At 40.6% G+C, this 57,671-nt stretch carries 58 protein-coding genes, 1 pseudogene and 1 riboswitch (2 of these 60 running past the window's edge); of the genes and pseudogenes, 14 read left to right on the top strand and 45 right to left on the bottom strand.

The window, feature by feature from the left end; translation table 11 throughout:
• The 5 genes from MHB40_RS09280 to MHB40_RS09260 form a co-directional block, all read right to left on the bottom strand.
• Positions 1-397, bottom strand: partial view of a PepSY domain-containing protein gene (locus MHB40_RS09280; protein ID WP_342443242.1) — the 5' end (the start) only. The gene continues 965 nt to the left of window position 1, outside the view; 397 of the gene's 1,362 nt are visible here — the first part of the coding sequence; the start codon lies at positions 395-397; its stop codon lies beyond the left edge, outside the window.
• Positions 398-573: 176 nt separating this feature from the next.
• Complete coding sequence (locus MHB40_RS09275) at positions 574-1,593, bottom strand: 2,3-butanediol dehydrogenase (RefSeq protein WP_342534378.1); 1,020 nt, start codon at positions 1,591-1,593, stop codon at positions 574-576.
• A gap of 15 nt (positions 1,594-1,608) precedes the next feature.
• Positions 1,609-2,238: a TetR/AcrR family transcriptional regulator gene (locus MHB40_RS09270; RefSeq protein ID WP_342534377.1), complete on the bottom strand. Its 630-nt coding sequence runs from the start codon at positions 2,236-2,238 to the stop codon at positions 1,609-1,611.
• Positions 2,239-2,325: 87 nt separating this feature from the next.
• Entirely contained in the window at positions 2,326-2,493 is a 168-nt protein-coding gene (locus MHB40_RS09265; protein ID WP_205442745.1) for a hypothetical protein, read from the bottom strand.
• Between the two features lie 62 nt (positions 2,494-2,555).
• On the bottom strand, positions 2,556-2,678 hold the full coding sequence (locus tag MHB40_RS09260) for a hypothetical protein (protein ID WP_279381284.1): 123 nt from the start codon (positions 2,676-2,678) through the stop codon (positions 2,556-2,558).
• A gap of 29 nt (positions 2,679-2,707) precedes the next feature.
• Positions 2,708-2,900, bottom strand: a riboswitch (cobalamin riboswitch).
• A 472-nt stretch (positions 2,901-3,372) separates the two neighbouring features.
• Here MHB40_RS09260 and MHB40_RS09255 point away from each other — a divergent pair.
• A complete protein-coding gene (locus MHB40_RS09255) occupies positions 3,373-3,738 on the top strand; it encodes a VOC family protein (protein ID WP_342534376.1) in 366 nt (121 codons plus the stop codon).
• Between the two features lie 243 nt (positions 3,739-3,981).
• The gene (locus tag MHB40_RS09250; RefSeq protein WP_205442740.1) at positions 3,982-5,337 is read left to right on the top strand and encodes an NlpC/P60 family protein; all 1,356 of its coding nucleotides are present in this window, start codon (positions 3,982-3,984) and stop codon (positions 5,335-5,337) included.
• A 98-nt stretch (positions 5,338-5,435) separates the two neighbouring features.
• On the opposite strand, the gene MHB40_RS09245 is transcribed toward MHB40_RS09250, so the two are convergent.
• The 3 genes from MHB40_RS09245 to murF (MHB40_RS09235) all read right to left on the bottom strand — a co-directional run bounded on the left by MHB40_RS09245 (position 5,436) and on the right by murF (MHB40_RS09235) (position 10,087).
• Entirely contained in the window at positions 5,436-7,004 is a 1,569-nt protein-coding gene (locus tag MHB40_RS09245; protein ID WP_342534375.1) for an IS1182 family transposase, read from the bottom strand.
• Positions 7,005-7,164: 160 nt separating this feature from the next.
• A complete protein-coding gene (gene murF, locus MHB40_RS09240) occupies positions 7,165-8,550 on the bottom strand; it encodes a UDP-N-acetylmuramoyl-tripeptide--D-alanyl-D-alanine ligase (RefSeq protein ID WP_342534374.1) in 1,386 nt (461 codons plus the stop codon).
• A gap of 142 nt (positions 8,551-8,692) precedes the next feature.
• Complete coding sequence (gene murF, locus MHB40_RS09235; RefSeq protein WP_342534373.1) at positions 8,693-10,087, bottom strand: UDP-N-acetylmuramoyl-tripeptide--D-alanyl-D-alanine ligase; 1,395 nt, start codon at positions 10,085-10,087, stop codon at positions 8,693-8,695.
• 140 nt (positions 10,088-10,227) lie between these two features.
• On the opposite strand from murF (MHB40_RS09235), the gene MHB40_RS09230 reads away from it, so the two are divergent.
• Positions 10,228-11,439, top strand: a complete 1,212-nt coding sequence (locus tag MHB40_RS09230) for an ATP-grasp domain-containing protein (protein ID WP_342534372.1) — start codon at positions 10,228-10,230, stop codon at positions 11,437-11,439.
• A gap of 75 nt (positions 11,440-11,514) precedes the next feature.
• Here the strand turns inward: MHB40_RS09230 and MHB40_RS09225 are convergent, their stop codons facing one another.
• The 11 genes from MHB40_RS09225 to MHB40_RS09175 form a co-directional block, all read right to left on the bottom strand.
• Entirely contained in the window at positions 11,515-13,707 is a 2,193-nt protein-coding gene (locus MHB40_RS09225) for a YheC/YheD family protein (protein ID WP_342534371.1), read from the bottom strand.
• Positions 13,708-13,786: 79 nt separating this feature from the next.
• Positions 13,787-14,218 carry a hypothetical protein gene (locus MHB40_RS09220; protein ID WP_205442734.1) on the bottom strand — a complete coding sequence of 144 codons (432 nt, stop codon included), beginning with the start codon at positions 14,216-14,218 and terminating at the stop codon, positions 13,787-13,789.
• Positions 14,219-14,368: 150 nt separating this feature from the next.
• Complete coding sequence (locus tag MHB40_RS09215) at positions 14,369-15,028, bottom strand: HAD family hydrolase (RefSeq protein WP_342534370.1); 660 nt, start codon at positions 15,026-15,028, stop codon at positions 14,369-14,371.
• A gap of 477 nt (positions 15,029-15,505) precedes the next feature.
• Entirely contained in the window at positions 15,506-15,847 is a 342-nt protein-coding gene (locus tag MHB40_RS09210; protein WP_342534369.1) for a multidrug efflux SMR transporter, read from the bottom strand.
• A gap of 14 nt (positions 15,848-15,861) precedes the next feature.
• On the bottom strand, positions 15,862-16,185 hold the full coding sequence (locus MHB40_RS09205) for a multidrug efflux SMR transporter (protein WP_342534368.1): 324 nt from the start codon (positions 16,183-16,185) through the stop codon (positions 15,862-15,864).
• 25 nt (positions 16,186-16,210) lie between these two features.
• Positions 16,211-16,429 (bottom strand): helix-turn-helix transcriptional regulator, encoded by a 219-nt coding sequence (locus MHB40_RS09200; RefSeq protein ID WP_205442729.1) that lies wholly within the window; start codon positions 16,427-16,429, stop codon positions 16,211-16,213.
• Between the two features lie 11 nt (positions 16,430-16,440).
• Entirely contained in the window at positions 16,441-17,079 is a 639-nt protein-coding gene (locus MHB40_RS09195) for a DUF2975 domain-containing protein (protein ID WP_342534367.1), read from the bottom strand.
• Positions 17,080-17,197: 118 nt separating this feature from the next.
• Positions 17,198-18,718, bottom strand: coding sequence for an osmoprotectant update ABC transporter permease/substrate-binding subunit OpuFB (gene opuFB / locus MHB40_RS09190; RefSeq protein WP_342534366.1), 1,521 nt, complete (start codon positions 18,716-18,718; stop codon positions 17,198-17,200).
• Positions 18,708-19,664, bottom strand: a complete 957-nt coding sequence (locus tag MHB40_RS09185) for an ABC transporter ATP-binding protein (protein WP_342443229.1) — start codon at positions 19,662-19,664, stop codon at positions 18,708-18,710. Before MHB40_RS09185 ends, opuFB begins: the two co-directional genes overlap by 11 nt.
• A 92-nt stretch (positions 19,665-19,756) precedes the next feature.
• Positions 19,757-21,553 carry a peptidase gene (locus MHB40_RS09180; protein WP_342534365.1) on the bottom strand — a complete coding sequence of 599 codons (1,797 nt, stop codon included), beginning with the start codon at positions 21,551-21,553 and terminating at the stop codon, positions 19,757-19,759.
• A gap of 3 nt (positions 21,554-21,556) precedes the next feature.
• The gene (locus MHB40_RS09175) at positions 21,557-22,615 is read right to left on the bottom strand and encodes a MoxR family ATPase (RefSeq protein ID WP_342534364.1); all 1,059 of its coding nucleotides are present in this window, start codon (positions 22,613-22,615) and stop codon (positions 21,557-21,559) included.
• A gap of 146 nt (positions 22,616-22,761) precedes the next feature.
• Between MHB40_RS09175 and MHB40_RS09170 the strand changes: the two genes are divergently transcribed.
• From MHB40_RS09170 to MHB40_RS09160, 3 genes are all read left to right on the top strand, one after another.
• The gene (locus MHB40_RS09170) at positions 22,762-24,150 is read left to right on the top strand and encodes a hypothetical protein (RefSeq protein WP_342534363.1); all 1,389 of its coding nucleotides are present in this window, start codon (positions 22,762-22,764) and stop codon (positions 24,148-24,150) included.
• A 130-nt stretch (positions 24,151-24,280) separates the two neighbouring features.
• Complete coding sequence (locus tag MHB40_RS09165) at positions 24,281-25,039, top strand: glucosaminidase domain-containing protein (protein ID WP_205442715.1); 759 nt, start codon at positions 24,281-24,283, stop codon at positions 25,037-25,039.
• 190 nt (positions 25,040-25,229) lie between these two features.
• On the top strand, positions 25,230-25,580 hold the full coding sequence (locus MHB40_RS09160) for a hypothetical protein (protein ID WP_342534362.1): 351 nt from the start codon (positions 25,230-25,232) through the stop codon (positions 25,578-25,580).
• Here MHB40_RS09160 and MHB40_RS09155 read toward each other — a convergent pair.
• The 8 genes from MHB40_RS09155 to MHB40_RS09120 all read right to left on the bottom strand — a co-directional run bounded on the left by MHB40_RS09155 (position 25,577) and on the right by MHB40_RS09120 (position 33,952).
• Positions 25,577-26,404, bottom strand: a complete 828-nt coding sequence (locus MHB40_RS09155; RefSeq protein WP_342534361.1) for an SH3 domain-containing C40 family peptidase — start codon at positions 26,402-26,404, stop codon at positions 25,577-25,579. The two genes, MHB40_RS09160 and MHB40_RS09155, sit on opposite strands and share 4 nt — an antisense overlap.
• A complete protein-coding gene (locus tag MHB40_RS09150) occupies positions 26,373-27,185 on the bottom strand; it encodes a serine hydrolase (protein ID WP_342534360.1) in 813 nt (270 codons plus the stop codon). The genes MHB40_RS09155 and MHB40_RS09150 overlap by 32 nt, the downstream gene beginning before the upstream one ends.
• A gap of 7 nt (positions 27,186-27,192) precedes the next feature.
• Complete coding sequence (locus MHB40_RS09145) at positions 27,193-28,125, bottom strand: LD-carboxypeptidase (protein ID WP_342534359.1); 933 nt, start codon at positions 28,123-28,125, stop codon at positions 27,193-27,195.
• Positions 28,122-29,069 carry an ATP-binding cassette domain-containing protein gene (locus MHB40_RS09140; protein ID WP_342534358.1) on the bottom strand — a complete coding sequence of 316 codons (948 nt, stop codon included), beginning with the start codon at positions 29,067-29,069 and terminating at the stop codon, positions 28,122-28,124. The genes MHB40_RS09145 and MHB40_RS09140 overlap by 4 nt, the downstream gene beginning before the upstream one ends.
• Positions 29,062-30,135 (bottom strand): ABC transporter ATP-binding protein, encoded by a 1,074-nt coding sequence (locus MHB40_RS09135; RefSeq protein WP_342534760.1) that lies wholly within the window; start codon positions 30,133-30,135, stop codon positions 29,062-29,064. The genes MHB40_RS09140 and MHB40_RS09135 overlap by 8 nt, the downstream gene beginning before the upstream one ends.
• Positions 30,128-31,102, bottom strand: coding sequence for an ABC transporter permease (locus MHB40_RS09130; RefSeq protein ID WP_342443220.1), 975 nt, complete (start codon positions 31,100-31,102; stop codon positions 30,128-30,130). The genes MHB40_RS09135 and MHB40_RS09130 overlap by 8 nt, the downstream gene beginning before the upstream one ends.
• Positions 31,102-32,046, bottom strand: coding sequence for an ABC transporter permease (locus MHB40_RS09125; RefSeq protein WP_342534357.1), 945 nt, complete (start codon positions 32,044-32,046; stop codon positions 31,102-31,104). The genes MHB40_RS09130 and MHB40_RS09125 overlap by 1 nt, the downstream gene beginning before the upstream one ends.
• An 82-nt stretch (positions 32,047-32,128) precedes the next feature.
• Positions 32,129-33,952 carry a peptide ABC transporter substrate-binding protein gene (locus MHB40_RS09120; RefSeq protein WP_342534356.1) on the bottom strand — a complete coding sequence of 608 codons (1,824 nt, stop codon included), beginning with the start codon at positions 33,950-33,952 and terminating at the stop codon, positions 32,129-32,131.
• Positions 33,953-34,070: 118 nt separating this feature from the next.
• Here MHB40_RS09120 and MHB40_RS09115 point away from each other — a divergent pair, with 118 nt between their 5' ends.
• Positions 34,071-35,357: a hypothetical protein gene (locus MHB40_RS09115; RefSeq protein WP_342534355.1), complete on the top strand. Its 1,287-nt coding sequence runs from the start codon at positions 34,071-34,073 to the stop codon at positions 35,355-35,357.
• 20 nt (positions 35,358-35,377) lie between these two features.
• Here MHB40_RS09115 and MHB40_RS09110 read toward each other — a convergent pair whose 3' ends face one another.
• From MHB40_RS09110 to MHB40_RS09095, 4 genes are all read right to left on the bottom strand, one after another.
• The gene (locus tag MHB40_RS09110; protein WP_342534354.1) at positions 35,378-36,172 is read right to left on the bottom strand and encodes a M55 family metallopeptidase; all 795 of its coding nucleotides are present in this window, start codon (positions 36,170-36,172) and stop codon (positions 35,378-35,380) included.
• Entirely contained in the window at positions 36,169-36,900 is a 732-nt protein-coding gene (locus MHB40_RS09105) for a M15 family metallopeptidase (protein ID WP_342534353.1), read from the bottom strand. The genes MHB40_RS09110 and MHB40_RS09105 overlap by 4 nt, the downstream gene beginning before the upstream one ends.
• A gap of 286 nt (positions 36,901-37,186) precedes the next feature.
• A complete protein-coding gene (locus tag MHB40_RS09100) occupies positions 37,187-38,245 on the bottom strand; it encodes a P1 family peptidase (RefSeq protein WP_342534352.1) in 1,059 nt (352 codons plus the stop codon).
• Between the two features lies 1 nt (position 38,246).
• Positions 38,247-38,945 carry an amino acid racemase gene (locus MHB40_RS09095; protein ID WP_205442695.1) on the bottom strand — a complete coding sequence of 233 codons (699 nt, stop codon included), beginning with the start codon at positions 38,943-38,945 and terminating at the stop codon, positions 38,247-38,249.
• Between the two features lie 225 nt (positions 38,946-39,170).
• Here MHB40_RS09095 and MHB40_RS09090 point away from each other — a divergent pair, with 225 nt between their 5' ends.
• Positions 39,171-40,568: an alanine/glycine:cation symporter family protein gene (locus MHB40_RS09090; protein ID WP_342534351.1), complete on the top strand. Its 1,398-nt coding sequence runs from the start codon at positions 39,171-39,173 to the stop codon at positions 40,566-40,568.
• A 41-nt stretch (positions 40,569-40,609) separates the two neighbouring features.
• Here the strand turns inward: MHB40_RS09090 and MHB40_RS09085 are convergent, their stop codons facing one another.
• From MHB40_RS09085 to MHB40_RS09075, 3 genes are all read right to left on the bottom strand, one after another.
• Entirely contained in the window at positions 40,610-42,571 is a 1,962-nt protein-coding gene (locus MHB40_RS09085; RefSeq protein WP_342534350.1) for a methyl-accepting chemotaxis protein, read from the bottom strand.
• Positions 42,572-42,737: 166 nt separating this feature from the next.
• Positions 42,738-44,417 (bottom strand): methyl-accepting chemotaxis protein, encoded by a 1,680-nt coding sequence (locus MHB40_RS09080; protein ID WP_342534349.1) that lies wholly within the window; start codon positions 44,415-44,417, stop codon positions 42,738-42,740.
• Positions 44,418-44,572: 155 nt separating this feature from the next.
• Positions 44,573-45,394, bottom strand: a complete 822-nt coding sequence (locus MHB40_RS09075; protein WP_342534348.1) for a hypothetical protein — start codon at positions 45,392-45,394, stop codon at positions 44,573-44,575.
• 95 nt (positions 45,395-45,489) lie between these two features.
• Between MHB40_RS09075 and MHB40_RS09070 the strand changes: the two are divergent.
• Positions 45,490-46,044: pseudogene (locus MHB40_RS09070) on the top strand (delta-aminolevulinic acid dehydratase).
• 41 nt (positions 46,045-46,085) lie between these two features.
• Here MHB40_RS09070 and MHB40_RS09065 read toward each other — a convergent pair.
• The 7 genes from MHB40_RS09065 to MHB40_RS09035 all read right to left on the bottom strand — a co-directional run bounded on the left by MHB40_RS09065 (position 46,086) and on the right by MHB40_RS09035 (position 49,545).
• On the bottom strand, positions 46,086-46,622 hold the full coding sequence (locus MHB40_RS09065; protein WP_205442686.1) for a DUF1572 family protein: 537 nt from the start codon (positions 46,620-46,622) through the stop codon (positions 46,086-46,088).
• Between the two features lie 63 nt (positions 46,623-46,685).
• Positions 46,686-47,567, bottom strand: a complete 882-nt coding sequence (locus MHB40_RS09060; RefSeq protein ID WP_342443209.1) for a hypothetical protein — start codon at positions 47,565-47,567, stop codon at positions 46,686-46,688.
• Entirely contained in the window at positions 47,560-48,075 is a 516-nt protein-coding gene (locus MHB40_RS09055; protein ID WP_342534347.1) for a sigma-70 family RNA polymerase sigma factor, read from the bottom strand. Before MHB40_RS09055 ends, MHB40_RS09060 begins: the two co-directional genes overlap by 8 nt.
• A 114-nt stretch (positions 48,076-48,189) precedes the next feature.
• A complete protein-coding gene (locus MHB40_RS09050) occupies positions 48,190-48,798 on the bottom strand; it encodes an SCO family protein (RefSeq protein WP_342443207.1) in 609 nt (202 codons plus the stop codon).
• Between the two features lie 104 nt (positions 48,799-48,902).
• On the bottom strand, positions 48,903-49,025 hold the full coding sequence (locus tag MHB40_RS09045; protein ID WP_004229459.1) for a YvrJ family protein: 123 nt from the start codon (positions 49,023-49,025) through the stop codon (positions 48,903-48,905).
• Between the two features lie 65 nt (positions 49,026-49,090).
• Positions 49,091-49,315: a DUF2922 domain-containing protein gene (locus MHB40_RS09040; protein WP_342443206.1), complete on the bottom strand. Its 225-nt coding sequence runs from the start codon at positions 49,313-49,315 to the stop codon at positions 49,091-49,093.
• Positions 49,316-49,329: 14 nt separating this feature from the next.
• Positions 49,330-49,545 carry a DUF1659 domain-containing protein gene (locus MHB40_RS09035; RefSeq protein ID WP_342443205.1) on the bottom strand — a complete coding sequence of 72 codons (216 nt, stop codon included), beginning with the start codon at positions 49,543-49,545 and terminating at the stop codon, positions 49,330-49,332.
• Positions 49,546-49,666: 121 nt separating this feature from the next.
• Between MHB40_RS09035 and MHB40_RS09030 the strand changes: the two genes are divergently transcribed.
• Positions 49,667-50,095: a DUF2621 domain-containing protein gene (locus MHB40_RS09030; protein WP_205447381.1), complete on the top strand. Its 429-nt coding sequence runs from the start codon at positions 49,667-49,669 to the stop codon at positions 50,093-50,095.
• 793 nt (positions 50,096-50,888) lie between these two features.
• Here MHB40_RS09030 and MHB40_RS09025 read toward each other — a convergent pair.
• From MHB40_RS09025 to MHB40_RS09015, 3 genes are read right to left on the bottom strand one after another with little or no spacing between them, the layout of a single operon-like run.
• Positions 50,889-51,383 carry a cytochrome c biogenesis protein CcdC gene (locus tag MHB40_RS09025; protein ID WP_205442679.1) on the bottom strand — a complete coding sequence of 165 codons (495 nt, stop codon included), beginning with the start codon at positions 51,381-51,383 and terminating at the stop codon, positions 50,889-50,891.
• A gap of 26 nt (positions 51,384-51,409) precedes the next feature.
• Complete coding sequence (locus tag MHB40_RS09020; RefSeq protein WP_279381281.1) at positions 51,410-51,778, bottom strand: response regulator; 369 nt, start codon at positions 51,776-51,778, stop codon at positions 51,410-51,412.
• A gap of 52 nt (positions 51,779-51,830) precedes the next feature.
• The gene (locus MHB40_RS09015) at positions 51,831-52,541 is read right to left on the bottom strand and encodes a cytochrome c biogenesis protein CcdA (RefSeq protein ID WP_342534346.1); all 711 of its coding nucleotides are present in this window, start codon (positions 52,539-52,541) and stop codon (positions 51,831-51,833) included.
• Positions 52,542-53,050: 509 nt separating this feature from the next.
• On the opposite strand from MHB40_RS09015, the gene MHB40_RS09010 reads away from it, so the two are divergent.
• From MHB40_RS09010 to MHB40_RS08995, 4 genes are all read left to right on the top strand, one after another.
• Positions 53,051-53,782 (top strand): FadR/GntR family transcriptional regulator, encoded by a 732-nt coding sequence (locus tag MHB40_RS09010; protein ID WP_342534345.1) that lies wholly within the window; start codon positions 53,051-53,053, stop codon positions 53,780-53,782.
• 140 nt (positions 53,783-53,922) lie between these two features.
• On the top strand, positions 53,923-54,639 hold the full coding sequence (locus tag MHB40_RS09005) for a (Fe-S)-binding protein (protein ID WP_205442675.1): 717 nt from the start codon (positions 53,923-53,925) through the stop codon (positions 54,637-54,639).
• A 15-nt stretch (positions 54,640-54,654) separates the two neighbouring features.
• Positions 54,655-56,082, top strand: a complete 1,428-nt coding sequence (locus MHB40_RS09000) for a LutB/LldF family L-lactate oxidation iron-sulfur protein (protein ID WP_342534344.1) — start codon at positions 54,655-54,657, stop codon at positions 56,080-56,082.
• Complete coding sequence (locus tag MHB40_RS08995; protein ID WP_342534343.1) at positions 56,082-56,798, top strand: lactate utilization protein C; 717 nt, start codon at positions 56,082-56,084, stop codon at positions 56,796-56,798. Before MHB40_RS09000 ends, MHB40_RS08995 begins: the two co-directional genes overlap by 1 nt.
• A 36-nt stretch (positions 56,799-56,834) precedes the next feature.
• Here MHB40_RS08995 and MHB40_RS08990 read toward each other — a convergent pair whose 3' ends face one another.
• Positions 56,835-57,671: the 3' portion of an MFS transporter gene (locus MHB40_RS08990; protein ID WP_342534342.1), read on the bottom strand. It continues 459 nt past the right edge of the window; only the last 837 of its 1,296 coding nucleotides appear in the window; its start codon lies beyond the right edge, outside the window; it ends in the stop codon at positions 56,835-56,837.

Raw genomic sequence — 57,671 nt, 5'->3', positions numbered from 1 at the left:
TAAAGAGGGAGCTATGCGTATTTCTCATAATATTTGAAAATGTATAATCGGCATCCTGACTACCAACCATTTGATTGTGGTCATCTAAAAATACGTACTTTTGTTTAGTGCCATTTGATAAAGTTAAACGCGTATTATAAGGCTCCTCCAACATAATCACTTTTGTAGTAGAGTATCCAGCAAATGCCGCCTCCGCTTTTTCCACGGCCTCATCAATTGTTAAGACCTCTTCCTTATGGCTCTCACCAAAGAAATAATCGTCATATAATCGGTTTTCTACATCTGTAAAAAACAAATAACCAATCCCACTTAATGTGAGAGACAGCAATAAAGGCGTAATAAAAAGTGCTGCGAAAAAATGCAGTCGCCAAAACCTTGAATAAAGCAAATTTTTCATATTTGATCTCCAATCTCTCTATTTATAGCAGATTAATTATATAAATAAAAAGTGAAATATGAATGAAGTCCTAAAGGCAGTTTTATGACAAACAAATGTATTCCAATTGGTATTGTTATTAATGTAGCCAAAAAAATCATAGCCAAACCTGCAAGTTCGGCTATGATTTCGGTAAATTACAAACTCATATTGACAAGAATTTTACATTGGCTACGGTCTTTCGTTAATGCCTCGAAGCCTTTTTCCACGATATCTTCTAAAGCAATTTGGCTTGTGATGACAGCTTGTCCATCAATCACACCACGAGCAAGTAATCGAATCACTTCTGGGAAAATATTCACATAGGCGAACGAGCCACTAATTTTCACTTCTGGTGAAACCACCGCATTTGGGTTAAATTCTACAGGTCTTTCCCAAACACTGACGATTTTAAATTCGCCGCCTGGATGAACAGCACTAACACCGCTTGTAAATGTTGCTTGCACACCTGCTGCATCATACGCAACATCTACTCCACCAGATGTTTTTTCACGAATAAACGCTACTGCATCTGTATCGATTGGATTAATGACATAGGTCGCGCCTAATTCAAGTGCTTTTTGGCGTCGTTCATCCGAAACCTCTACGACAAAGATTTCGCTTGCCCCCGCAGCTTTCACAGCCTGCAAGACTAATAATCCAATAGGACCTGCGCCAAAAATGGCCGCTGTATCACCAAGCTTTAATTGACTTTGACGAACTGCATGAACCGCTACTGCTGTCGGTTCAACAAGTGCGCCTAGCTCTAAGCTCATATTCTCAGGAAGAAGATGAATGTTTTCCTCTTGCACGACTGCATATTCAGCAAATCCTCCAGAAATCGTATAGCCATAAGATTGACCACGCTTACATAAGTTGGAATAGCCACGTCGACAATTATCACATTTACCACATGGGATTGGTGGCTCCACTGCCACACGATCACCTACTTTTGTCTGTGTAACGCCTTCTGCAACCTCTACAACGACACCTGCAAATTCATGACCTAAAACAGGTTGTGTACGGAATGCATAAGCACCACCTACATATTCATGTAAATCACTACCACAAATTCCAGCAAAGGCAACTTTCACTTTCACCATGCCTGGTGCTAGTACTGGCAGTTGTGCCTCCTCTACTCGAATATCTTTTATTCCGTAAAATTTTGCTGCTTTCATCTTATTACCTTCTTTTTATAATTTTGTTTGAAGACCATGTAACACGAAATTGACTGCAAGCTCCGCAATCTGTTCAGGCGTTGCTTGTAAGGAAGAACGATTTAAAAACGGATTGTTCAAGGAATACATTAAGGTCCCCATAATAAAGTTCAACGCAACATCAAGTGACTCGAAGTGAATGGTCTGCTGCTCCTGACAAGCCAATAAAATTGTCCGAAGCTGCTCCCAGGAAGGTAAAAACACATCCTTGAGCATCTCAAGCCTTGGACTATTCATAACAATTTCTTGCTGTAAAATATCAATTAATTCATGCTCATGGATTCGGTAAAGAACAAAGTTTCGACAAAAGCTACGAAGCGCACCGATTGAATCTTCAACATCATAATGAGCATTCATAAAGGTGTGGCGTAGCGGTTCAAATAATGCATTAAAGACATTTTCCTTGCCACCAAAGTGATAGGAAACAAGTGCAAGTGACACATCTGCTTCTTCACAAATTTGTCTCACAGTTGTGCCATCAAAGCCCCTTGATGAAAACAAGGCTTTTGCCGCTTGTAAAATTTGATCCTTTACCTCTTTATTTTTTTCTTTTTGATCGATCGTAATCACCTCTTTTTTGAACAAACGTTCAAAACAATTGTTCAACGAAATTGTACGCCTCCTATAAATAATTGTCAAAGCATGTGCTTATTAAAAAAGGCTACTTCGTTTTTCGAAGTAGCCAAACATATTCTATCCTATTAATTCTTTCAAAACATTGGCATACGCTGCTAAAATAGATGGCTCATGTGTAGCATCATGCCCAACATATTGTTCGACAAGCTCCTTTAAAGGTCTAGGCTCTTGCATAATTTCAAATTTGAATAAGCTTTCATAGTACTCAACAACTTGTGGATTCATGTGGACCGCTCCTTTAATTTTTTACATAAAAAAACATCTTTCCCTCATCAGAAAGATGTCTACTATGACAAATACACGACATAATACGATGGCTGCCAACTCGAAAGAAGCTTTCTATTAAACATAGAAGCTACCTTTTTAGCAATCATCGTACTATGAGCATGCAGGAGAAATTCTCTAGTCACACTCAACACCCCCTATCCGCGTAGGTTTTTTGGCTGTACTAGATAAAGGCAGGTCTCCTGGCTCATGTTCATCACACCTTTCACCTTCCCATTACGACTCGTAACAGTGGCCTTTTGAAATGTGCTCCCATTTACAGTTGCGGGACAGCGTCGGATTCACACCGATCTTCCCTTTTAAACAAATTAAAAAATCTAATTTGTACCTCTATCCTATTATTCCGTTTTTATTATTATACCATAGTATTAAATCGAAACAGCATAGAAATGTCGCGCTTTCCTTCACTTTTGAGGTTGTATCCACTAGTTTTGGCGTGCTATCCTTCACTTTTGAGGTTCTAACCACTAGTTTAGGAGTACTATCCTCTACTTTTGAGATTCTATCCACTAGTTTTGGAGTGCTATCCTCTACTTTTGGAGTTCTATCCACCTGTTTAAACTCTATCCTTCTCTTTGATGATTCTATCCTCCAGTTTTGGAGTGCTATCCTCTACTTTCGGAGTTCTATCCACCTGTTTAAACGCTATCCTTCTCTTTGATGATTCTATCCACCACTTTTGGAGCCCTATCCTCTACTTTGAGAGCCCTATCCTCCAATTAGAAGATTCTATCCACCTGTTTACCAGCTTTCCTCCTCTTCGATTTCAAATATTTAGAAAATACTCTATAATTAAGGAAAAAAAGGGGGCGTTATGAGATGATTATGAGTTTACATCATGTGCAAATTACGATTCCGAAAGGCTGTGAGGAGCAGGGGAAGGATTTTTATTGCTGTGTCTTAGGTCTTCAGGAAGTGGAGAAACCTGACTCACTTAAAGGTCGTGGGGGATTTTGGTTACAGCTTGGTCAGCAGGAGGTACATGTCGGGACAGAGGATGGCTTCGATCGTTTGACAACAAAGGCGCATATTGCGTATCAAGTAGCGGATATTCAGTATTGGAGGAAGAAGCTCGCAGAACATCAAATCGAGATACTCGATTCTGTGCCCATTCCTCATTACGAGCGCTTTGAATTCCGTGATCCCTTTGGCAATCGCGTAGAAATGATACAGGAAATCGTGTAAGCTGCCTCGTTTTGGGGCAGTTTTTTTCATGGGATTGTTCCATATTACATCTTACTGAAACATTTGTAATAAAACTGTAAATTCCCTTGATAAAGCCTTTTATAGCAAGTGTTGAAGCCCTCCCTTCCGTTACCCTGGTAACATTTACCGCCCAGAAGCCCTACATTTTCATGCTACGATTATTTCCATGGCAAAGGTATACAGGAGAAATCCTACTAGATGCTTTAGGAGGTTATACACAACATGAATAAACGATTTTTATCTACAACACTTGCATTAACAATTGGATTTAGTTCATTTGGAATGGTGCAAACAGCTATCCAGCCGATACAAGTAGAGGCTGCGACAACCAATGCCCAGAACAACGCACAGGCGGTAGCTGCAAAAGCAGACCAATTAATTCAGACTGGTAAAAGCTTAATGGGGCAAGCAACATACAGCAATTCGGTTTACAAGCCTACATACCCATACAAATTTTCTTGTGCTTCATTTTTAATGTACATCTTCGAGAAAAACGGGGTAGACCTTGGTACGTATAATGAAAATTATATGATTCAGCAAGGGACCTATGTAGCGAGAAACCAATTACAAAAAGGCGATTTAGTGTTCTTTAAAAGTAAAAAAACAGGGACTGATCCCGATCATGTCGGTATGTATATCGGAGACAATAAAATCATCCACATGGCGGATACCAAACAAAATATTGTTATCTCTGATTTAAATAGTAAGCCGTATTATACGGAAAACTATGTATCTGCACGTAGAGTATTACCTACCCTATTATCCGCCAATCCAGCTACAAAAGGCGATAAAATTGTAGAGAATGCCCTCACATACAAAAACAAAGTAACGATTAGCTCAACAACAAATGAGGCTAGTCTACGCTTTACAGCTCCAACTTTTGTTGATTTCATCTATCGTAAAAGTGGTGTGACACTCGGCTCAACTTCATTAAACGATTTAATGAGTCAAGGATCTACTGTGGCACGTGCTAACTTGAAGAAAGGTGATCTAGTTTTCTTTAATAGTGTCAAAGGCTCTAAAACACCTTCACTTGTCGGAATTTATGCAGGTGATCACCGTATCATTATCCCTAATTCAGATGGTGTGATGACAAGAGTGTTATTTGTAGATTATTATACTGAACATTATATTACAGCGAAGCGCGTTTTCTCTGATAGCACCTCTACACCCAGTGTAAGTGCACCTTCAGCAAGTACATCTGCCGATAAAATTATTGCCACTGCTTCGGGCTTAACAAGCAAAGCAAAATTCGGCTATACGTACAATGAGAGTGCACTGACTTTTACAAGTGCGGGTTTTACTTATTATGTCTTTAAAAAGCATGGTATTGATTTAAAAGATAAACTAGCAAGTAAACAGGCTTTAGTAGGGACACGTATTCAAAAATCACAGCTTCAAAAAGGGGATCTACTGTTCTTCTCTACGAATAATGGTGGACAAGAAATTACACAAACGGGTATTTATATAGGGAATAACCAATATATTAGTATGACAACTAATAATATTGTGAAACAAAACATTTCTTCGACTTGGGCACAAAAGAATTTTGTAACCGCTCGACGTGTTTTAAAATAAATTAGGATGGAGGCTGGGACATAACTAGCTTCAATTAGTGAGAAATCCAAATTTGAATTCATTCAAATTTGGATTTCTCTATTTTTTATGTTGTCTCCCTACCTAATGGCTGTGAATTTTCTTAAATTCACAGCCATTAATGCCAGACCTATTTCATTTTTAACCTTCGATTTTCCTCGAACAGAAAATCGAGTGAAACGCAAATTAGCTTTCAAGAATCCAAAAACTGGTTCCACGTCAATTTTGCGTTGACGATAAATGGTACTCGTTTTTTCTTCTGAAAGCTTTGTTCTTACATATTCTTTTTGCTGTTCCCACTTCTCATTCACTATTAACTTACGATTATTTCCTTCTTTTGCTTTTGTACATAATGAACGAAATGGGCATTCGGAACAGTCTTCACATTCGTATATCTTAAACTCGCGCGTGAAATCATATTGATCCGTTTTCGTGGTACGATATTTAAATACAAGCTGTTGTTGGTTTGGGCATGTGTATTGATCATTTTCTTCATCATAATCCCAGTATGCTGTATTGAATTCGTTTTGTTTATACTTTTGCTTTTGTTCTTTTAAATACAAGTTATACGTAATTAAGGCTTCTCGTTTACGATTCGAAAGGATATCATCATAATTTTGTTCGCTTCCATATCCAGCATCTGCGACAATGTGTTTTGGTAGTTCAAAATAATGTTGTTCGATTTCATCTAAAAACGGGATTAAGGTACGTGTATCTGTTGGGTTCGAATAGATACTGTAGGCAAGCACATATTGACCTTCTGTTGCGACTTGGATGTTATAACCTGCTTTCAATTGACCATTTTTCATATAGTCATCCTTCATTCGCATAAATGTGGCATCTGAGTCCGTCTTGGAATAACTATTTCGCATGCCAAAGATTTCAAAGTCTTTTTGATATTTTAGTTTACGTACAATATAGTCGATTAATTGTTTGCGTGCTTGCTTTGGGAATTTCCGTTCGGCTCTTAAAGCTTTTCGCGCAGCTACATCCGATGAATCCTCTATTTTTTGATCATACGCGGAAATCACTTCGTCTACTTTTTCTACCATCTGGGCGAGCTCTTCTACTGCTAATTCTTCTACATTTTCTCGTTCAATTTCTGGTATGATTTCTTTCTCGAGTAGCTCATCGTATAACTGGTTTGATTTTTCAATTAATCCGTTATGATATTTCTCGATGGATTTTTTCCACACGAAAGTAAATTTGTTCGCATTGGCTTCGATCTTTGTTCCATCAATAAAAATAGCTTCCTGATCAATTAATTCTTCTTGGACCAACTGGCAACGGAATTGGACGAAACATTGGCGGATCAACTCTTTCATTTCTGGTTGAACACGAAAACGGTTGATCGTGCGGTAGCTTGGTTCATACCCTTGAGCTAGCCACATCATCCGAAGACTATCTTTTAATAGGGCTTCAATTTTACGCCCTGAGAAGACAGATTGTGTATAAGCACATAAGATAATTTTAAGCATCATGCGTGGATGGTAGGCGGGACAGCCTTCATTTCGAAGGAATGGTTCAAACGCTTCAGGCGAGATACTTTCAACTAAATGGTGGACATGGAAGGCAATATCATTTTTTTGTAATGTTACTTCTAAATCTAAAGGCAAAACTAATTGATTCATGTTATAATTTTTAAACATAAGGATCCTTCTTTCTGTATAATTTTGTTGTGGTGACTTAATTTTATCAGAAGTGATCCTTATTTTTTTATGAAAAAATTTATAGCCTGTGAAATTTTACTGATCGTAAAATTTCACAGGCTTTTTAATTTAGAGGTGGGTTTTGTCCCAGCCTCTTTTTCTATGCGTTTTTCAGTTTATTGGCAAATTCAATCATGGATCTACTAGACATTGGTCCTTTTATTAAGACAATCGTGTCTGCATCAAGCTTTGGTTTCAATAACTCTAAAACGCCTACTACCTCTTTAAACGTATGAACCTCTGCGCTGGTTCCATCCTTTTGTGCTTGATCGGCAATTTTCTCTGCCCTTTTGCCGATGGTAATTAAGGTATCGATCATTCTTAGTGCTACCATGGAGCCGATTTCGCGATGATATTTTTCTTCAAAATTGCCTAATCGCTTAATATCCCCTAAAACAAGAATGACTTTTTTGTCTTTTCCTACCGTATCTAACACTTTTAAGGCTGCCTCTACAGATGTCGGGTTATTTGTCCACGTATCATCAATAATCGTACTGTCACCAAGTCCTGTCGTAAATTCTAAATGTCTTGCCATCTGTTTAAACGTTCTTAGCCCTGCTATTGCCTGACGAATGGTCAGACCCATTTCATGACTAGCTGCGATGGCGGCTAAAGCATTATAGACCTGATGCTCGCCATAGCCAGGGACAAATACATTGTACGTTTCATCCGCTACCTCTAAAACAAACTTCATACCCGTATTGGCAAACTCCACTTTCGAAGCCTTGTAATCAGCTGTATCCTGTAAACCAAACTTGATAATCTTCCCTTTAAATCTTTTCAAGGAGATTTTTTTGGTATTGGCATCATCAGCATTGATGATTAATGTGCCATCTTCTTTAATACCTTCCACAATTTCTGACTTGGCCTTAATATAACCTTCCAGATTGAGACAGCCATCTAGATGATGCACACCAATATTTGTAATAATCCCGATAGTCGGTTGATAGATCATACATTGATGTTTAATATTCCCCGTATTCCCTAAGCCTAATTCAAAGATAGCAGCTTGTGTTTTATCATCAATGCCCGTCAAATAAGGTAGTGATTGCCTTGGCTCGTTTTTACTGCTGACAGATGCTTGCACTTGCCAATGCTTACTAGCAATATGTTTTAACATCTCTTTTGTCGTTGTTTTACCACAAGTTCCTGTTAAAGCCACAACGGGAATTTGAAAGAGTCCACGATAATACTCGATAAATGTCCAGTAGGCCTGTGCAACACTTTTTACTTGTAAAACGGTTGTATTCGCTAGTGCATTTTTTAACTCTGTAGACGGTTTATCGGATATGATGAGAGACGGACCTTTCCGATCAATCTCTTGCCAATTGATTTGATCGTTTCGACTAACAAACATAAGTGAATGACTTTTTGTTAAATCATGCCGATTATAGTAGATTGCCTGCTTAACAGACCATTGATCTGATCCGTGAATGAGCTTTCCCTGTAGGACATTCCTAAGTTTTTGCACACTAATAGATTGCAAGTGTACTACGCCTCCTCTCTTTATCAATCTTGTAGATGACTTATTTTTTCTCTTGATCTAGCGTGCTGCCTTTTGATCAATTACTATACCTTATTAGCAAGCTCTTCTATATGGCACAGTCAATATCCTATATGGAAAGAAGCTAATTTGCAGGTGGTGGAGGTTTTAACTTTAGCTCCGTTGCTAGTGTAGAAACCTGTTTGCTATACATATCTCCCTTAATGAGAATGATGGTATTTTCATCGACAATCTTCTGCAATAACGGATAGACGAGCGTACTATTTTTAAATGTATAAACAGGTGCGCTAAATCCTAGCTTTACTGCATGATCAGCCATTATCCTTGCATGCTCCCCAATGGTAATCAGGACATCCACGCCAATACGTTGGATTAATTCACCCGCTTGTTCGTGAATAATATAGCCCCACGAACCTAAATCGGTAATCGTACCAATAACAGCAATCTTCTTCTTGCCGTCACCTAGCTCATTCAACACTTTTAAGGCTGCCTCTAAGGAAGTGGTTGTAATACTCCATGTATCATCCAATAACATGGAATGATTAATGCCCTCAAAGAGTTGCAGTTGTTTTTTCAATTGACGGAATGATTGGAGCTGTTTTGCTGCGACTGGAATAGGCATCCCCATATCGTAAACTGCGGCAATGGCAGCAAGGGCATTATAAACCTGATGCTCTCCAAATCCTGGCACATGAATATCATAGCTTTTTCTGTTATGATGCAGGACAAATTTCATTCCCTTTTGATAATAGTGGATATGGCTCGCTCGAAAATCACAGGAATCATGCATTCCCACCTTAATCAAACGCCCACGAAATCTCGAAACATCTATTTTTTTCGTATTCACATCTTCAGCATTGATTATTAATGTACCTTTTGGATGAATGATATCTAGCATTTCTCCCTTTGCTTGAATATAGCCTTCTAATGTTTTGCAATAATTTAAATGATGGGCTCCGATATTCGTAATAATACCGATTGTCGGTTTGAAATATTTCCCCGCATTCGTGACATCTCCTGGTGAGCCAACTGCTGTTTCAAAAACGGCAGCCTCTGTTTCTTCCTCTATACCTAATAAATATTGCAAGGAAGCGGTTCTAGAATTACTGCTAAGTGTCGTCGCAGTCACTTTCCGATCAGCCGAAAGAATATGTTTAATCATCTCTTTTGTCGTTGTTTTACCTGATGTACCTGTGATGGCGACAATCGGAATATGAAACTGGCTGCGATAAAAATGAACAAATTTCCAGTAGGCCTCTTCTGCATTCCCTACCTGTATCATAATGACATGGTTGGGAATGTCAGTTGGTCGATAGGCTCTATCGGTCACTAGCACCAGAGGAGAAAGTGGCTCTAGACTTTTCCAATTGACAATACGTTTACTTGTAAAAAGGGCCGTATTGGACTTTTTCACTTGTTTTAATCGATAAGCCCCATGCTGAATCAGTGTATCCTCTGACCCGTGCACTAGATAGCCTGCCGTAATCATTGCTAAATTTTTCACCGAAAGAGGCTTCATATCTTTTCTCCCTCCTTTCTTTTCTAGTATATGTAACCTCTTAAAAGTTGCTTGGATGTAGACAAGATACATAACTAGAGGAAATCTATTTCATTGCATATATATAAAGGTGATTAAGTATCTAAGTACCAATAGAAGGAGTGATATACCTGAAAGCCATTGTATTTATCGGTACAAACAAATCTGGGTCTAGTCGTGAAGCAACAAGGGCAGCAGAAAAATTAGGCTACTTCACAGTACTTTTCACAAATAATGAAAAACAACTTCAGCAGCGCAGAGCCTACCCCGACATCCATAAAATGATACTCATTGATACTTTTGATATCGAGAGCATGAAAGATGAAATAGAGAAACTAGGAAAAACCGGAATAAATATTAAAAGTATCGTTAGTTTTGTTGATCCCTTTGTCCATGTTGCTTCAATGTTATGTGATGAATTTTGTCAGAACTACACATCCTCCAGCGCGATTGAAACCATGGAGGATAAAGAAAAAACAAGAAAGTTTTTACAAGACCAGCCATATTCGCCAAAGTTCTCGCTCATGAAACCTAACGAACCCATTGCAAAAAATTTGACCTTCCCATTAATCGTAAAATCTCCTAAATCAACAGGCTCAAAAGATGTTTTACTAGCAACGGATGCCGATCAGCTCCATAACCACCTCAAAGCACTACGCAGTAAAAATCCCTATGAAACCATCATGATTGAAGAATATCTAGATGGTCCTCAATATTTAGTGGAGGCGGTTGTCTATCAACGACAACCACATGTCATTGGTATTATTGAGCAGGAAATTACACAAGGAAAACGATTTATTATTACAGGCTATGGTGTACTAGTGAAAGCCCCTCAAAACATCCAATCAGGCATCGAGGAGGTACTTCATTCCATCGTCAAAGCCTTTGGTATTGAGAATGGGGCGCTCCATTTAGAGCTTCGATTAACCCAAAATGGTTGGAAACTCATCGAGATCAATCCTCGAATTTCAGGTGGCGCCATGAACAATATGCTACAAGCAGCTCTAGGTTTCAGTTTAGTAGAAGAAACACTGAAGATTTTGCTAGGAGAACAGCCTAATCTGCAACCAAGACACAAAAAATTTGTCTATACAAAATATGTCATTGTGGAAAGTAGAGGGATTTTAGAAAAGGTTATTGGCAGGGCAAGAGCGACAAAATCAACTGGCGTCGTAGAAGTGTATGTCAAACCAAGAAAAGGCACCCTCCTCACCCCACCTTTATCGATGGGTCACCGTTACGCCTATGTCATTGCAGAAGGTGCAACCTTGAAGGAAGCGAGAAATCACGCCATCAATGCAGCAAAAGAAATAAAATTTATTTTGAGAGTTTGAAAAAAATATCCCGAATAATTGCCGCTAGTCAGTGGACAGTTACTCGGGCTTTTTTATCTTCATAAGTCGAATCGTTTATTCTTCTTTAAACGTTTGATCTAAAAATTTCACGGTTTCAAACATATTGGTTTTACTTGCACCTTTTACGAGAATGGTATCATGAGGCTTAATGAGCTTTTCAAGAAGGACATGCAATTGGTCCTTATTAATAAAATGGTGTACTCTGGCTGGGTCCATGCCCTTTGCGATGGCAGCATTACTCATTTCGTCGGTCCTAAAGCCATAGGTAATGAATTCATCGATGCCTATTTCATGCACATACTCCCCAACCTTGCGATACTCCTCCTCCCTCAAGACACCCAGTTCTCGCATTTGCCCAATAATGGCTATCTTGCGATTCGTCGCAATATTCGTCAACACATCAAGCGCAGCACGAACCCCCTGCGGATGAGAGTGAACCGTATCATCAATAACCGTTATATCATCACGGCAATCATAAATCGTTAAGCGTCTTGGCGGTTTTTTAAAGTTGAGCCCTGCCTGAATATCAAGGGGGCTAAACCCTAAAAGATCAGCCACTGCCACTGCATTCAGTGCATTGTAAACATGATGTTCTCCTAATATAGGAATATATAATTCTATTTCTTGCCCATGTAGCTTCATTTTAAAGGACATGCCAACATCTTTATATTGCAAATCATATGCACGGTAATCCGCTTCTTTTTTAATGCCCACCGTGATAATTTTCCCTTTGAATTGCTGTGTCTCTAAGTATCTTGAATTGTCATCATCTTGATTGACAATGAGCAAGCCCTGTTGATCCATACCATGAATTAATTCCGATTTCGCCTTGGCAACGCCCCTTACATCTCCATCAAAGTTCCCAACATGGGCTAAGCCTATATTCGTCACAATACTAATATTCGGCTGGATGATGCTACAGTGATTGGTAATAATGCCTGGATAGGCCATACCGTACTCTAATACAACGGCCTGATGCGTATCGTTGATCTCTTCCTTATGCTTTTTCGTATGCTCCGTCGTATTCCAATAATCCTTTGATTCAAAAACATTCCACTTTTTCGATAAGATGGAGCCAACAAATGCCTTTGTCGTTGTTTTCCCTGCACTTCCCGTAATCGCAATAATCGGCAGGCTTTTCTTTGTCTCCACCTGCTTACTTTTTTGTTGGACAATATTCTTTTTCAGAGGTTTTTGATTTTTGGCAAGATACATCGCATAGCGGATGGAATGGATGACCACATCTAATTCCAAGTAAAAGGCAGGGGGACAGCCAGGGCGCCAATTGACCTCATACATCCAAATTTTTTGATTTTGATCTAAACCCACATCAATGCCAATTTCATCAATAATTTCCCCAAATTTCGCCATTTGAATTTCATCCAGATGATGCGCCAACGACAGTGAAAAATGCTCAAGCATTCGCCGAATATTATAGGCCTCTTCCTTAAACTCCTGCTCCAAAAAAGGATCTAAATAATTGGTATAGCCGCCATTGTTAATATTCGGTATGATGGAGCCATTCGGTGCAATACGAGGATACACCGTCGTCACTACCCATTTACCTTCCCCATTTTTTTGGACATGCAGACGGAAATCATAGACCTGACCGGATCTAGTAACGGATTGAATATACGGCTGCATAATAAAGGTGCCAGACGCAAGTTGCTCCTTTATCAATGCATCCAATTGTGGTTTTGTATAGGTTGTCGTGATGCTATCCTTTCGAACCTCAAAATACTTGGCTCCCGCCTTCGTAATAAAATAAATGCCCTTCCCTTTTCGTCCATCAATCGGCTTAAACACAACCCGTTTATAATAATTAACGAACTTATGAAATAAATCGGCATCCTTTACAATTTCAGAGGGAATCAAATACTGTTCAAATTCCTTCGCTTCTTGTAATCGTTTCATCACATTCCATTTGTTCCCGATTGAATGGGTTGTAAATGGAATCTCCTCTTTTAAACGGTCAATAATCTCTTTCGATACAGATAATTTCTCAGGGCTTCCTGCATTATAAATTACATCAGGAAAGGGCATCGTTTTTTCCTGCCATTGCCCATCCTCATAGACCTTTGCTCGAATAGAACGTTTGGCAAAGTCCACACTTTTAGGTGTGAAGTAAAAAAACGTTGCGCCTTCAGCTTTCGCAACTGCTGCAAAGGCATAGGACTTGAGCACTGTAGTTGGATCAAGTCGATGATGCAGCATACCAATAATCGTCATAGCTAAACTTCCTTTCATTAGATTCTCTCTCTATTACATTCACTTTGTATCCCTTGCATATAGACAGATGCTCTAGCTTTAGTAGTTTAATATGGTACTACCATTTCGGCTCTATGATAAATTTCCCCTTCAACATGTCTGGCTTTAAGAGCTGAATGGCCGATATCCCACTGAGTTCAATGGATTTTTCTATACTTGTTTTTTCTAACCTCACCACATCTGCAATCGAATTTGTATCGTTTCCTTCATAATCAAAAGCACGCAACAACGACACTGTGCCACGGCAACGCTCTCTATCAACAGCCTCAATGCGGAAAAACTCTGTCTCAAACTGTTTCACTGTATCCAATAAGCTTAAATGCGCACCACTATGGGTAATTAAAAAAAATGGAATCGTATCACTCCCGACAATTTTAATAAGTAGCTGACCAAAATATTTAGAATGAAAATTCATCATGATATCCTGAAGATCCTTCAAATCACTTAAAGCTTCACATAAAAAGTGATTTTTTTTCTTATCACTATTCAATTCGTAGCCCCCTCTCTAGTTTGAATATGCGATTTGATCCGTGTAAGTTGCCCTCTCGTTATCATATGTTGCGACAAAAAATATGGCGACTTCTTCACAAAGAAACTAAAAAAACCTCCACCATTGAATGGGGAGGCTTTTGCCATAAGTTTATTTTGAAAAGCATGCTAGGAAATCCTGTATAGTACAATGTTCTAATGTATCCACTGTGTTGTGTTTTGTATTGAACGGTAATTGCTTGGTAATCTCGTTCGGCATGACCACTGTATAAAGCCCTGCTGCTACCGCGGCTTGTGCGCCATTCGGTGAATCCTCAATTGCAATAGCCTCATAAGCCTCTACACCTAATTGTTCAAGTGCCTGCAAGTAAAGCTCTGGATCAGGCTTAACATTTGTCACAGTGTCAGCGGTACAAAAGCAATCAAAGTAATGTCGGATACCCAGCTTATCGACATATAGATCAATCCATTGACGACTTGAGCTACTAGCAAGACCAATTTGTAAACCCGCTTCCTTTGCCTGCTGTAGCAACGTTAAAATACCAGGTCTGAGCGTTTCCGTTTCCATCCATTGTGTATGGCGTTGCTGAATGGATGTTTGAAATGCCTCCACATCCAATTGTATTTGATGATGTGTAACAAGATATGTATAGGGATTAAAAGTTTGAAGATTAGTACCAAGGCACTCAGCATAGGTTGCCAACGATAAGTCAACACCATATTGTGCATAGGCATCTCTAAAAACGTTATACCATGCTGTTTCTGTATCAATAATTGTACCGTCAAAATCAAAAATTAGAGCTTTTATCATCAAATTCTCTCCATTCTATGCTTTGCGTTTTCATCGGTTGATTGCAGTGAGCTAAGCCTAGGTTTTGGCAGTGCTATCCGTTGAATTTGGCCTGCTAACCATTGATCTGCTATTTCTATCCTTCAATTTAGACACGCTATCCGCTAATTTTGCATCTCTATCCGCTTATCCTCTTGATTCCAACTCTTTTGCGAAGCTATCCACCACTTTGCTAATCCTATCCTTCAATTTGGACATGCTATCCGCTAATTTTGCATCTCTATCCGCTTATCCTCTTGATTCCAACTCTTTTGCGAAGCTATCCACCACTTTGCTAATCCTATCCTTCAATTTAGACACGCTATCCGCTACTTTCGCATCTCTATCCGCTTATCCTCATGATTCCGACTCTTTTGCGAAGCTATCCACCACTTTGCTATTTCTATCCTTCAATTTGGACACGCTATCCGCTACTTTCGCATTTCTATCCGCCTACACTCACGATTCCAACTCTTCTCCACCCTTATCCCCTTGATTCAACAAGATAACGCCTCCAATAATGAGGGCTATACCAATCGCAGAATAAACAGTAAACATATCGTGCCAAATGACAATGCCTACCAGAACGGTTAAAGCTGTGCCGACACCTGACCAGATGGCGTAGGCTAAGCTTAAGGGCATGGTTTTTAAGCAGAGCGATAAGCTATAAAACGAAATACCATAGCCAATTGCGACCGCCAATGATGGAGCTAGTATAGTAAAACCGTCTGAGAACTTCAGCATGGTTGTTGCCAAGACCTCGCTTATAATCGATAGTGTTAAAAATAAATAGCCTTTCACTACTGTTCAGCCTCCTAATGACCACCCGCAAGATTGAGTACCACGACACCCATAATAATGCACAGAATCCCTAATACCTTCTTGCGATTAAATCGTTCCTTATAGAGGACAACACCTACAATAGCGGTTAGCGCTGTCCCTAAACCTGCCCATATTGCATAGGCTGTGCCAATAGGAATTACTTTTAATGTTAAGGCTAAATAATAAAATGCCGTTCCATAGCCAACTACCACACCGATTGATGGCCCTATTCGTGTGAAGCCTTCCGTACGCTTGAGCATGGAACTGGCAAAAACCTCTGCTATAATAGCGAGCATTAAAAAACTTAAAGCCGTCATTCATAAAATCCTTTCTGCTTTGCTTCTAGATGTGATCTTCTTCCTCTACATATTCCAATATGTCTCCTGGCTGGCAGCCCAAAGCTTTACAAATGGCATTTAATGTAGAAAAACGTACGGCTCTTACCTTGCCCGTTTTTAAATTAGAGAGGTTGACAATCGAGACATCAACCTTCTCTGCAAGTTCACTCAGCTGCATTTTACGATCCGCTAGCATGCGATCTAAACGAATAATTATAGTCATGTTCTCACTTCCTAAGCTGTTGCATCATATTCATCTTGGAGAAATGCACCGTATCGGAAAATACGTGCAATGGTCCAAATCACCACACCACATAGTAATAGAGTCCAATGAATGCCTGTAAAATGATAGCTAATCCCCTTAATCAAACCCGACTCTACAAATCGGGACTCCAGTTGGAATTGTTGCATAATTAGATAGACGGTATATGTACGAAATGCATTCACTGTCAAGCTCAATACCATCACACAGTAGGCAATTCTCTCCATTTTTTTACTATTAGCGAGTGAAAATACAATACCTTTTGATAAATTACTTAAAATATTCCTTACTTGTACAATAATAATTAATAAAATAGCTATGTATATTGTAGCAGTAAAGAGGAAGGTCACGACATCTTTTTTTGAATAGTGAATGTCCCTTGTCACATGGTCTGCCAGCTTCATTTCCAATCCTTCTAACTGAACGGCAGCTGTCACACTCCCCTTCGCTAATAAATGATTCACTTGTTGCTCTGATACTACCATTACCCCTACCATAAAAATCGCAAGCATCGTCAAGGCGAAAATCATCATCACCATGATGATGGTAAAAACGGTACGAAGCCCCTTTGTCATCCATCGAAATTCTTTACTTTGAATTGTTTGCCCCATTGTCAACATCTCCTTCCCTTCTTTCTATTATACATCCCTTTTTATTCCTATCAATAATTTTTTAACGTTTATCATTAATAAATTATTGATAAAAATAAACCCTCTACAGCTAGAGGGCTTATTTTAGTAATTCTACCTTTACTAAATATTCTTTTGCTACTTCTGCTGCAAGCTTTCCTTCTACATTCACCTGATAATTCATTTCTCGCATTTCATCATCAGTAATGCGATCAGCTAGTTGATTTAATGCTTTTCCAATCTCTGGATAGTCAGTCAGCGTTTCTTTCCTTAGTAAAGGCGCTCCCTGGTATGGTGGAAACAATGCTTGGTCGTCTTCCAATACGCGTAGCTTGTATTGACGAATTTCACTATCCGTTGAATAAGCATCGAGCAAATTAATATCACCTGATTGTATCGCCTGATAGCGAAGCTTTGGCTCCATCGTTGCAAGCGTTGTAAAGGCAATCCCATATCGTTTTTGAATGCCCACATAGCCATCCTCACGGTCATTAAATTCTAATGTAAAGCCAGCTTTCACCTTCTGCTCTATCGGCTTAAGGTCAGAGATTTTTTGCAGTTGATAGCTCTCAGCCAGCTCCTGTGATACAGCGAGTGCATACGTATTGTTATAGCTCATGGGACTAAGCATGACCATATCGAATTGCTCCTGCATCCCCTCTTTTGCCTGAAGATAGACGTCCTCTTGGTTATTATTAATCGCTTCTTCCTTTAAAAATTCCGAAATAGCTGTGCCCGTAAATTCAGGATAAATATCAATACTGCCCGATTTTAACGCATTGAAAACAAATGAGGTTTTACCAAGCCCTGGCTTTAATTGCACCGTTAAATCTGTCTCCTGCTCAATCAATAATTTATACATATTGATAAGAATCTCAGGCTCCGCACCAAGCTTTCCTGCAATGACAATTTCATCTTGCTGTTTACTGCTTAGTAGCGGGAAGAAAATCATTACGAGTGCCGCTAAACTAATGACGCTCAAAGTCGTCATTGTTTTTTTAAAGGACAGGGTTTCTAATTTTTTGAGCGCCACATCAAAAATCAGGGCTAAAATAGCGGCGGGAATCGCTCCTATAAGAATGAGGGCCGTGTTATTTCGGTCAATCCCAAGTAATATGATATCCCCTAAGCCTCCTGCACCAATTAAAGCCGCTAATGTTGCAGTCCCCACAATCAGCACCATTGCTGTGCGAATACCAGCCATCATAACAGGCATAGCGAGTGGTAGCTCAACCTTTACTAAACGCTTTGATCGATTCATCCCCATAGCTAATGCCGCTTCCTTCAATGATGGATCGACTTCATTAATCCCCGTGTAGGTGTTTCGTAGAATAGGCAACAGCGCATAGACGACTAACGCAATAATAGCGGGAACTTTCCCAATACCGAATAAAGGAATCAATAAGCCGAGCAACGCTAAGGAAGGAATTGTTTGCAGCACCGCACTGACCCCAATAATGCTTTCTGCTATTTTCTTTTTATTGGTTAAATAGATACCTAGAGGAATGGCGATGAGGACAGCAAAAAATAGCGCAATAAAAGAGATTTGGATATGCTCTAGCAATGCCGCCAGTAGCTGTGCCTTCCGTTCCTGAAATACATCCACCACATTAGCCACCATGTGTATGTCCTCTTTTCTTAGAATCCTCTGCTAAATAACGCAGCATAGAAGCTCTTGTCACCATGCCAATGCGCTTGCCATTCTCTTCGACACCCAGCAAGTCATGCTTCGCTAATTTTTCAAGAAGCATCGTAAACGAAGCATCGACAGGAATCGTATCCCCAAAGTCGTTTATCGCTACGATTGGTTGTAGCACATCATGGATCGTAAACAATTGATCTGTCTGCTTGCCACCAATAAACTGTTGGACAAAATCATTTGCAGGATTTTGCAGCAATTGCTGTGGCGTGCCTATCTGAACAATTTCACCATCTTTCATAATACAGAGGCGATCCCCTAATTTCAGCGCTTCCTGCATATCATGGGATACAAATACGATGGTTTTCTGGATGGTACGCTGCATCTCTAGTAGATCATCCTGTAGTTTGGTGCGACTGATAGGATCTAGCGCACTAAAGGGCTCATCCATTAAAATAATCTCTGGGTCAGCTGCCAAGGCTCGAACAACGCCAACCCTTTGCTGTTCGCCTCCTGATAATTCCTTTGGTTTACGCTGACGATATTTTGCAGGCTCTAGCCCCACCAACGCTAATAGTTCGTCCACTCGCTGATGGATTTTCGTTTTACTCCATTTCTTCAACTCTGGCACAATGGCAATGTTTTCTTCAATCGTCATATGTGGAAAAAGGGCGATTTGCTGTAGTACATAGCCGATACTCCAACGCAGCTCATGGATATTATAATCGCTAATTCTTTTATCATTAATCCAGATGGTGCCTGCTGTTAAGGGGATTAATCGATTAATCATCTTCAATAAAGTCGTTTTGCCGCATCCACTAGGACCGATAATAACAAAGAATTCACCCTTTTTAATTTCTACATTTAGTTCTTTGACAGCTATTTGGTCGTTATCATATTGTTTTGAGACATTATCAAATGTAATCATCTGTCATCTCCTTTAGAATTTGCTCATGAAGTGCGTTCACTTTTTATATTTCACCAACAAAATTCATTTCAAACATTTGTAGATAGGTGAAGCTATTTCATTCTAAATACCTCGCCTTTGGGCACAAATGGTAGCTTGGCCCCTTGTGGTAGTACGAAGGCATGCTCTCTTTTAATGGCTAAACGATCACATTGACCATCTGTAATAATCAGGATAGGACCATCCTTGGGAAAATCCTGTGCTTCTTCAAGTAGCTGTATACCAGGCTGTAATACCGTGCCGCCTCTACCTCTTACTTTCACTTTCGTTAATAGTTCTTCAGGTGCTAGATAGCCTGCGTCATAGGCAACAGCATCACAAAATATAACGCGAACAAAAGGTACATCTCTAGCGATGCTATAGCTCGCTATTGTGCCGAGTGCTTTTCCTAGTAAGAGGCGATCCATGGAGCCTGATGTATCAATAAGGACTGCGAAAGTGCGCCCATCTTCCTCTCCGCTTTGATGAATCCATCTTGGTCGAGCGATATCCGGTGTCGATGCTTGCCTTCTACTTGGGCGTGCATACGTTCTCACTTTCTCTATTGGTTGAAACATCCGATCAAACCATTTGGCTAATGCCACATCCCAGGCAATAGGAGGCTGTGCTAGGCTACGAATTTCCTCAATGATCCCTTGTGGCAAGTATCCTCTCTCTTGGGTCATATGATAGCTTAACCCTTGACTTAATGCCCTTTTATAAAAAGCATCCAAATCCACGCCTACCTTGCCTTCCCAAAAGTCTGGTGGATTCGTTTCGATCATATCTCCTATGCCCTGCCCTCGAAAGGTTCTTAATTTGCGATACACCCTGATATCCGTAACAATGCGATCATAAATAGATTCTGCCGAGAGCCCTTTTAATGCTGGATCATATAACCCGCCAAATGCTGGCATCTCGCCGATTTTCATATCGATGAGCCAGCCATTGATAACATAATCACAAGCAACATTCCATAAATAGGGATCACGTCCTTGTCTGCGTGTCGCATGGCTTAATCCCGCATGAAGTAGTTCGTGTGCCAGTAAAAACCGCATTTCCTCATCGGTCATGCCCACGGCCGTATTCAAGTAAATCTCCTTTGTTTCCACTGCAATGGCCGCGACTGAGATATCCATTCTTATACAAATAAGTGGATCTTCAATTATTGTAAAGTCAGCTGCTAAAGCACCAAATAAGGGATAGGAACTCATAAACCAAGCCTTTGCGCGCTGTGCTTGTGTTACCCTCGTTGTGCCTCCTAATGTATTTTCTACCCCACCTGCTACCCGGATGGCACTTTGCACTGCTTTCGACAAGCCTTCTGCAAATAACGCGGCGAAATTACTATTGCCTCGATAAAGATAGCCTGTTTTATTTTGTGAAATAACAAAATCCACTTGTCCTGGCATTGTACTATAGCCTTTCAAATCGTTTGGTACACCTTCGCGTAAAAATCTATCATACAATTTTTCCTCAGAGCTAAAGACTTCAAAAAGAGGATTACTCATTTCCTTTGGAGCTTGACCAAATTTTAGCTCTGCTAAAAACTTTGTTATATAGCAGTCACAGGCGATATTCCAAAGCTCCTGCTGCTCTTTTGGTTGATGATGATGCAAGCCAAGGTGTAGCAAACAATGCGCTATCACATAAGCCCATTCATTTGGCTGGCCTTTTTTATCCTGATTCACATAGATGACACCTGCGCTTGTAACGTAAGCCCAATCCTTTTGTGGCATACTTTTGTATTGCATGTAAACAGCATGTCCTAACGCCTCGAACAGGGGATGTGTACAGACAATGTCATGCCCACGTGCAATGGCTTTCTCATTTTTATGCTCCTGCTGTGATGCTTTCTTTTTTTTGGCCATAAGCTACCCTTCCTTTTTGGCTACTAAACGTGGTAAATCTCGGATAACCTCCAGCATAAACCAGGCAGGTAACGCTTCACCCTTTTGCTCTGACACAACCATCTGTGCAATTTCTAAGCTGATGGATGATAGGTCCTTGATCAAGTCCTTGGCACGAAAGGCTAATTGCCGTTGATTTCCCTTCAAAGTCGTATGCTCGTTCGGAAGCTCCTTCAGTAACTGAGCACGGAAGGATTGTGCCATGAAATAAAGCAAATCTCTTTCTTCTGGTTGATCGGGCCAACGTAATTCTCCTTGGATAATTTTGGCGAGATCATATTTACTTCGCACTTGCTTGATAAAGGCTTTAAATTGACTGGCAGTATGCGCAGATAGGCAGCTACTTGCTAAGAGATCGATTGTTTGTTCTTGCAAGCTGTTACCGTATGCATACAAACAATCACTTAGCATATGCCATGAACGAGGTGTGGAGAAGGGTTCTTCTGTTTTCGGTGGTTCGTTCCATAAATGATCGGGACGCATTTGAATATACTCAATCACATATGGATGTAGTTCATGTGCATAGGCCCATTCAAGCCAATCTTTATGCGATGCCCTAAGCTGAACATGGACCATTCGATTGATTAATGCGGAGGACATCGGCTTAACAATCGCGTTATCCTGCGCTCGATTGCCTGCACCAATAACAATCGTGCCCTCTGGCAATCTAAACTCTCCAATTCTGCGTTCATGAATAAGACTATAAAACGCTTTTTGTACTTCCTGTGAGCAAGCATTTAATTCATCTAAAAAAAGGCAATAGGGTTCATCGCGTGCAATCATTTTAGGTGGACAAAAAACACTGTAGCCATCCTTAATCTGTGGAACACCAATAATATCCTCAGGTGCTAGCTGACTGCCCAATAACGACACACAGGGCAAGCCTAATTCACTAGCGAAATTTTCAACAATCGCGGATTTCCCAATGCCAGGTGCTCCCCAAATAAAGACCGGTCTGATTGTCGCTACATTCAGTAGAAAATCATATAGTTGTTTTTGTGTAACACTAAAAATCGTATTCAATCAAAACTCCCTTTCAACTCATTGTTTTAAAGGTTAATAATACCATTTTCTATGAAATTATTCTTGTCTCTACCAATCTATGAAATTGACTGCCAATTACTTGCTGTGAGAAGATAATAAAAATTGTAATAGAGAGGTCGTGACCTATGTATAATGGCTTTCAGTTTATGGCGATTTCACAACTAGCTCAAAGGTTTCCAACAGACTCTTGGTGGGCAAAGTTTTACAAGGATTTTAGTGAAGATGATCTAGTAGCGTACTATGAGGGCGATTTGACACTCTCCTCCCTTAATTTGGACTGGGATATGCCTTTTCCACAGCAAGATAAGACCATTCTCATTTTCATCAATGGCCATTTAACCGTAGACACTCTCTATAATTTAGAGACAGATGGTGCAATTGGGCTGATGGTGATGGGCAATGTAATGGCTAAAAATATAGCAGTAGGTGGTCAGGAAATCTATGTGCACGGGCATCTGACGGTCGAGAATATTTTATGTGGCTCATACAATCATGGCGAAACGATTGTGAATGGCAATCTTCAGGCAGCAATATTGGTTCAGGATGATGAGTATCGCATCAGCGTAAAGGGCAAGAAGTCGATTCCTTGTATCGTAAATATATGGCACGGAGATGGTGTTTTTCAGGAACTCCCTATCCGTATTGAAGACATTTTAATAGAAGAGTTATTTTTATCTGAGGATGAGGATGACATCGGCTTTTCCTTTACTTCACTTGTGCAAATTCTTAAAGAAGGACGTTCAGCACTCACTCAATTTACAAGCGTTCCTCAAAGGACAATAGCATCTCCTATTTATTTCACGCACCCTTCGATTAATGCGGAAAACATACTAAAGCTGACTTCATGTATTCTGATGACACCTGACAATCCTTCATTCGATTTGACGGAACAGGATGTTTATTTCATGATCCAGCGTGCACATACCAATGCTGATGGTGATGTACGCAATGACAGTGTTTATATGAAGACCGCACAGTGTCACTATTTTATTTGGCTTAATGACGATCAATCCGTCTCCCTCTTGACAAAAACACTAGATGAAGAAGCTGAATGGTGGGATATTACAGAATCATCACAGGAGCATTTCGTGGATATTCAGGAGCACTGGCTGATGCTGTTAACTTGCATCAATGTAGCAGAGCTTTATTTGCATACGATTGAGGTGCGAGATGTACAACAAATGTTCCAGCATCCTGCAATTCAGGATTTAGACGAGGAGCATGATGGATTCTGGGATGGTTCCAAATGCTATAGCTTCCGTCAAGCCTATTTGGATGAGGATGGTGATAGGATACATGCTCGTATTGAAATTCAGACGCCTGACGAAGCCTATTATTTTTATACGCTCGAAAATGAAACCTATGTTTCCCGTCATTATCAGCCTCCTAACGATGTTGGTCGTCAAGAGCTATCCTATTTGAACACGACACAATGGGAAGCATCCGAGCGATATTTTGAGAGATTCAAACAATTTATGTCTCAAAATTTTAAAATAGATATCGGAACTAATTAAGGCAAGAAACGTTCTATTAATGATGAAGTCTATTCAACTATACATCTCTTTCACTCTCTGTAATAATGAGAGATAGCTAAACTTTTGATAGAAGGGAGGGAGATGTGGTCACGACCAACATCCAGCTACAATGAAATACGTGCTAAATTTTTTTAAAGGACTTATGATTGCCGTTGTTGTTATTTGTATTTCGTTTTATATGGTGACACAGTTATTTAATACGACTGAAAGAGAAGAGTCTGTGGTTATTGATGATCGTCCAAGTGTGGAAGAGTTTATCGGTGAGATTGCAGAAACGGCACGAGATCTTGGTGCTGACAATGACTTATATGCATCCGTGATGATTGCTCAGGCAATTCTAGAAAGTGAGCATGGGCAAAGTGGACTTGGCTCTGCCCCTAATTATAATCTATTCGGTATGAAAGGCAGCTACCAAAATAATTCCGTCACACTCGAAACAACAGAGGATGATGGGTCAGGCAATCTTTCCACGATCATGGCTGCCTTCCGCAAATACCCTTCCTATGAGGCATCCATGCAGGATTATGTAAAATTAATGCGAAATGGGGTTTCGTGGAATAAAGATTTTTACGCAGGCGTTTTCAAAAGCAACACGACGGTCTATACAGATGCAACGAAATTTTTAACAGGCTCTTATGCAACTGATTCGGCTTACAATGAAAAATTAAATACATTGATCGCAAAATATGACCTGCAACAATATGATAGTCCAGTAAAAGATAAGAAAACCATTACGGTGGCTGATGGCGATTCACTTATGAAGATTGCAGAAGCCTATAATGTGAAAGTGACATCACTGAAACAATGGAATCAACTTCGAACAGATCGACTTGAGGCAGGCCAACAACTCAATATTTATCATTATTAACCCAAAACGTCCATGACTCACCAACGAGTATGGACGTTTTTTCTCATGAAACTAATCCGTTTGGCAAACGTCTTCATGTAAAAATTACAGAAAGGACAGGAAAACAGTGAAGCGTACACAATTGCTCCGTCTTCTCGCCGTGAACCTTGTGCTCTTGTCATTGATTCAGCTTAGCTACAATCTATATTTCATGACAAAAATAGCGGAGGGTTCTTTTCATCTTATTATTTTCCCCACGCTTATTATTTTATTGAACCTCTTGCTATGGTGTAGTCGACAAAGAGTAGCATCTTCTATTCATTGGATCTTTATCTATGTCGGACAAGGCACCTCTTTAGCTTGTTATTTTGTGTGGCATTATTGGCAATTAGAGCCCTATCCAGATATGCCTCCAGGTGAAGCAGCCTTTGATTTATGCATGCGTACATTTTTAATCGGCTTATGGCAGCTCATCGGATTAGTACTGATCCAGCTCAGTACGTTCATCATCCTGAAAATGAGGATGACCCTCAAGCATCATTCTAGTAGGGAGCTCAGCTAATCCTTCTGTGCGTTAAATAAAGTACCTACTGCTAGTATGGTCGTGGCTAAATCCTGTCGATAGAGGGGATGTTTGGCATCTAAACTATTAACCGTTACTTCATTACCGCCCAACGATGAGTGGACATACAAATCATTTCCCATATATAAAGCAATATGACCTGGAAAATAGATCAAATCACCCTTCTGCATCTGGTCTTGGTCGATGCTAACGATCGGGAAGCCCTCTACTATTCGGGCATCTCGATAAATATAGACACCGTTTAACAGATAGGCCATCGAACATAAACCAGAGCAATCAATACCGAATGGCGATTTGCCACCCCAGCGATAAGGGGCCGTTAAATAGCTGAGCGCTGTTTCCACAACATTTTCTCGGAACTGCTGCTCCGACAATGACTGTGCTGTTATTTTAGGCTGTAGCCATTTTGTTCGAACATACCCTTTTTGTCCTGATACTAGCTGTACGGCTGACCATTCTTCAGGTACTGCTTCGTCTGACATAACACGAATGGATGAGCCTTTTACTAGCGTTAACAGCTTTGTACTTTGGATACGTGGTTGCTGCAAAACATCGGCAAAGCTTTGACAAATGACATGCTGTGCTTCTTGTTGCCACGTAGATGCAAGTGTTTCCTCTTGCAGTAAGTGTGCCCTCTGACAATACCCCTCGTAACGATAGGCTGTTCGGATAAAAACCCAAGCTTCATTGACATCACTGATGATCTCTACAGTCATCCCATACAGTACTTCATCGACTAATTCAGAAGCTTTATCTGGCGTGGCATGTAAACTAGCCATCATGGCTGTAACGATAGCCTTCATCCCTGTCCCCCTCTCGCTTCACCAACTGGTCATAGACAACTTTTGCTAGACAACCAATGAGTTGGCGCGCCTGATCATTGTCCGTCACGTTTGTTATAAAAACGCCCATACTATAATCAACTGTTCTAGTGTAAAATATTCCCACATCATGATCGACGCTATCGAGTCCGCCTGTTTTATGTGCTAGTCGCACATCATCTACTAGATAGCGCTTTAGGGAGTCATGTACGCGCTGACGACTTAAAATAGCAATGACTAGTTTACCGTAAGGAGATGATAGTAGCTCTTGCTGATAGATACGCGTATAAAGATGTGCCATATCCCTTGCTGATGTGCGATTATCTATGCCCTTTGCTAGACGCTCTACATCCATCATTTTTCGCTGTAGCAGCGTGTCCTGTAAACCGATATGCTGAAAATAGTCATTCAAATATTCCATGCCAACTACATCGATTAAGACGTTCGTGGCTGTATTGTCACTCGTAATAATCATCCAAACAAGAAGGTCATAGAAAGTGCTTTGAGTAAGTCTTTGCTCACTAATCACACTAAAATCCACCCAATCAGTTGGTGAAATTGCAAGCGTAGAATCAAGTGATCGTTTATTCTCCTCTAAATATGAGAGCATGGCTAACAAAATCGGCACTTTGATTAAACTTGCACTAGAAAATGACGCCTCAAGCTGATGACCGATGAGCAACTGATTCGTTGTTAGATTTTTAATAAACAAATGCACGTTGTAGGGCGATTCTTGAATAAGTGTGGTAATCCGCTGCTCCATAGAACACCTACTCAACCACTTGGATGCGCTGATTGACCGCATCCATCGTGACAGTTCTACCTAAAGGTAGCGACATCGTTGGTAAGCAATGACCACATGTCAACTCGGCAATAATTGGCTTCCCTAGAGGCACTAGAATTTCTTGAAAAATAGTTTGTAATGATAAGCAATGTGCTGGCTTTTCGGGATTTTCAGGTCCACAATTTGTCCAAGCCCCCAATAAAATGCCTGCCACGTCATCTAGCTTTCCTGCCAGTTTTAATTGTGTCAGCATACGATCCACCCGTTGCTCCGTTTCATCGATATCTTCTAAAAACAGAATTTTATCTCGTGTATCAATTTCATAAGGTGTGCCAAGTGAAGCCGTCACTAATGTTAGGTTGCCACCGATGAGCTGACCTGTGGCTCTTCCAGCGACAAGTGTGGACATGGGCTGGTTAGAGGGATTTTCTAGATAGAACTCCGTTTTTTCATTCGCCATAATCTGTTGAATGAACGACTGCCATGTATAGTCATCCATCTCCTGTCGAATAAATTCCGTGGATGGCATCGGAGTATGGTAGGTTACAAAGCCACATAGCTGATTAAAAGCTATATGTAAAGCGGTCACATCACTATAGCCCGCAAATACTTTTGGATTGGCGCTAATCATGTCAAAGTCTAATTGCGCTAAAATTTTCGTCGCCCCATAGCCTCCACGTATACAAAAAATGCCATTAATCGTTGGATCTCCAAACATACGATGAACATCCGCTGCCCGTAAATCATCTGTGCCTGCTAAATAGCCATGTCTTGCGTGACAGGTTTCCCCAACCACCACATTGAGTCCTAGCTTTTCAATAGTCGCAATAGCAGGCTGCAGCTTTTCTGGTGGTGTGGCCCCAGAAGCACTAATAAGACCAATTGTGTCACCTTTTTTCAATGCCGTTGGACGAATCATACCTTTCCCTCCTTTTTCAGTGAAGCACGATAATGGGCTAGTTCCTCTTCATTGGCTAAAATAAAATGACCTTCCTCAATTTCAACGAATGAAGGGGGATTTTCCTCATAACGATGCTGTGACGGATCATACACCTCTACAACTTTCTCCCGCTCCTTATAGGGATTCGGCTCTGGTACTGCTGATAACAGTGCCCTTGTATAAGGATGCAGCGGATGGGCAAAAAGCTTTTCTGTTTCCGCTAGCTCCACAATCTTCCCCTTATAAATGACCGCTGTACGATCAGTAATAAAACGGACAATCGATAAATCATGGGCAATAAATAAATACGTTAAATGTTTACGCTGCTGCAGGTTTGCTAATAAATTCAATACTTGCGCTCGAATGGATACGTCCAAAGCAGAGATGGGCTCATCCGCAATGATAAATTCAGGCTCCATCACTAAGGCGCGGGCAATGCCAATTCGCTGGCGCTGTCCACCTGAAAATTCGTGCGGAAACCGACTGGAGAACTCTGGCAGTAACCCTACATTTAATAAAGCAGCTCGAACCTTTTGCTGACGCTCTGCCTCATCCTTATATTTTTTAGAAGGGTACAGTCCTTCCGAAATAATATAATCCACTTTTGCTCGTTCATTTAGGGAGGCCATTGGGTCCTGAAAAATCATTTGGATTTTCTGCGTAATTTCTCTATCCCAATCTTTCGGGATTTTGCCCTGTATGCTTTTGCCATGGTACAAAATTTGTCCCTCTGTGACCTCATTGATGCGCATAATCGCTCGACCAATTGTTGTCTTCCCCGAGCCTGATTCACCTACAATGCCAAATGTTTCCCCTTTAAAAATATGAAAGCTGACATCATCAATCGCTGTAAACTTATTTTTTCCTTTGCCAAAAACAACGGTTAAATTTTTTACTTCTACTAGCACCTCTTTATCAGTCATTCGCATACTGCCTCCCCTCATCAAAAAATGCTTGTAGGGCAACTGGAGGCTCTACCTTTGGTGCAAGTGGATCTAATAACCATGTGCGGGCATAGTGGGTATCACTGACCTGAAAAAAAGGTGGCCGCTCGATAAAGTCAATTTTTAATGCATATGGATTGCGTGGGGCAAAGGCATCCCCCTCAATTTCCTGAAAAAGATTCGGTGGTGTGCCCTTGATGGAATACAATTGTTCCCCCTTGGAGCCAAGCTGCGGTAAGGACGAAATAAGCGCCCATGTATAAGGATGCTTACTATGAAAGAAAATTTCATGTGTTTCCCCGACCTCGATGACATCGCCCGCATACATCACAGCAATTCGGTCAGCCACCTTTGCGACAACGCCTAAATCATGCGTAATATAGACGATTGTTAAGCCGTATTTTTGCTGAAGATTTTTTAAGAGCTGTAAAATTTGCGCTTGAATCGTTACATCTAATGCTGTAGTTGGCTCATCACAAATTAATATATTCGGCTTACAGGCAATGGCAATCGCAATAACAATGCGTTGGCGCATCCCTCCTGAAAATTCATGCGGGTATTGCTTATAACGCTTTTTCACGTCCGTTATGCCAACATCTGTTAGTAGTTTTAATGTTTCCTCATAGGCTTCCTTGCCTCTTAAGCCCTGATGCATCACTACACATTCTTCGATTTGCTTCCCAATGGTTTTAAGCGGGTTCAATGATGTCATAGGATCTTGTGTCACCATCGCGATTTCCTTGCCTCGAATACCCAACCACTCTTGCTCGGTCGTGAACTGCCCTAAATCCTGTGCATTGTAAATAATTCGCCCCTGCTTAATGCGGCCATTTTTATCAAGCAAGCCCATAATGGCTTTCATCAGCACGGATTTACCCGAGCCTGATTCGCCCACAATGGCTAAGCTCTCTCCCTTGTATAGGTCGAGTGAAATATCGCGGATCGCTGTTAAAACTCGACCACGTAGCGTAAACTGAATCACTAAATTTTGAATGACTAATACGCGTGATTTTTTAGCTGTCACTTGTTTCCTCTCCTTATACATGGTTTTTCGGATCTGCTGCATCAGCAAAGGAATTACCAATCATATAAAATGCAATCGTAATAACACTTAACACAATACTCGGGAAAATAAGTTGATAGCGTAAGTCTGGTGACATCATAAGGACGCGTCCTTCATTGATTAAATTTCCTAGGGATGGCTCACTGATCGGTAGCCCTAAGCCGATATACGTTAAAAATACTTCGGCCCCTATCGCAAAGGGTATGGCTAGACTCATGCGTAGCATAATGACAGAAATTAAATAAGGTAATAGATTTTTTAGGATAATACGATAATCGGGTGTGCCTAAGCACTTTGAGGCTAGGTTGTATTCACGGTCACGCAAAATCACAATTTGATTGCGGATAAACCTCGCCATTTCCACCCAACCCGTTATACACATCGCAATAATAATCGTTGAAATACTTGGCCTTAAGATATAGGACATTAAAATGAGCACAATGGTTGTGGGAATATTATCTACCACATTATAAAGCTGGGTAATAGGCGCTTCTAATTTCCGCGAAAAGCCCCACAGCGTTCCAATCGTAATGCCCACCACTGCCTCCACTAAGGCGACAACACAGCCAATAAAGAGAGATGTTCGCGTCCCTGCCCAAATACGAGACCATAAATCCTGACCAATGGAATTCGTGCCAAACCAAAATTCTGCATTAGGCGCAATATTACGTGCCTGCATCCCTGTTTGTTCATCCAAGTAAATCTCAGTCGGTGATTTTTGCGCTGGTAAAAAGGGCTGAAAAATAGTAAAGCCAACAATGATAATTACCCCGATTAATAAAAAAACGGCCAGTCGATTTTTCAAAAAGGATTGCCAAGTAGAACGCCAATAAGAATAATTTGAATAGCCCGTTTCCTCTGCCTGCCTTGCGTCCACTTCCGCAAATTCAAACAAAGCTTCACGGGATTTATTTGAAATATTATTGATTTCATTTGTATACATCCCCATTAACGCACGCCCCCTCCCTTGCCTAATTTAATACGAGGGTCGACAAGTGCCATGGCAATATCCCCTAAAATAAGTCCGATGATACCAAGGGAAGAGAACACTAACACTAGGCCCTGCACAATCGTATTATCCTGTCGTTGAATAGCATCCACAAGCAAGCCCCCCATCCCCGGAATGGAATACAACGATTCAATATAGATCGAGCCTGTAATCGTAAACAGAATCGTAGCAGGTAAATATTGCGCCATCGGAATAAAGGCATTACGTAATACATGCTTGAACATCAATGTCCGCTCCTTCACGCCCTTCGCCCTTGCTAGCTTAATATAATCCTTGTTCAGTTCATCGACCATATAGCGTCGCATCCACATCGCATAGGAGGCTGTTGGAGCTAAGGCCATGGACGTAAGCGGAAGAAGCCAAGTAATCGGCCTATATTCATCAAACAGCATCGGTAATTGAAAAAGTTCTGTAATATACATTTGAATGACTAAGTAATAAACGGCTGCAGGGACCGCAACAACAAATACGATATAGCCTGTCCCAAGTCGATCCAGCCACCTCCCCTTACGATAGGCCATCAAAATTCCTAACGGCACACCAATCAGTAGTGATAAAGCGACTGCTCCTAAACCAAAGAGAAGTGAATACGTCATTTTATCTGCAATGATTGTCACAACCGGGACATCAGTACGATAAGTCACCGATTTGCCTAAATCCCCCTGCAGTAAATTCTTGTAAAAACTCCCTAGCTGGACTACGATCGGATCTCGCAAGCCCAGACTTGTTAAGTAAATTTCCTGCTGAGCAGGTGACATTTTATCGGCGGCCGCTCCTAAATAGCCTTCCTCTGGCATTAGCCGTAATAATGAAAAGACAATGGTGATGATAATAAAAAGGGTTAAAACGGATTGTAAGAGTCGTTTTCCTATATACTGCAACATCGCGCCATCCTCCTTTGTCAAAAAGACGAAAGGAGATGCCGACTATTCTTTTCGGTATCTCCTTTTCATCTACAAAATGCTACTACTTTTCAGCATTGGCTAGGGCTTCCGCACGTTCTTGTTCCCAATCGGCAAGCGCCTTTTTAAATTCTTCATTACTCATTGGCTTTTCTAGCACTTGCTGACCTTTAAATTTCTCTGCTGTTACACCAAATGGCGAATATTGTGCCTCGAATGGATTTAATTTAGAAGCCATATAACCACTACCACCAACTGAATACGGAATAACAAAGGCTTCCTCAATTAAAAACGCTTCTGCCTTCGCAAATAGCTCATAGCGTTTGGCTGTATCGATTGTTTCTTTCGCTTGATCCACTAGATTTTGATAAGTCGTTTTTCCATTCGCCTCTTTATAACCCTCTGCTAATTCAGGCTTATTGTAAGTACCATCAACAGTGAATGGATCTGTATACGTAGAAGGATCTGCATAATCAGGGCCCCAGTTCGCTTCTAAAAGCGCAAACTTGCCAGGTCGACGCACCTCTGATAGGAAGCCTGTCGATGGACCCGCCTCTACGATAATGTCGACATAATCTGTCCCTAGCAATTTCTCCATTTGCTGCTCGACTACTTGAGAACGATTAGCCCAATCTGGACTGCCCGCATTATAGGGCATTAATACTTTTACAGGGAATGTAGCCTTACCTGCTAATGCTGTTTTTGCCTTTTCTTTGTATTCTAGAGCCAGCTCTTTATTGAAGGAATCCTCATTGGAGATGGATGTAAGTGGTGCTAGTTGTGTATAATCCACCCCTTCCACATCAACAAAGTTTTTCGGTGTAATGGTATTGCTCAGCAAATCTGCTGGATTATAAGGCTCAACCGTTAGCATCGCAGATACACGATCAAGCGCATGGAATAAGGATTTGCGGAAATCTTTATTATTGACAGCGACCTTCCAATTATCAGGCTCGTATTGTGCGTCAAATTGTGGGTTGAAGTTGAGTGCATAGAAGTAGGTATAGAAGTTATTTTGTGTTTGACGAACCTGTGATTTTTTCTTTTCATCTTTAAACCATTCATCAATAATGGAGGTCGGGATACTAGCCGAATCGATTTCGCCACGTAAAAACAGCTCAGGTGCCACTGTAGCTGCCTCTTTATTGTATTTATAGCGGATACGCTCAATCAGCACCTTGTCTTTATCCCAATACGACTCATTTTTCACAAGCACGCGCTCATTTTGTGGCTCAAATTTATCTAAAATATACGCGCCATTATAAAGGAAATTTTCACGTGTCGTACCAAAGGCCTCCCCTTTTTCCGCAATGAACTTGCCATTCACTGGGAAGAAGCATACATAGTTCAACATAGAAAGAAAATAGGGTGTCGGCGCCTCTAAAGTATATTCTACTGTATGTTTATCTAACGCCTTTATGCCAACTTCCTTGAAATCTGTCATCTCGCCGTTATAGAAGGCCTCCCCATTTTTTACCACCGTTGCAATCCAAGCTGTTGACGATTCATTTTTAGCATCAAGCACATAGTGCAAGCCATCCACAAAGTCTTGTGCCACAACATCTGCATAATCCTTGCCCTCATGTGTCACCCATTTCGCGTCATCACGCAGCTTGAACGTCCACACGGTAGCATCCTCATTCGCAGACCATTCTTTCGCTAATCCTGGCTGGACCACCCCATATTGATCGTATTCTATGAGCCCATCCACCATATTCGCAGCCACCGCAAATTCATTTGTTTCTGACGTCTTTAAATAATTTAACGTTTTAATTTCCCCTGAATACACCACACGATATTCCGATGCTTTTTCACTCGATGATTCATCATTGCAAGCTACACAAAATAATACGACCAGACATACGAACAGCAACCAATACTTTCTCACAAGCATCCCCCTAGTCATCTTTTTATAATGAAAATCCTATTGGCAGGATGGATTGTACCTTCAATAGGATCATTCAAACATAAGCTAGGTCCGTCTAAATCGACCATCTATCGATGAAATGAACAACGGTACAATACCCGTTGTCACGGTTATGAGATTTAATTGTTGGTTCTATCAACTATCAAACCACTTGGACAGCATGTCCCACTGCTTTTTGCATGTCTCTTTAAGTGGGGGTAGCTGGGTTGAGCGTTTTTCAACTATTTGTGAGCGGGTTCTTTACTTTTTTGATCACTTCTCACTCTTTTATGAGCGGACTCATCACCAAATTGATCACTTCTCACACCTTTTTGAGCAGGTTCACCACCAAATTGATCACTTCTCTTTCATTTATGAGCGAATTGCCGACCTTTTTGATCACTTCTCACTCGATTGTGAGCGGGGACCTCCACCTTTTGATCACTTCTCACTCTTTTATGAGCGGGGACCTCGCTTTGATCACTTCTCACTCATTTGTGAGCGGGGTGCCCACCTTTTTGATCACTTCTCATTCATTTGTGAGCGGGGTGCCCACCTTTTTAATCACTTCTCATTCATTTGTGAGCGAGGACCTCCACTTTTTGATCACTTCTCACTCAATTGTGAGCGGGGTGCCCACCTCTTTGATCACTTCTCATTCATTTATGAGCGGGGACCTCATCCTTTTGATCGCTTCTCACTCATTTATGAGCGGGTCCCCCACCAAATTGATCACTTCTCATTCATTTATGAGCGGAGTGCCCAACTTTTTGATCACTTCTCACATGATTATGAGCGGGTTCATCACTTTATTGATCACTTCTCACTCATTTGTGAGCGGGGAACTCATCCTTTTGATCACTTCTCACACCTTTTTGAGCGGGGAACTCATCCTTTTGATCACTTCTCACTCATTTGTGAGCGAGGACCTCCACTTTTTGATCACTTCTCACTCTTTTATGAGCGGTGGCCTCCACTTTTTGATCACTTCTCATTCATTTATGAGCGGGGACCTCACTTTGATCACTTTTCACTCAATTGTGAGCGGGGTGCCCACCTTTTTGATCACTTCTCATTCATTCGTGAGCGGGGTGCCCACCTTTTTGATCACTTCTCATTCGTTTGTGAGCGGGAACCTCATCCTTTTGATCACTTCTCACTCGATTGTGGGCGGGGACCTCCACTTTTTGATCGCTTCTCACTCTTTTATGAGCGGGAGTCTCGCTTTGATCGCTTCTCACATGATTATGAGCGGGTTACCCAACTTTTTGATCACTTCTCACATGATTGTGAGCGAGGACCTCCACTTTTTGATCACTTCTCACTAATTTATGAGCGGATTCATCACCAAATTGATCACTCCTCACCTATCACGAAGCAAATATAAAGCTCCACAAAAGCTTTCCATCACGTTAAAAATTGCAGGAGACGTAGCACCTCATAAAAATCACCGGTCATGAACTCTACGGTATTGTGTGGTTTGAATTTGGCATGAGGATAAAAAGAATTGCGATAGGCCCGTGTATGGTCGCGATAAATAATTTCTACCACAAAGTGTTCTGGCAACGTTACCTGTAATGCGGCACGGGGCACCTTCATAGAAGACGCTACCAGTCGTTTGGTTTCCATGATGGTTAGTTGCGGACTGACACTAATCGTTGCGTTGCCGATGCCTTCCTTAGTGGCGAATGTGACAATGTGTTCATTGATGGCCTGAATCTCTTCTGTCAATCCCACATCTCCACTCACGAAGGACACGGGCACACCGTGTAAGGCTGCTGCATACGTATTGATTAGAAATTCGCTCGCATATTCGCCATTAATTTTGACGTCGGCATACGTACAAAGCGTGTGGGCTAGTGGGTTACGCTCACTTCCTCCTTTACTGTGGTAGCCGATAAAAATGGCACGATCGAAGCTATGATTGAGACCCGCTACCATACACATAGGATCGTATGTCCAGCCACGGATGACTTTACAATTGATTGGTAAATTGGAAATGTCTAGATTGCGGGCAGAATCATGGGCATCCTTTAATAAAATTTCGGTTGCTCCCCCTGCTATCGCTCCTTCAATGGCTGCTTCTACTTCTCGCGTCATTTGTCTTTGAAAAAATTGATAGTCAGGCGCATTTAACTCGGTTTCACTCCAGGAAGTTGTTCCTGTAATCCCTTCAATATCTGCACTAATATAAACTTTCATAGAAATCGAAACTCCTTTACATTGTGATTTTGAATTGTTGTGTGTACTGCTCCATAATGGGCTACCTGTGCCTGAACACGTCTAGCCCATGCCACATTGCCATAATCGTAATGCCACCATTCCTCCGCATAATTCGTAAATCCAGCAAGTGTCATACAGTTATACAGCAAACGACGATGCTGACAGGCTAGCGGATTTTCTTCCGTATACTGTTCAAAATAACGGGTCGCAGATTTTTCATTCATTGCATCAAACGCTGTCCCAAGATCCAAGGCATTACCATGAATATCAGCTAACGTCACGTCGATGGCACCGCCTGTTAAATGGGGGGCTAAATGGGCTGCATCTTTACTTGGAAACGCTACATACTTTTTGGTTGCTTGCACAATCGCTTGTGGTGATAACTGCGGCATCATTTTTGCTAATTGCTGTGAAAAATGGCTAAACAAATACTGCTGTACTTGAAAGGGACGATAGCCATCATAAAGTAATAAGCAATACTCCTGAGGTAATAATGTTAACGCCTGCTGCAAACGCTCATAGACACCTTCTCGCACATAAATAGCTCGTAAACTATCAGGAATCTGTTGCTGATAGTAGATTGGCTCCATCACTATCCTAGAATGAGCAGCTGAAATCTGGATAAGCGGCTCATCGTTTTCACGTACAACTGGTGATGTTGAGGGGTTTCCATTTAGAGACGGCGCTATCGGTTGAAAAAGGTTCATAGTAATAGAGCTCCCTTAAAATAATTAGATAATTCAGTTTTTTAAGTTGAATGTTATCACATCTCTCTATCATTGACTACATAAAAAAAGAAAAATTACAAAATAATGGATATACTCTTATAATGAAACATATTCCAGCAATTTACGGGGCGAAAAATCTCTTTCATCCTCTAATTAAGGATTTTATTCATCTTATAGCTCGCTCATGCTAAAAAAACAACGAATCCTGTTTGGTGGCATAAAAAAAGCCATTGAAACACGAATATTGTCTCAATAGATCTTCCTATTATGCCTGATGAAAGGAGTATGCTTCCACCGTATGGCCATTACGACCAATTGTTGTCTGTGCCTGAGACAACGAATTAAGTATCGCTTCCTCTGTCGCTTCAGCAGCGGCTGTAAACAATTGATTCATGATAGGATGATCCTCACGTAGCTGTGTTCTTGTCTCAACAAGCTGATCAGCGGTATGAGGAATACAATGTGCCGTCGTGAAGCCAATCACAATGTCGCCACTACCATGTGAAAAATGACTGCCTGTCCGTCCTAAACCGATACCACAACGTTTAATGACGCGTGTCAATTGTCGGCTACTCAATGGGGCATCTGTCGCAAGGACAATGATAATGGAGCCATCTGTTGGTGATAAGCTTGATTGGCTTTGAACAGTTGCAATTTTGTAACGCTCGGCTAAAAACTCTGCGCTTTGTCCGAAATTACTAAGAACTAGGCAGCCTACTGTATAGTTGACTTCATTTGATTGTGCTTTGACGATGCGAGAGGAGGAACCAATTCCTCCTTTGTAGCCGAAGCACATCATGCCCTTCCCTGCTCCAACAGCGCCTTCCTGTGCCATCTGTGTAGAGGCTTGACGAATGGCTTCTATGGCATGAGCAGGTGTCACTGGACAAGCTCGAATCGAATTGAGATAACTATCATTACATTCACCCACAACGAGGTTAATGGTTCCCGTTGTTAGTCCAATGTCTTCATTTCGGTCAAGCATATAGCTTAAGGTTCCTTGGGTAACAGCTGGTACGCCAAAAGTATTGGTTAACATGATAGGCGATTCGAGTACACCTAGCTCATTTACCTGCACAAGTCCCGTTGTTTTCCCAAAGCCATTTAGCACATAGCTTGCCGCTGTTACCTTTTGCTGAAATACATTGCCACCATGCGGTAAAATGGCTGTGACGCCTGTACACGCATAGGCTCCATTCTGATCTAATGGCTCATCCAATGTAACATGTCCCACTCGGACTCCTGCTACATCGGTGATGCAGTTTTTCTGTCCAACTGGTAACACGCCAATTTCAATGCCCAATTGCCTTACCTTTCCCTGCATATTATGCCTCCTCCTGAATCGCCATTAACACAGCAGCCTGTGCATGGATAGCTGTTGTATCAAATACTGGAATGCTGACATCCTCCTGCTGAATCAGTAAGCCAATCTCCGTACAGCCCAGAATCACCCCTTGTGCACCCGCTTGTACAAGCTCCTCGATCACTTGGATATAGTACGCTTTAGAGGCTGGTACAATAGTGCCGAGACACAATTCATCATATATAATTCGGTTTACTTCCATTCGTTTGATGCTATCTGGCACAATGACCTCAATATCAAAGCTCTCTACTCTCGCCTTATAAAAGGCTTGCTCCATTGTATATTTTGTGCCAAGAAGCGCTATTTTCTGATATCCCGCTTCTTTAATTTGACTAGCTGTAGCATCTGCAATATGTAAAATAGGAATGGTAATGGCAGTCTCGATAACATCAATGACCTTATGCATCGTATTGGTACAAATGATGACTAAGTCTGCCCCTGCACGCTCAAGTGCTTGCGCTGCTTGTGCTAGCACCTCGCCTGCTTTGTCCCATTCTCCGTTAGCTTGCAAGTGCTCAATTTGCTGGAAATCTACACTATACAAAATACATTTTGCAGAGTGCAAGCCCCCTAATCTATGTTTCACCTGTTCATTGATCAGTCTGTAATATTCAGCAGATGATTCCCAGCTCATCCCACCAATTAAGCCGATTGTTTTCATGACAACAACACTCCTTTTTTCTATTATTATACGCCTATCTCGCACCGAAATAAGAGAATTTTCCAAAAGTAATATTTGAGGCTTGAAAAATAGTAGATAAAAAGAGTTTTCACAATTAAATAATTACAAATCTCAAAATTTTATTATAATTCATTATTTTAGAAAAGTTGATTTTTTATAAAAAACCAGTGTAGACTAAAGCGTATTGTGAAAGGAGGACAACTTATGGAATGGATCTCAACGATAGTAGATAGCGGAAATAATATTTTATGGACATACATCCTCATTATCTTACTTTTAGCAGCAGGACTATATTTTTCATTTGGTACGAAGTTTGTACAAATTCGTCTTTTTCCTGAAATGTTTCGTTTAATTGTAGAAAAAAGAGAGGGCGATTCGGGGGTTTCTCCGTTTCAGGCCTTTACCATTAGTGCTGCTTCACGTGTCGGCACAGGGAATATTACAGGTGTAGCCTTAGCCATTGGTGTAGGTGGACCTGGTGCAGTATTTTGGATGTGGATGATTGCGATTTTAGGGATGGCCACTGCCTTCATTGAAAGTACCTTAGCACAAGTGTACAAAGTAAAGGATGGCGATACGTTTCGTGGTGGTCCTGCCTACTATATGGAGAAGGCGTTAGGTCAACGAAAGCTTGGTATTATTTTTAGTATTTTATTAACATTAAGCTTTGGCTTTATTTTTAATGCTGTGCAGGCCAACACCATTGCCACTTCAGTTGGCGAAGCCTTCGATGTAAGTCCAAAGATCATCGGGGCGATACTTGTTATTTTAACAGCCTTCATTATTTTTGGTGGTGTCCATCGAATTGTAAAGGTGACACAAATTCTTGTACCAGTTATGGCCATCTTCTATTTACTTGTAGCCCTTTTTGTGGTGGTGACCAATTTATCGGAAATCCCGCATGTTTTTTCATTAATTTTCACTCATGCATTTGGCCTACAGGAAGCTGCTGGTGGCGCAATTGGGGCAGCAATTATGCAGGGCGTACGTCGCGGTTTATTTTCCAATGAAGCAGGGATGGGGAGTGTGCCGAATGCTGCGGCAACTGCTAATACCTCACATCCTGCTAAACAAGGACTTGTACAAAGCTTAGGTGTCTTTTTTGATACGATTATGATTTGTACAGCCACAGCCTTTATTATTATTTTAGCTGGGTTATATGATAAGGGTGAGAGTGATGGCATTATTTTGACGCAACATTCTTTAGCTGTTCATGTTGGTGATTGGGCTCCTTATTTTATTGCCATCTCCATCATTTTCTTTGCTTTTAGTTCGATCATTGGTAATTATTATTATGGTGAATCCAATATTGAATTTATGGACGCACATAAATTTTGGATGTTTAGCTATCGTATTTTAGTGCTATTTATGGTCATGCTTGGCTCCGTCGCACAAGTACAGCTTGTATGGAACCTTGCTGACCTCTTTATGGGGCTGATGGCGCTCATCAATATTGCCATCATTATGATTCTCGGTAAAATTGCCTTCCTTGTGCTAGACGACTTTACAGAGCAACGAAGAGCAGGCAAAAACCCTGTCTTTTATGCAAAATCAATTCCAACCTTAAAAAATACAAACTGTTGGGAAGAAGAAGATCGATAAAACAACTAACGCCACTCCGAAAATTGGAGTGGCGTTGTGCGTTAATATTTAAACTGACTAATCAGCAGCTTTAATTCATCGGCCATATGTGCGAGTGCTTGCGCAGAGGCATTGATTTCCTCCATTGAGGCTAATTGCTCCTCTGTTGAAGCTGCTACATCCTCAGACGCCGCTGCATTGCCCTTCGCGGAGAATGCCAAATCTTCAGTTACTGCTGCTACCTCCTGAACTCCTGCTGACATTTGCTCAGAGGCGGAAGATACCTCCTCCATTTTCGGGGTAATTTCATTCATACTTGTCATAATGACTTGGAATTTCGCAATGGCTTCATCGGAAATATGCAAACCACTTTGCACATCCTCTGTAACCTTCGCCATAATACTGACAGATTGCTCCGTTTCTTGCTGAATACCTCGGATAAGCTCAAATATTTGTTTGGCTGATTCCTGTGATTGCTCTGCTAGCTTGCGCACTTCGTCTGCCACGACTGCAAAGCCTTTCCCATGTTCACCCGCTCTTGCTGCCTCAATGGCTGCATTTAGGGCCAGTAAATTGGTTTGATCTGCAATGCTTGTAATCACATCTAAAATAGATGTAATTTGCTGAGAACGTTCATGCAACGTCTGGATTTTCGCATTGGAATCTGCTACGGATAAATGAATGGATTGCATTTGATCCTTCGTATTTTGCACAGCTTGTCCTCCCTCGTCCGCCTGTAATGTGGCGTGCTGTGAAAGGTCTGTCACAGCAGAGGAGATTTCTGCAATATGCAGAATGGCAGTAGCAAGCTCATGTAATGAAGCTGCATTTTTATTGGCACTAATCGTTTGAGAATCAGCGCTTGTGGCAACATCCTGAATGGAAATCGCCACTTTTTCTGTTGCAATGCTAGTTTGATTGGCATTGGCGGTTAGCTCTTCTGCTGAAGAAGCAACCTCCTCTGCGTTTTGTTCGATTTTTTGAATCAGTGTCCGTAAGCTTTCTTGCATATCATTAAAGGCTTGACCTAATTGACCAATCTCATCTTTCGACGTAATTGTTACCATTTCCGTGAGGTCACCTTTGCTGATTGTAACAGCACTATCCTTTAGGGCTTTAATGGGTTTAATGACAGCCTTCATTACAAAATAAAAGATGATGGTACTGATGATAATTGCAGCTATGAGGACAAGAATTGTATGATATAGGATCGAGGAAGCGGACTCATCAATTTCTTTAGCAAAAATTGTTCCTGTTATTTTCCAATTCGTCAGTTCATTTGTCGTATAGAATAATAGACGATCATCGCCATTAAAGACATACTCATACGTACCTGATGGACTTTCGTACATTTTATCAAGGAAGCTTTCTTTCAGCTCCCCTCCCGCTTCAAGGGTAGGATGTGAAATGACCATCTTGTCTTCTCCAAAAATAGAAGGATAACCATTTTTTCCGATGCGAATAGAATCTGCAATTTTTTGAAGATCGGTTAACTTAATATCAATTGCCACAACCCCAGCATGATCTTTCGTCTGCTTGGCAACTGTTACCACCATATCACCCGTTCCTGCATCCTTGTAAGGGTTGGTAATCAAGGTTTCTCCTTTTAAAGCTGTCGCCTCTTTATACCAATCTCGATCTAATGGATTATAGTCTGCACCATTCAATTTTGGCTCCTGTGTAAATCGTCCGTCATTCATGCCAATATAAACACTTAACACATCAGCATTCAGCTTTGTATATTGCTGGAATTTAGACACCATCGATGCTTGTGCTTCTTCATATTGGCGCGCATCTATTTCACTACTGAACGCATTGATGTCACTCATTTTCTCACTAATCGTTTTGTCAATGAGCTTATTTAAAATGCCTACACTTTCATTGGCACTAAATAAGATTTCTTCTTCAATCGAGTCTTTTGCAGATAAATAAGACAAACTCCCAACAGATATGACAGGGATTAGTAATACTAGCGCAAATAGCGTATAAAGCTTGCCCTTAAAACTGCTAAATAGTTTCTTCATATATCAATCTCCTTTTTATTTCTCTCCCTCTCTTTATCTGCTTAACATTTCTCCCAAAGCTTTTATCGGATGAAAAAAATTTTTTCCAACATTTTTACGATTTTCATATTATTCAGGCTTTATTGACAAATAAAAACCCCTGTAACGAGACAGGGGTCAGTTGAATTTAGTATTTAAACGACTGGATGGATTCTTGCAGGTCTATCGCCATCTTTGCTAGATGGGTAGAGGCTGCTGCCACCTCCTCCATAGCCGCATTTTGCTCCTCTGAAGAGGCTGCAACACTTTGCACATGATGGCTTGATTTCATCGACACTTCACTAATATAGTCGATTTCTTGCACTAACTTTTCAATATCATGATGGATTGTTCGAATGGCTGCGGTTACTACCTCGGTCTGTGCTTGTACATCATTAATCGCATCATCGATTTGTATAAAATTATCTCTTGCCACATTGACCTTTTCACGACCTACATGGACAGAATCATTACTGTTGACCATATCTTCTTCGATAATTCTCGTGCTATCGGTGATTTGGGCCACTACTTTTTCTATATCGACGGCAGCAAGATTTGACTCATCTGCTAGCTTACGGACTTCCTCTGCCACAACCGCAAAGCCTTTTCCATGCTCCCCGCTTCTTGCCGCTTCAATAGAGGCATTGATTGCCAGTAAATTGGTCTGTGTTGCAATACTCTTAATGACATTTACCGCTGATACAATCGCCGCCGTATTGTCATCTAAATCTTGCACCCGTGTGTTAAGCTCACTTGTATTGGCAGAGATTTCATTCATTTGCGCTGTCACATCATGCACAGAAGAACGACCTGTATTTGCCATATTTTTCGTGTCAACTGTTGCCTGATTCACGCTTTGTATGCTTGCAGAAATATCATTCATTTTCTTCAAAATATGGGCAGATAAATTTCGTACATCCCCTGTTAAAGTATCCTGCTGATCAATACCTTGCGCAATATCATGAATAGATTCTGTTACCACCTCTGTCGCCTGTGTAACCTCCATGCTACTTGCCGTTAGCTGTTCTGATGTCGCGGCTACTTGCTCGGAGGAGTTTCCGACTTGTTTCATCATCAGCCGAAGTTTCTCTGACATACTATTGAAGGAATCAGCTAAATGTGCAAACTCATCCTGCGTTTTAAATTGTAAATGCGTATGCAAATTACCTTCTGAAAACTTATCCATTTCAACCACTGTTTGTTGAATATTTTTTGCGATTCGTCTACCAAATATTGTCGCAATGATGATACTTATTAAAAGAGAAATGGCCGCTAGAGTCATAATTTCGATGCCACTTTTTTCTCCTTTTTGCTTGGTAGCTTCAATATGTGCTAGCATGTCTTCCTGTTGAGCCGTTGCCATCGTCTTTCCAAAGACAACCAATTTCTGAGAGCCTTCTCCTAGAATCGGTAAAGCCATTTGTTGTGCTTGTTGGTGATCTCCACGTTGATAAAGTGGCACAATCTGCCCATCTATGGCCTTTTCCCAATCGGCAAGCTGCAATAAAAATTGGTCAAAATCTTGATTGTTATCGCCTATTTCTTGAAGTCGATTAATTGACGTATGTAAGGTATTGCGGATTTCATGATGATTGTTGAGCATTTCTTCCTTGCCATATAACATATACCCACGAATAGCCGCATTCGCTCGTACAGTTTGGAACGAGATATCTTGATATAAATGGATTAATTCCGTATTGTCTTCGATTTCTGCTAATGTCTGATTATTATTATTCAAGTAGTACATAGCAATGCCTGAAATAAGCAGTAAAAAGACGAGGACAATACCAAAAGCAATTTGCAATTTCCGTTCCACAGTTAGTCTCATATGATTCCCTCTATTCTTCTATAATCCACTTGAGTATAGCCTACCTGAATCTATTAGCCTATAAAATCTATGCCTCTCCTCATAAACTATCGCTAAAATTTAACAATAATGAGAACTTCGCCTCCAATCTATTGACAATAATATCCACTATTTCGCTAGTTGAAATAGGAATAAATCATTTGAAAACCGTAAAGATAACACCAAAAGAGCGGAAGAAGCAGGAGTATTTTCAGAAAATGACCTCTTTTTTCTACAAACTCCCGAATGCCTGAAGTCAGCATAATCGCACTCAGTAATAGTAAGCTATGCTGAGCCCCATAAATCTGCAAAGAAAATGTGATGACCAAGGGCAAGATGGCTGGATAAATAGAATCTGCTAGTGATCGCTTGCCCTTCAGATTGATGGGAATGCTTTCTTTCTCTGTAGATTTAGCGCCTGTTAGTTTCTTTGCAAGCATAAAGACAAGACTAAAAAATATAATCGTATAAACAATAAATAATAGCCACGGCATTGCGCTTTCCTCATTCAACAAACGAAAATAATCCACAGCTTCTTGCGCTTGCAGCTCATAATACTGTTTCGTCTTCTGATCCATTAGGAAGCATCGTTCATCCTCGACTATTACCTTCAAGGCCGTTTCCTTGCCATTATGGAAGCGTATGTATAAATCACTTACTAAAGAATTGTTGGCTGGTCGACTGCTAGGGTCCTTTTTCGTCTGTAAAACTTGCTGAAGGCGATCTATATCTTTCACCTCATAGCGATCGACATAGAACACTTGCTTTAATGGATACAAATGTTGCTCTTTGCCATTACTCCCAGATAAATACCAAGCCTCTTCAATGGATTGAATGGGACTATGCTGCAGTGGTACTAGCTCCTCCCGTTGCCTTTCATTGTAAATGAAGAGTAGTAGTGTGCTTAAACTAAGGATAATGCCTAGTATAAGTGTATAAATATAGCCTCCCTTGTGCATGCTTTCACCTCCTTTGTCATATATAGTAATTATTGTAATATACGGTTTACTCCCTCAATAAGTTTCAACTCTACTTAAAATAGAGAGGATGAAGCATGAGTAAACCAGAATTATACGTACATTTAGTAGTCGGTCCTGATTGTGATTTTGAATCCATGGCCATTCGAGCGGCAATGGAATCCTTTGGTGCAAGAGTGACACTTGATTTAATTGGCAGACCAAATGATTTAATTGACATTTTATCTGGAAATGATCTGTCTCACAAAATGGATTATTTGCTATTGAATTTTCACGACGATGAAGGGCGATTTTGTCTACCTGAGTTAGGAGAAGAGGTATATGAAGAAAATGAACCAAGGCGTATCTATTTTGAACCACAGGATATCTTAACCTATTGTCAGCTACAGGGTGTCAAGGTCATTGCGGCAGGCTGTACATGAGGTTGGCAGCAGCTAGCGACAGCCTTTTTAGAGAGTGGCTGTCATTCCTACTTAGCACCTGATGATGATATAGAGGGTAACGCCAATCTCATGTTTCTGATCCGCTTTTTCTATGAGATAATCACAAATCATAGAAATCAGCAGGAAGCGTTTGAACTCGCTCAAGCGATCGATACCGAAACAGCCATGTACAAGCTGTATTTTGCATAAAAAAGATCGTAGCACCTACTACTGGCTACGATCTTTCTTCATTAATGTTGATGTTTGTCTAGCATGGCTTCCGTAAAAGCCTGTGACTGTCCTTTAGGAATACTGAGTGTTTGCCAATCAGTGCCCTTTACCTGTTTCGCGATATAAATGATTTGACCGACGTGCTGTGCATAATGCGCCATTTGTCTTTCAATGGCATCGATGACCGCTAGCCGCTCCCCTCTAATCGTGACATCCCCTTGCAAATCAGATTCTGTTAAACTCGCCAAGGCCTCTAAAAACACTTGCCAGCCCTTGTCCCAAGCTGAAATGATCGCTTCTTTGCTGTGAAGACTATCCTCAAACTCATCATCTCGATTTCTCGTAGGCTTTTCTCCATCTGTCGTTAAAAAATCGGTCCAGCGGGAAATCATATTCCCACTTACATGCTTCACAATCACTGCGATACTATTGGATTCTTCGTTATATGCCCAGTGCAGTTGTGCCTCTTCTAATTGGGCAAGCGCTTTATCCCCTAGCTCTTTGACACTTTGAAATCTTTTCTGGACAACTTGTAAATAGGTTTGCGCAATCGTCATAGCCAAATCTCCATCCCCTCTTTTCTATCATTCTATAATAGGTCAAAGCGAATGTCTCATTAATTAATCGTTAACAATAAAATCTCTTGCAAGGATCGCCATTTTTTCTTGAACCTCCTGTGGGTCCCCATCAAGTTGATACCCGATATGATAGACATAGCCGTTATAGTAAGAATAAAACTCATTGGCTCTAGTCGTCATTTGAAAGATTCGCTTATCCGCTTCATCGTAATTATAATAAGTATATACATAACCTCGCTCTGGTGACATCTCCCGATAATACAGAGGATTCATAAAATTTAAGCCTATATTCGAAACTTTCATCCCTAGCGTTTCCTCCATATTTTTGGACTTCACATAGCTCGCTAAGGGATTATACTTTACATTTGTCACGGTAAAATTAATAAATTGTAAATCCACCCCAGTGGAGGATTTTTCTTTATAGCTAAATTGAAATTGTGTTTGTTTGCTACCATCCTCCATTTTTGCTGATACCGCATAGACCTCCTGAATATTTGGTTGAAATGGCAAATTTTCAGGTTCAATGAAATGAACGACGTCCTCCAGCGATGTTGCTACTGATTGCATTGCCTCTAAACCTTGAAGTGGTGCATAATATTGGATATGTTTTGCCTGACTTAAATAATTAGCAAGTGGAAGAAAATTACTGTATGCTGTGTCTTTTCCCTCCACTTCTGTTTGAAATAAATCCGTGAATGTAGATGTTTCCCCTTCATCCTGTGTCGCCAGCTCATCCATCGGTTTTGCGGCTTGCCAGGCAATGAAAAATAAAATAGAGCAGGTAATCATCATCGTAACAGCACGATATGTCCACTTCGACTTGGACATCGTAGGCTCTTGCTGAATTTGCTGTCGAACCTTTTGAATGATTGCCTCTTTATGTGCTGTAACATCTTGTAGTACCTGCATTGTATGCTTATCCATGGAAAAGCACCTCCCACTCAATATGTTGTAACTCTCCTTTTAATAGCTCCTTTCCTTTCTTTAAGCGTGATTTCACAGTACCTTCAGGAATCGCAAGTAACTCCGCAATCTCTTTAATCGTCATCTCCTCCAAATATAAATAGACAATCGCTTCTCGTTGCTTAAGAGGTAAGCTTAAAATAGCATCATCTAACAGAGCTTGTTCATCTTGACGAATTAGTGTGTCCTGCAAAGTTGATTTTTGTTTGGTAAAAAACTTATGTTGCAATGTAATTTTTCTGTATGCCCAGCTTTTTAAGTAATCCTTGCATTTATTGATTGTCATGCGAGCTAAGTACGCCTTCATCTCTCCTCGTTCCTCATAGTGTTTTTGATGATAGAACTTAATAAAAACATCCTGCACAATATCCTCGGCTATTTGTAAATCCTTTGTATAGTAATAAGCAATTCGAAACAATTGCTCCGTATGTATAGCCATTAGCTGCTCTAATTTTTCATTATCAGACATGCCTTCTCCCTCCTTCTACACTATAAACGACTCCCAACCAGAAAAAGATTATTTTTCCAAATAGAAAAGCGCATAAAAAACCGCCTCAACCATTTGAGACGGTTTATTGTTACTTTATAAATTTTCATCAATATATGTTTCAATATCAGATGCTATCGTATCAATCGGTACATCTTCAATATTTTCAGCATAGCCATTATACATTTTGACGAGTTCACCATCTTTATCGACTAAGAAAAATTGATTACCATGAATGACTTGGTCACTGTTAGGGTCGTTTTTCACTAAAATCTTTGTATTTTTTACCGCAAATTGTTCGATATATTTCTGTGAATACCCTGTCAGAAGGTTCCATTTAGATTCATCTGGAACATTGTATTTACTAAGATAATCCGCTAACACATCTGGTTGATCAACGTCTGGATCTACTGAGAAGGCAACGATATTATAGTCCTCTACGCCTTTTTTCTGAAGCTTTTCTTGGACTTGTGCCATGTTTAATGACATGGGCGGGCAGATAGACACACAGTTTGTGAAAATATACATGCCAATCCAAGGCTTACCTTTTAAGCTTTCAAGTGAAACCGTTTCACCACGTTGATTAACATGTTCAAAATCGGGTATTTCCAGACTATAATCTGCTTTAAATTTTGAATTTCCACATGCGCCTAGCACAGATGCACAGGCTAAAAGCAACACTAGCCCTATTAATTTACGTTTCATGTCAACACTCTCCCTAACCTACACTATCCCCATCCTAACGTAGGTTGTAAGCGTTGACAAGAACTTCTAAGTGACAGCTTTCGTACATCTTTGTGAAATCCATTTCATTTTAATGAAACGAGTGCAGCATGAATCGCATCAAGCTTTACTTCGACGCGGTGCAATAAATAAAATGACACCAAAATCGGAAAACCGATATCGGATATCATGTTCAACCACTGTTCCATTCGTCTCCTCCTCTCTTACGCTAAAAATGGTCTTTGCACTGCTCATTGCAAAGACCATTTTTGAATTATTCTGTTGCTACTTCAAATTCTGTTACTTGACGATCTACAATACGGGCTCCCTTGATGGCTGACAGAGCACCACCTTGCCCAGTAAAAACATTTTTAGCCATGATCGTTGCCATTGCCTGCTGAATTTCAGTCACTGTGATATTCGGCTTGGGTGCATCAATCGAAAGAGTTGTCGTTTTCCCATCAGTTGTTACGAATTGTAACTCTAGAACTTGTGTCATTCTGTAATCCCTCCTTAAGATAAATCGTGTGTTTCCTGCTTAGCAATGCCATCCAGTGACTGTGATGAAAGACTAGCAATGGCATGAGCAACAGCTAGCAAATCGTCCGCGCCATGTGTGTTGTTCACATTTCGATACAATTTCGTTGTAAACGTAGGCTCATTGTTCTCATCATAGCCATCCACATACTTGAGACGCAGTGTAGCATTTACAAAGTTAATGTTAGCCATCAAGCATCACCTCCCTTCTGCACACTATATAATGGCGAATTGCTAAAAAAGGGACATTAAGGATGAATTTTTTTTCAGAAGCTTTTATAATAGAGTGAGAGAAGGCAAAGAGGTGAACGATTTGTTACAAGGTTGGTTTTTATGGTTTATTTTATTTTGGGTTGTCGTCCTCATTTCATTGATGGCTATTGGCGGATTCTTCATGTTCCGCAAATTCCTTAAGGCACTCCCAAAGCAGGATGGAAAATCAGATTTAGATTGGCAAGAATATTATTTAGATAAAACCGTTCACTTGTGGGGACAAGCTGAAAAAGATTTACTCTATGAACTCGTAAGCCCTGTCCCAGAGCTTTTTAGACAAGTGGCTAAGGAAAAAATAGCAGGAAAAATTGGCGAGCTTGCATTAGAGGAAAAAGCAGCTGCCATTAACAATGACCTCATTATTCGCGGCTATATTCAAGCAACACCAAAACGCGACCACAAATTTTTACGCAAAAAATTAGAGCAAATGCAAATTGACATCTCCCCCTATGAACATTTATTCGAATAAGTAAACGCTGCACAAAGGTTTGTGCAGCGTTTTTACGTAGCTTCGGGATGCTATCGATCGTTGTTGGGCGTTTTAACCTGTTTTTTTGAGATGCTATCCTTTATTTTTGCTAAGTTTATCCTCTACATTTGGATTTCTATCCACGCTGTGCTGCTCTATCCTCTACTTTTGAGATGTTATCCTTCACTTTGCTAGTTTTATTCTCTACATTTGGACTTCTATCCACGCTTTGCTTTTCTATCCTCCACTTCTGAGATGTTATCCTTCACTTTCCTAGTTTTATCCTCTACATTTGGACTTCTATCCACGCTTTACTTTTCTATCCTCTACATTTGAGGTTCTATCCGCTACTTTTATGATGCTATCCTCCACTTTGCTAGTTTTATCCTCTACATTTGGACTTCTATCCACGCTTTGCTGCTCTATCCTCTACTTTTGAGGTTCTATCCGCTACTTTTATGATGTTATCCTCCACTTTGCTAGTTTTATCCTCTACATTTGGACTCCTATCCACGCTTTGCTTTTCTATCCTCCACTTCTGAGGTTCTATCCTCTACTTTTTAGATGTTATCCTTCACTTTCCTAGTTTTATCCTCCACATTTGGACTCCTATCCACGCTTTACTTTTCTATCCGCTACTTCTGAGGTTCTATCCTCTACTTTTATGATGCTATCCTCCACTTTGCTAGTTTTATCCTCTACATTTGGATTCCTATCCACACTTTGCTACTCTATCCTTCTCTTTACTAGTTTTATCTGATTGAAGCACAAAAAAACTACACTAGCTTCAGCACTAGTGTAGTTTTGGGATTGTTTTTTTGACTTTTTTAAACTGGATGAGCATCGCGATACGCCAAGGTACTAACATGGCAAAGGCTAATATCCAGAACATACCTGCTAATTCACCGACATCGATGGAGCTACTTAAAATCATTTTCGCCACCACTCGGAATATTAACAAACCGATTAATATAAATGCGAATGCTTTTGATCGTTTTAAATAAATATCTCGACCCCTTACTTCAAATTTTGAAGTGGCAATTAATATTATCGAGAACACCATTCCTACCGCGGTTGCCTCTAAAATTTGCATCGGTGGCACACGGAATTGTTCGAATAAAAACATCAGTGCACCGGAAGACATCGCTATTGGTGGAATAATAATTTTCTTCTCATTTGTCGGCATTTTGGAAGCTCTCATTCGTATGACCATTACAAAGCTCCCCATAAGAATGGCCATAATGGTCGACCCTATAACATAATAGTGAGAAGGGATACTGCTTAACATAAAAAAAATCCTCCTCTAATGTCTAATTAACAATTTTGTCCAAGTAATTGATCAGCTACAGCCTTCAATCTCTCTGGTTCGAAAGGCTTTGTGATAAAATCCTTTGCCCCACTCTCAATCGCCTCGACGATTAATTTTTGCTGCCCTAATGCTGTTACCATAATGATTTTTGCATCTGGAAATTCTGGGACGATTTTTTTTACGGCTGCAATACCTGTCATAACGGGCATCGTTACATCCATTGTCACTAAGTCTGGTTGTAACTCACGATACATCGCCACAGCTTCCTTACCATTTACTGCCTTACCGACTACTTCATAGCCCCATTCTGTAAACATATTACTGATTGCAACACGCATAAAAAGCGTATCATCCACTACTAAAACTGTAGGCACATGTTCATCTCCCTCCACGTTAAAGTTCGGTATGCCTCTTTAGTTTAACAAATTAAAAGCCTGTAAATCCACCGAAAATAGGTTGTAAAACGCGTGTAATATACGTTAAGCCATCAAAGAATAATAAAATCCCAACGGCAATCATGATGTACCCGCCGATTTTTACAATCTTCTGGCTGTGTGTACGAATCCATGTCATGCGTGAAATAAAGAAAGATAACATGAAGAATGGAATTGCGAACCCTAAATAATACGCAAACATATAGCTAAAGCCCGCACCTGGATTTGTACTTGCTAGCATAATAATCGATGCAAGGATTGGTCCTGTACATGGTGTCCAGCCTGCCGCAAAGGCAATACCAATTAAGACGGACCCAAAATAGCCAGATGGTCTATTTTTAAATTGGAACTTTCGATCCTTCATTAAGAAGTCTATTTGCAATAACCCTACAATCATTAAACCGAATACGACGATTAAGATCGCTCCAACCTGTCGTAATAATGTTTGATAATTGAGGAAGAATTCTGCTGCAAATGAAGCACTTAGTCCAATAATGATAAAGATAATGGAAAACCCTAGTAAAAAGAATAGTGTGTGGAAAATGGCACGTTTTTGTAGCATACCTTTTTCTGATTTTAGCTCATCTAATGTCATACCCGTTATGTACGATAAAAATGCTGGATACAGTGGGAGAGTACATGGTGAAATAAAACTTAAGAACCCTGCACCAAAAGCTAAAAATACGTTAATATCAGATCCCATATTTTTTAATCGCTCCTTACAGTTACTGCATCCATCGTACCAAAAAACAAAATAAAAAGCGCCCTTCTAGTTTGTGAACGTTTCATGGCAAAATGATGAGATTTTTGAGAAGTAGCATCAAGCTACTTCTGCATTATGCGCTCCTGTTGATTTTCTGTCAACAAAATCCGCCAATCTTCCCCCTTTTCAAAGAGAGTATAGCTAACTTCTCTACCTTTTTCTTGACATTGTCGATTGCTTGTCGTTAATGTTGAAAGAAGCTTCAATATTTCAAATACACTATCACGCCCATGTTATAGTAAGAAACTATATATTTTTTCATTCATCAGCAAATCTATCTGAATATCATGTCATCTGATGACCTTATTATAGGCTTATGTGACGCATTATATTTTCCCTAAATTTCGACAGTCCTCTACTCTACACAAAGTGTTCATGTTCAACCATGAGTAAATGACTTATTTTCATGTATAATGATAGGAAATGAGCGAGAAAAAGAGGTGTAGCCCTTGGAATTAAGAAAGATTAAACCAAAAAAAATTTATGAAGAAGTGTCCGAAATCCTGCATGAAAAAATAAGAGCTGGTGTCCTCAAGCCAGGTGATCGGCTTGACTCAGTAGAGCAGCTTGCTGAACAATTACAAGTGAGTCGATCCGCTGTACGGGAGGCATTATCTGCTTTAAAAGCGATGGGATTGATTGAAATCAAACAAGGCTCTGGAACATTTGTCAAAAGTGTGCCAGCCAATCAGCTTGATTTTCCTTTATCCACAGCTATGTTAACGAATAGACAGGATATTGCTCATTTATTAGAAGTGCGCAAAATTATTGAAGTAGGCGCAGCAGGACGTGCAGCGCTCTATCGTACAGATCAGGATATTCAGGCAATGCTACAAATTTTAGAGGATATGAAGCAGGCCCATGGGGATGGTGAGCTTGGTGAAAAAGTAGATTATCAATTTCATGCAGCTATCTCCAACGCCTCTCAAAATCCCCTACTCGCTACCCTTTTAGATCAAATTTCGGGATTAATGATTGAAACGATGAAAGAAACGCGACGAATTTGGTTGTACTCCCAGCAAACAACGAGTGAACAATTATATGACGAACATATGCAGATATTCCTCGCGATTAAACAACAAAATGAAGAGCTAGCCAAACATGCAATGGCATCACATTTAAGCAATGTTGAAAAAGTGCTATTACAATATTTCGAAACAACTGAATCCAATTCACACTAAAACTACCTAGTACCCTCTAGGTAGTTTTTTCTTTTCTGAAAATTCATTAAAAATGGTTTTATCTCCTTATAATTTATTGTATGATTAAGTTATCGATAAGTCATCAGATGACCAGTTGTTTTAGAAAAGGAGCGATGCATATGAAAGTCACACTATTCGCCACTTGCTTAGTGGATATGTTTCAGGGGGATGTAGGAAAGGCCGTTGTTGAAGTGTTAGAAAGACTTGGCTGTGACATCGATTTTCCAGAGGATCAAATTTGCTGTGGGCAGCCTGCTTACAATAGTGGCTATGTCAAGGACTCGAAAAATGCGATGAAAAAAATGATCTTAGCCTTTGAGCATGCTGAATACGTCGTCTCCCCTTCTGGTTCCTGCGCTTATATGCTGAAGGAATATCCAGAAGTTTTTAAAGGGGACACGACATGGGAGCCAAAAGCGCAAGCATTAGCAGCTAAAACCTATGAATTCACAGAATTTATTGTCAACGTATTAAAGATTGAAGATGTGGGTGCCCATTTAGAGGGCAAAGCTACCTACCATACGTCATGCCATATGACTAGATTGCTAGGTGTGACAGAGGCACCCTTGCAATTATTAAAGAACGTCAAGGGCTTACACTATGTGGACCTCCCTGGCAAGGATCGATGCTGTGGATTTGGTGGTACTTTTTCAGTCAAAATGGGCCATATATCTGGAGAAATGGTCAATGAAAAAGTACACAATGTAGAAGAAACAGGTGCTGATATTTTAATAGGCGCAGATGCTGGCTGTTTAATGAATATCGGCGGTCGCATTCAACGTCAGGATAAGCCAATTAAAGTGATGCATATTGCAGAAGTATTAAATTGCCGATAAGAGGGGGAAATAAACATGGCCATGAAAACAAGTGATGATCGGTTTCAGCAACGTGTCACAAAAGAGCTAGATAATCAGTTTATGCGTCGTGCGGTTTCGAGTGCCCAAGAACGTTTTCAAACACGTCGCCTTCAACAAGCAGAGGAGTTAGGACATTGGGAAGAATGGCGCTCACATGGAGAGGAAATCCGCAAGCATGTTTTAGCTAATCTTGATTATTACCTTTATCAATTAAGTGAAAATGTTGCCAAACGAGGCGGGCATGTGTTCTTTGCGCAAACTGCACAGGAAGCAACCGACTATATTCAAAGCATTGCTAGGAAGAAAAATGCGGCAAAAATTGTGAAATCTAAATCAATGGTGACAGAAGAAATTAACTTAAATACGGCTTTAGAAGCACTTGGTTGTGAAGTGATTGAGACAGACCTAGGTGAGTATATTTTGCAGGTGGCAGATCACGAGCCCCCTTCGCATATTGTGGCGCCAGCCTTGCATAAAAATAAGGAGCAAATTCGAGATGTTTTTAAAGAAAAACAAGGCTACAGTCAAACAGAAAAGCCAGAGGAGCTTGCCCTTTATGTACGTGAAAAATTACGGCAGGAATATTTAACGGCCGATATTGGGATTACAGGCTGTAACTTTGCTATTGCTGAAAGTGGCTCGATTACACTCGTCACGAATGAAGGCAATGCTGATTTAGTAACGGCGCTACCAAAAACGCAAATCACGGTTATGGGGATGGAAAGAATTGTTCCTACCTTTGAAGAAATGGAGGTTCTTGTTAGTTTATTAACAAGAAGTGCGGTTGGTCAAAAGCTAACGAGCTATATTACAACGTTAACAGGCGTAAAGGACGAAGAGGATACGGATGGACCAGAGGAATTCCATTTAGTCATTGTCGATAATGGACGCTCGGCTATTTTAGGTAGTGAATTCCAGCCTATTTTACAGTGCATTCGCTGTGCTGCCTGTGTCAATGCTTGTCCTGTCTATCGTCATGTTGGTGGGCATACGTACGGCTCTATTTACTCAGGTCCAGTAGGTGTTGTCCTCTCCCCGCTTTTAGGAGGCTACGATGATTTTAAAGAACTGCCCTATGCTTCTACATTGTGCGGTGCTTGTACAGATGCATGTCCTGTTAAAATTCCTTTACATCAGCTCATTCATCGCCATCGTCAAGTCATTGTTGAAAATGAAGGCAAGGCACCTGTTTCTGAAAAGCTTTTAATGAAGGCATTTGGTTTTGGGGCTTCCTCCCCTACCCTTTATAAAATGGCGACAAAAATGGCTGCGCCTGCAATGTCTCCATTTACTAAAGACAATACCATTTCTAAAGGCCCTGGCCCATTAAAAGCATGGACCGAGGCAAGGGATTTTCCTGCACCAAGTAAAGACAGCTTTAGAGACTGGATGAAGCATCGTACAAAAGGAGGCGGGCAATAATGACTGATATGATTCAGCATCGAGAAACCTTTTTAGCAAACATTGCGAAGCAACTCGGACGTTCACCTAAGACAGAGCTGCCACGACCAACTTGGCAGTATCAGCCACAAGAGCGTGTGCTCAAAGATGCGACAAAGGACGAATTGGTAGAGATTTTAATCAAGCAATGTGCCAACATCCATACTCATATTGTCATTTCTAGTACTACTACACTTCCACAGGATTTACAGACCGTTGTTGACAATTATGGAGGGCAGTCCGTTATTACATGGCAGGATAAACGGTTCCAAGACTACGGATTATCTGCACTCATGAACGAACAATGGCCACAAGCCAATATTCAGCTTTATGAATGGGACCCACAGCAACCCGAGGAAAATATCCGCCAAGCTGAAAAAGCAAATATCGGGATGACCATTAGTGAAATGACGTTAGCAGAATCGGGAACAGCCGTGCTTTTTAGCAGCAAGGATAGAGGGAGAAGCATTAGCTTTTTACCAGAGAAGTCGATCATTTTAATTCCTAAAAGTACGATTGTGCCTCGTATGACACAGGCAGCTCGTTGGATTAGTGAAAAAATCCGTCGGGGTGAAAAAATTGCCTCCTGCATCAACTTTATTACGGGACCAAGTAACTCAGCCGATATCGAAATGATTCTTATCGTTGGTGTCCACGGCCCTATTCAAGCAACCTACATTGTCATTGAGGATCAGTAAAACAACAGGCATGCATTTCACTGCATGCCTGTTATTTTAAGTTGTTGTGTTAGCGACCCTTTCCGGTAGAGCTGCTTTTTCATAATACTCTGGATGTGCCTCTTTTAAAATAGATGAGCGTAGCATCACGAGTGAAATGATAATAATAATGACACTCGTTACTGGTAAAATAATCGTAGCTGGTAATGTATCATATAGCATGCCATAGACTACCATACCAATCGGCATCATGGACATTGCCATTGTTTCCATTAGCCCAAAGACACGCCCACGGTACTCTTCCGCTATAATTTTTTGCATATATACCCCAATCGGCATATTAATACCCATTTCGAAAATTGCGAAAATAAAGTAAATGATGAGGTAGAAGATCACGATCGCTATATAGGAAAAATCAGTGACTAATGGAATGACTGCTAAGCCAACACTTCCCGCCAATAGCAGTAAGCTGATTTTCGAAAAGCGTAAAGGTACCTTTACTTCAGGTCTTGTTGCGAAATAAAGGGAGGCCAAGAGCATACCTAATGCACCTGACGCTTCAATAAAGCCAAAGTGTGTGGATTTGATTTTTAGCAATTCAATGATGATGTACGTTCCTCCAACAGCGATGGCAGAAAAGAATAAGTTGATCCATAATGCTACCCACATAATGGTTTTAATGACGTTACGTTGCTTGATGTAATGAAAACCGCTTTTCAGCCCTTCCCACATCTTTTCTTTTTTCGTATCTCTCCCTCTTGTACTATAGAGGTTAAAATCCATTGTTGCCTCAAGACAAAAAGCAATCGCATAGGCCACCATATTCACCATTAAAAATACATCCATATTAAAAAATCCATACATCATACCACCAATGACTGGTCCCCCAATCGC

It is taken from the genome of Lysinibacillus sp. FSL K6-0057, assembly GCF_038630885.1.
Taxonomy (GTDB): Bacteria; Bacillota; Bacilli; order Bacillales_A; family Planococcaceae; genus Lysinibacillus; species Lysinibacillus fusiformis_F.
This window is presented reverse-complemented; position numbering and strand designations above follow the sequence as displayed.

Bases quoted from the DNA above. Each gene is read 5' to 3' on its own strand.
- MHB40_RS09275 (WP_342534378.1), bottom strand. From the start codon at position 1,593: ATGAAAGCAGCAAAATTTTACGGAATAAAAGATATTCGAGTAGAGGAG.
- MHB40_RS09265 (WP_205442745.1), bottom strand. From the start codon at position 2,493: ATGAATCCACAAGTTGTTGAGTACTATGAAAGCTTATTCAAATTTGAA.
- MHB40_RS09255 (WP_342534376.1), top strand. From the start codon at position 3,373: ATGATTATGAGTTTACATCATGTGCAAATTACGATTCCGAAAGGCTGT.
- MHB40_RS09250 (WP_205442740.1), top strand. From the start codon at position 3,982: ATGAATAAACGATTTTTATCTACAACACTTGCATTAACAATTGGATTT.
- MHB40_RS09245 (WP_342534375.1), bottom strand. From the start codon at position 7,004: ATGTTTAAAAATTATAACATGAATCAATTAGTTTTGCCTTTAGATTTA.
- murF (WP_342534373.1), bottom strand. From the start codon at position 10,087: ATGAAGCCTCTTTCGGTGAAAAATTTAGCAATGATTACGGCAGGCTAT.
- MHB40_RS09225 (WP_342534371.1), bottom strand. From the start codon at position 13,707: ATGAAAGGAAGTTTAGCTATGACGATTATTGGTATGCTGCATCATCGA.
- MHB40_RS09215 (WP_342534370.1), bottom strand. From the start codon at position 15,028: ATGATAAAAGCTCTAATTTTTGATTTTGACGGTACAATTATTGATACA.
- MHB40_RS09205 (WP_342534368.1), bottom strand. From the start codon at position 16,185: ATGACGGCTTTAAGTTTTTTAATGCTCGCTATTATAGCAGAGGTTTTT.
- MHB40_RS09200 (WP_205442729.1), bottom strand. From the start codon at position 16,429: ATGACTATAATTATTCGTTTAGATCGCATGCTAGCGGATCGTAAAATG.
- MHB40_RS09195 (WP_342534367.1), bottom strand. From the start codon at position 17,079: ATGGGGCAAACAATTCAAAGTAAAGAATTTCGATGGATGACAAAGGGG.
- opuFB (WP_342534366.1), bottom strand. From the start codon at position 18,718: ATGGTGGCTAATGTGGTGGATGTATTTCAGGAACGGAAGGCACAGCTA.
- MHB40_RS09185 (WP_342443229.1), bottom strand. From the start codon at position 19,664: ATGATTACATTTGATAATGTCTCAAAACAATATGATAACGACCAAATA.
- MHB40_RS09180 (WP_342534365.1), bottom strand. From the start codon at position 21,553: ATGGCCAAAAAAAAGAAAGCATCACAGCAGGAGCATAAAAATGAGAAA.
- MHB40_RS09170 (WP_342534363.1), top strand. From the start codon at position 22,762: ATGTATAATGGCTTTCAGTTTATGGCGATTTCACAACTAGCTCAAAGG.
- MHB40_RS09165 (WP_205442715.1), top strand. From the start codon at position 24,281: ATGAAATACGTGCTAAATTTTTTTAAAGGACTTATGATTGCCGTTGTT.
- MHB40_RS09160 (WP_342534362.1), top strand. From the start codon at position 25,230: ATGACAAAAATAGCGGAGGGTTCTTTTCATCTTATTATTTTCCCCACG.
- MHB40_RS09155 (WP_342534361.1), bottom strand. From the start codon at position 26,404: ATGAAGGCTATCGTTACAGCCATGATGGCTAGTTTACATGCCACGCCA.
- MHB40_RS09150 (WP_342534360.1), bottom strand. From the start codon at position 27,185: ATGGAGCAGCGGATTACCACACTTATTCAAGAATCGCCCTACAACGTG.
- MHB40_RS09145 (WP_342534359.1), bottom strand. From the start codon at position 28,125: ATGATTCGTCCAACGGCATTGAAAAAAGGTGACACAATTGGTCTTATT.
- MHB40_RS09140 (WP_342534358.1), bottom strand. From the start codon at position 29,069: ATGACTGATAAAGAGGTGCTAGTAGAAGTAAAAAATTTAACCGTTGTT.
- MHB40_RS09135 (WP_342534760.1), bottom strand. From the start codon at position 30,135: ATGTATAAGGAGAGGAAACAAGTGACAGCTAAAAAATCACGCGTATTA.
- MHB40_RS09130 (WP_342443220.1), bottom strand. From the start codon at position 31,102: ATGGGGATGTATACAAATGAAATCAATAATATTTCAAATAAATCCCGT.
- MHB40_RS09125 (WP_342534357.1), bottom strand. From the start codon at position 32,046: ATGTTGCAGTATATAGGAAAACGACTCTTACAATCCGTTTTAACCCTT.
- MHB40_RS09115 (WP_342534355.1), top strand. From the start codon at position 34,071: ATGAACAACGGTACAATACCCGTTGTCACGGTTATGAGATTTAATTGT.
- MHB40_RS09110 (WP_342534354.1), bottom strand. From the start codon at position 36,172: ATGAAAGTTTATATTAGTGCAGATATTGAAGGGATTACAGGAACAACT.
- MHB40_RS09105 (WP_342534353.1), bottom strand. From the start codon at position 36,900: ATGAACCTTTTTCAACCGATAGCGCCGTCTCTAAATGGAAACCCCTCA.
- MHB40_RS09100 (WP_342534352.1), bottom strand. From the start codon at position 38,245: ATGCAGGGAAAGGTAAGGCAATTGGGCATTGAAATTGGCGTGTTACCA.
- MHB40_RS09095 (WP_205442695.1), bottom strand. From the start codon at position 38,945: ATGAAAACAATCGGCTTAATTGGTGGGATGAGCTGGGAATCATCTGCT.
- MHB40_RS09090 (WP_342534351.1), top strand. From the start codon at position 39,171: ATGGAATGGATCTCAACGATAGTAGATAGCGGAAATAATATTTTATGG.
- MHB40_RS09085 (WP_342534350.1), bottom strand. From the start codon at position 42,571: ATGAAGAAACTATTTAGCAGTTTTAAGGGCAAGCTTTATACGCTATTT.
- MHB40_RS09080 (WP_342534349.1), bottom strand. From the start codon at position 44,417: ATGAGACTAACTGTGGAACGGAAATTGCAAATTGCTTTTGGTATTGTC.
- MHB40_RS09075 (WP_342534348.1), bottom strand. From the start codon at position 45,394: ATGCACAAGGGAGGCTATATTTATACACTTATACTAGGCATTATCCTT.
- MHB40_RS09065 (WP_205442686.1), bottom strand. From the start codon at position 46,622: ATGACGATTGCGCAAACCTATTTACAAGTTGTCCAGAAAAGATTTCAA.
- MHB40_RS09060 (WP_342443209.1), bottom strand. From the start codon at position 47,567: ATGGATAAGCATACAATGCAGGTACTACAAGATGTTACAGCACATAAA.
- MHB40_RS09055 (WP_342534347.1), bottom strand. From the start codon at position 48,075: ATGTCTGATAATGAAAAATTAGAGCAGCTAATGGCTATACATACGGAG.
- MHB40_RS09050 (WP_342443207.1), bottom strand. From the start codon at position 48,798: ATGAAACGTAAATTAATAGGGCTAGTGTTGCTTTTAGCCTGTGCATCT.
- MHB40_RS09045 (WP_004229459.1), bottom strand. From the start codon at position 49,025: ATGGAACAGTGGTTGAACATGATATCCGATATCGGTTTTCCGATTTTG.
- MHB40_RS09040 (WP_342443206.1), bottom strand. From the start codon at position 49,315: ATGACACAAGTTCTAGAGTTACAATTCGTAACAACTGATGGGAAAACG.
- MHB40_RS09035 (WP_342443205.1), bottom strand. From the start codon at position 49,545: ATGGCTAACATTAACTTTGTAAATGCTACACTGCGTCTCAAGTATGTG.
- MHB40_RS09025 (WP_205442679.1), bottom strand. From the start codon at position 51,383: ATGTTAAGCAGTATCCCTTCTCACTATTATGTTATAGGGTCGACCATT.
- MHB40_RS09015 (WP_342534346.1), bottom strand. From the start codon at position 52,541: ATGGGATCTGATATTAACGTATTTTTAGCTTTTGGTGCAGGGTTCTTA.
- MHB40_RS09005 (WP_205442675.1), top strand. From the start codon at position 53,923: ATGAAAGTCACACTATTCGCCACTTGCTTAGTGGATATGTTTCAGGGG.
- MHB40_RS09000 (WP_342534344.1), top strand. From the start codon at position 54,655: ATGGCCATGAAAACAAGTGATGATCGGTTTCAGCAACGTGTCACAAAA.
- MHB40_RS08995 (WP_342534343.1), top strand. From the start codon at position 56,082: ATGACTGATATGATTCAGCATCGAGAAACCTTTTTAGCAAACATTGCG.